Raw genomic sequence first — 57,671 nt, 5'->3', positions numbered from 1 at the left:
CTGATGCTCGATGGCATCATCGTTCGTCTGGCATCTGGTCGCACTGTCGACGAATTGGATTCCGTGCTTGATTTAGTTGAAGACAGCTTACGGCGCAAGGACTAGCCACTCAGGCTAGGCCTGATAGCGTTACGTACCACCCGCTCCCCTAATACGGGAGCGGGTTTCGGCTTTCTGCCGTGCATTTACCCCGTTTGACCGGTGAAGATGCATAGATTTCACTCAATATGGACTAAGCTGTCTATTTATGAGTGTGGGTAAGTTTTTGTTGGTGGCGCTCCGCCCCGCAGATGGTGCGGGGCAAGCCGAGTACCAGGACTTTCTGGATTCCACCGGGCTTGAGCCCAGCCAGTTGGACCTGTTTACCATCGACGCTGTCGGCGCTAAGTTGCCCGACCTGACCTCCTATGACGGCGTATTTGTCGGAGGCAGCCCATTTAACATCACCGACCTTGAGCATTCAGGTTTGCAGAAGTATTCGCACGATGTGCTTTACGACGTACTTAGGAGTCCTGTCCCCGCACTGCTTATCTGCTACGGCGCTAGCTACACAGCCTTTACTTCGGGTGGTTTGGTTAACCTGCGCCACGGCGAAGTAGCGGGTTCTACCCGGGTAGAGCTCACCGAAGCCGCCACTCAAGATCCAATAGCTTCGGTGTTGCCTCCGGTTTTTTATGCGTTGACTGGCCACAAGGAATCCGTTGCGGAACTTCCCAATCACGCAGCTTTGCTTGCCACAGGTCCAACCTGTCCGGTGCAGATGTACTCGATCGGATCGAATAACTGGGTTACCCAATTTCATCCGGAGATGAATGCTAACGGACTGCTCCGCAGAATGTCTTTCTACACCGACGTCGGTTACTTTGACCCGGAGGAAGTCGACGCGATTCGACTAAAGGTATCTGATGTGGACCTCCAGGCCGTCTCGTCAATCATCCCCCGATTTATGCACGTATGTACGCATGCAGCCAATCCGAGCCTGCTAGTGGTGCAGTAGTCTCCGTCCCCCTCTAGCTCCCTTTTTCACGAAATTTGTTCCCGCAAATGTCTACCTCCGCCAAGCCCTTCCTCCTGCTTTCCACACGCGGCGAAGATGCCGCAGCTCACGCTGAACATCTCTCATTTGCCAGGAGGTGTGCATTGGCGCCGGCAAAGTTGCATCAAATTCGCCTGGAACAGTCTCGTCCGGGGAATCTGAATCTAGATAACTACTCGGGCGTAATCGTTGGCGGAGGTCCCTTTAACGCCTCTGATGACGATAAGAGCTATCTACAGAAGGAAGTCGAGACCTGGTTCGAGGATTTGTTGGCAGAAGTGCTCGAACGAGACTTCCCCTTCTTCGGAGCTTGTTATGGCGTCGGCCTGCTCGGTACTGCTGGCCATGGCCGTGTCTCCCGCAAGCACGGGGAGCAGGCAGCTGTAATCGAAGTAGCTGCAACTCCAGATGGCGAATCAGATCCAATTCTTGATGGTTTACCGGCCCACTTTCACGCCATCGTCGGCCACAAGGAGGCCATCGAAGAACTGCCTGGCGACGCTACGTTGTTGGCAACTGGTAAGGACTGCCCCGTACAGATGTTTCGGTTGGGCCGCAATGCATATGCGACGCAGTTTCACCCGGAATTAGATGCCAACACATTTGCCCAGCGTCTCCAGATTTACGCAAATGAGGGCTACTATTTACCAGGAACAGATCTTAAAGCGGTGTCGGCCGCGCGACAGTTGGATGTTGCTCGAAGTGGGCGTATTCTTCAGAATTTCGCTCGGCTCCATACCGCTTGTAGAGGCTGATTAGTTTTATCTAGTGGCAATAAGCAAAAGGAATGTGATTGTCGCATGGAGAGGTGGAATCCCGATTCGGCACTTGCCGGACAGTCACCATCAATTGAAATGTCTGTGTTGCGATCCGGTGCGATTATTATTGCCGTCACCGGATTTTTGTGGCAGATTGAATCGGCTATTCGTTCTGTCCCCTTAGAAAACTTTCTGAGCCACTGGTTCCCTTTTGCATCACTACTCATATTCATTCTCAGCGATATGTTGCTGATTTGGGCAGTGATCAACAATACGCGGCGAGGCCTTATTGCCGCACTGCGTGTACCGATGTACATCATGTTGGTTTTCCTGATGTTGGTCTCAACCTATTGGGATCTGCCTCATAACTCCATTGGAAATGCACTCTGGTATAGCCCATTTTCAGGTTTGGCCCTCGCTGCATTTGCGCTGACGGTGCCACTCCACATCAGTTTGTCCGTGATGGTATTTGTTCCCGGACTGATTGCCGTCATTAATTCATGGTTGCTGGGGCACACTTTTTGGCTCGACATGTTGTCGGATGTCGGATTCAATCTCATCAACACTTTTCCATTTGTGATTATCGCGGGCTCTGCACAACCCGTCGCAAGGCTTATTGACTACACCTACGAGAATTCTCGGAAGGTCAATGAGAGAGCGGAGCGTATGCGTGTCCGCGGAGAGGCAATGAGTAGCTTCAACGCCTATGTTCATGACTATGTATTAGCCGCACTGTCTGCAATTGGTAAGGGCTCTAAGATTGACTTCTCGCTAGACGAGCAGACTGGGCTGTTTTTCTCGCCTCGGCAAACAGTAAGCGGTCGAACTTTTGCGGAGGCTGTACGGGCGCAATTGCTGTCGGTGAGCTCTGACATTTCGGTAACGCTAGATACCAGCGAAGAAGGCGGTCCAGTTCGTCTCCCAGGAGAAGTTGCTAACACGTTCCTATTAGCTGCAACTGAGGTGGCAAATAATGCCAAGCGTCATGCAGGTACCACGGCGGAAAAGAAGTGCCACATTCGTGTTGCCTCTGGCGAGGTCTCCATTGATTTTCGTGACGATGGCAGCGGGTTCGACCCCGAGGGAATTGACCCGCATCGTGCAGGTATTCGATTAAGCGTTAAAGGTCGAATGGAGGCCCTTCGTGGCGGAGATGCCGACGTTAAATCAAAACCTGGGAAAGGTACTCAGGTTATTCTCAAATGGCACGGTAATACCTCTCCTGTGGAAGAGGAAGATGTAGTCGATTCCTCGGCTCATACGACATCGCTGTATGACCTCATGGGAATGTCGATTGTTTTTTCCTGGCAGTTCTACGGCGCGATCGTCGGCGTGTTGTTCATGGTCCTAGTCAGTAATGGGCAATTATTTACGACGGCAGGACAAATCAGCCTGGCGTTAGCGATCGGTCTTCTCGGGCTAATTATGTATGGTCGCCATTCGCAATTGCCGTTGAATCGCGCATTTGTAATTGGTGTCGCAATTGTTGTATTAGCTGGGGTTGGGCTTTACCAGCCCATTCCAAATAATTTGGAATGGTCGTATTTCTGGCACTTTAGCTTAATTTCTTTTGCGTCTGCATTGCTCGCCATCCGCGGCCGACCCTGGGTTGCACTGAATTCAGTGCTCGGTGGCGCAATCCTGGTGGAGATACTCAAGTTCTTCCCCTTTGCCCCCTCGGATTCCACCCACATCAGTATCTCTGGAGTCGACCTGCTAGTTCGCTCCGTGATGCTGGTCGCTGGAATTTTGACGTCCATCATGGTCCGCTTTTTTATGCGTACCGTTCCGCAGTCTATTCAGGATTATAATCGTGCGCTGTACGCTGCCGGTGCTGCCAAAGAGTACGAAATCAGCAGCCAGAGCAACTACGAATGGCTGCAGCGTCGGGTCGGTCCCATATTTAGCGCCGCTGCAGTTTTGGATAAACCGACCCCGCGATTGCAGTTGCGTGCGCGTCTCACAGAGCAGCTCCTCCGAGACGTTCTACGTTCGCCGCATCTAAATGTCGGGTCACTTCACCAAGCTGTTTGGGACGCGCGGGCCAGAGGCGTTCATGTCCGGCTCCTCGATGACCGCAATCACACGCAGGCCGTTTCCGGTAGCACCGATGTGCGCCGTATTCCGCTTGTCGACGATGATTCCGCGGTGGCTAAGTTGATGCCGAGCTTCCTCGAAGCGATCGATAACGCCGAAGAAGGATCGGTAACAATTCGTCTATTGCCCCCGGGCAGACGTGCATTTGCATCCATTTCTGATGACAATGGAGTGCAAAGGTTTGATGAAGCCGGTGAGAGGATAGTGATGTCACGTGACTAGGGAGAACATTGCGGGAATGAGCAATGCTTCCATCGACGTCTCGGCTGCAATTGACTCCGACAACATCGGAGATTACAGCGTGCAGTCGGATCGTTTGCTTCGCGTTGCTGCGATTGATGATCATGCCTTGACGCTGCAGGGGCTCGAAACCCTGCTGTCTGCAGAGCCAGACTTTGAGCTCGTCGGCTGTTATCAAACCGTGCCGGCACTACTGGCTGATGTGGGCACTGATGATCGCCTGGATGTGGTCGTGCTGGATCTGCGGCTGGCGGATAATTCAGATCCAGCGCAGAACGTGCTCTCGCTGGAATTGGTCACCGACCACGTGCTCATTCTCTCGTCAGCTGAAAGCCCATACCTTGTCCGAAAGGCAGTGCGTACCGGAGTGATGGGGGTTGTTCAGAAATCGGAAACCCCGGAAACAGTCGTGTCTGCAGTGCGGCTGGCGGCGCTTGGCAAGGGCGCGCTGACTACGGAATGGGCATCGGTAGTGGACTCTGATCCCCTGCTCGATTCTGTCGATTTGTCAGAACGCCAGCGTGAGGTACTGGAGCTCTACGCCTCCGGTGAGTCGACGAAGCGAGTCGCGTCGATGACAGGGCTGACACCGAATACCGTGTTGGACTACTTGGGCCGCATTCGAGCCAAGTATGCGGCAGCTGGCCGGGCCGAGAACAGCCTTAACAAGTCGGAGATGTATAGGCTCGCCCAGCAGGACGGTTACCTGCCTGGGCCAATGGATCCGTCTTAAGCCAGCTCGACGATTTCCATGTAGTCGTCACTCCAGAGGTCTTCCGTGCCGTCGGGAAGCACGATGACGCGCTCGGGCTCTAACGCCTTGACCGCACCTGGATCGTGGGTAACCAGTACGACGGCCCCGGTGTATGTACGCAGTGCGTCGAGCACCTGTTCGCGGGACTGAGGGTCGAGGTTGTTAGTGGGCTCGTCGAGAAGCAGGACGTTTGCGCGGGAGCTAACCAGCGTCGCCAGCGCTAGACGTGTCTTCTCACCACCGGAGAGGGTACCCGCTGGCTGCTGCAGCTTATCGCCGGAGAACATAAAGGCACCGAGTAGGCTCCGCAGTTCCGGCTCGTTGACGTCAGGGCAGGCGTAGACGGTGTTTTCCCAGACAGTCTTGTCCGGGTCAATCGTGTCATGTTCCTGGGCGAAGTAGCCGATGCGCAGGCCGTGGCCGGAGACGATGCCGCCTTCGCCATCGGTGCGCTCCACACCGGCGAGTAGCTTCAGTAGCGTCGTCTTACCAGCACCGTTGAAACCGAGGACAACCACGCGGGAACCCTTGTCAATCGCAAGATCCACACCGGCGAAGACTTCCAACGAGCCATACATCTTGGTCAGTCCCGTGGCGTTGAGTGGAGTCTTGCCACAGGGCGCCGGCTCTGGGAAGGAAATGTGGGCGACCTTGTCCTCGACGCGGACCTCGTCGAGACTATCCATCATACGCTCAGCACGAGCCACCATCTGCTTGGCCGCACGGGCTTTCGTCGCCTTCGCACCTAGCTTCTCGGCCTGCTTGCGCAGTGCGCTGGCCTTCTTCTCCGCGTTAGCGAACTCGCGGCGACGTCGAGCCTCATCGGTCGCGCGTGCCGACAGGTAGTTCTTCCAGCCCATGTTGTACACATCAGCTTCGGCGCGCACCGCGTCGAGGAACCAGACTTTGTTACACACGGCCTCGAGCAGCTCGACATCGTGCGAGATCATAATCAAGCCGCCCTCATGCTTGCTGAGGAATTCGCGGAGCCAGGTAATCGAATCCGCATCGAGGTGGTTCGTCGGCTCGTCGAGAAGCAGTGTCGTGGCGGACTTGCCTGAGCCTTCGGTAGCGGCGAAGAGAATCTGAGCAAGTTCGACACGGCGGCGCTGACCACCCGAGAGCGTCTTCAGAGGCTGGTCGAGTATACGCTCCGGCAACCCCAGCGCGTCGCAAATGCGGGCTGCCTCAGCGTTCGCCTCGTAGCCGCCGAGATCGTGGTAGCGCTCCTCGAGACGCGAAAACTTCCGAATCGCCGCATCGCGCTTCGTGTCAGTGGTCGCGGTCTCCATGATCTCCTGCTGGCGATCCATGCTCCGGCGGATTTGGTCAAGGCCTCGCGCCGACAGCACACGGTCGCGGGCGGAGATGTCGATGTTGCCTTCGCGTGAGTCCTGTGGCAGGTAACCAATTGAGCCAGAGCGCACCACGGAGCCACCGTAGGGCTCAGTTTCGCCGGAGAGGATACGCATAGTCGTCGTTTTGCCAGCACCATTTCGCCCGACGAGTCCAATCCGGTCTCCCGGCTGGACGCGCAGCTGCTCACCCGGCGCAGTGAGCAGGGTACGGGCGCCGACTCGGACTTCAAGGTCATGGGTCACAATCACGAACGAGTAGCCTACCAGTTATGACTTCATTTCCCGTGACCGCCTCCGTCGTCGGCCTCGGGCCCGCCGGAAGAATCGCCGCCCACCGTGCATCCGCTCGCGGCTGGGATGTCACCGCTTATGACCCCGCCGGTGGCACGCTGCCCTCGACGATTGGTCTCTGGTGCGACCAACTCCCCGACTGGTTGCCCAGCGACTTCCTCGCCGCCACTTTTCAACCCAGCGTCATTCTTGCCGACGGCACCGAACGTCAGCTCGCCCGCAACTACGGCGTTGTTAACAAGGACTGCCTGCAAGAACTTGGCGGTTTCCACATCGAACGCCGCGCACTCACCGATTCCGAAACCACGGGTACTGACATCACAATTGTCACCACCGGGCGCACGCACGCCGCAGTCGGGCGAGGTGGGCAGGTACGGCAGCTCGCCATCGGGCACATCTTTTCGCTTGACGACGTCCCCAGTGCCCACCGCCGCGCAGTCCTCATGGACTTCACTCCGGCTGAACCGGTTGACCCAGCGGCAGAGCCGGCTAGTTTCTCCTATCGCATTTTCTTGGATGACAGGACCTTCCTCATTGAAGAGACCATTCTCGCTACTCCGACTCCTATGGTTGACGGGTATCGTGGCGAAGCCGGTGCTGCAGTCCGGATCGGCGGTGAGGCCGATGACTCCGCACTTTTAGCGCTGTTGCGTAGACGCCAAAGTGCACGGTTGAAGTCCCTGGGGCTTTCGGAAGATCTGGCCATCGATGAAGAAGTGGTGTCCTTTCCCCTACTGGCAAACTTTCCCTCTCGCCGCGGTAACTTCTGGCACAGTGGACCATCCATGGGCACCCTCTTCGGCTTTGCTGGTGGTTGGATGCATCCTGCCACTGGTTACTCGGTGGGTTCGGTTATCGAAGATGTCGACCGCTTCTTGGCCGATATGGAAAAGAAGGGAAGCCGGACGCTGGGGACGTCGTTAAGCATGCGATTGCAGCGATGGCTACGCGAACGTGGGCTCGCGGCGTTGCTGGGGTTCGATGCACGACAGACGGGTGCGTTTTTCCGGGCGTTCTTTTCGTTGCCGGAGAAGGACATTTTTGCCTATTTGATAGGGACATCCCCACTGACGACGCTTCGCGCTATGGCGAAAGTGGCCGTGCCTTTGCTGAAAATGAGTCCGCGTACGTGCGGAAAGCTCATCGCTGGGTTTGTGCGGGGACCTGGGAGATGGAGAACTCGTTGACCGGGAGCATATACATCAGCCGATTTGTGGGGTGATACCAACAATTAAAGCGGTGTGGTTTTTGCATTCACCGGAGTACAAACGCTTATGATAAATGAATGACTTCGACGCAATCTGAGGAGACTTCCTCACAAAACCATAAGCTTCAGCGCAGGCTGAGAGCTCGCCACCTGAACATGATTGCCATTGGTGGTGCCATTGGTACGGGCCTGTTTGTTGCCTCCGGTGCGACCATTTCGCAGGCCGGTCCAGGCGGTGCGCTTATCGCTTACGCTCTTATCGGCATCATGGTGTGGCTGGTTATGCAGTCTCTCGGCGAGATGGCCGCTTACCTGCCGGTGCCCGGTTCCTTCCAGGAGTACGGTCGCCGATACGTCTCAGAATCCTTCGGCTTTGCCATGGGCTGGAACTACTGGTTTAACTGGGCGATTACTGTGGCCGCAGAGCTCGTCGCTGCTGCGCTGGTGATGCGCTATTGGTTCCCGGATGTGCCTTCAATCATCTGGTCCGCGCTCTTCCTCGCGATTCTATTCGGGCTGAATGCCCTGTCCGCACGTGCATTCGGCGAGGGTGAGTTTTGGTTTGCGACCATCAAGGTCATTACCGTCATCGTCTTCCTCGTTCTTGGTGTCGGCATGATTTTCGGCATCTTGGGCGGGTCCTCCCCCGGCTTCGAAAACTGGACCACGGGCGACGCCCCATTCGTCAATGGCGGAATGGGACTGTTGGCTGTCTTCGTCGTAGCCGGATACTCCTTCCAGGGCACCGAGATGGTTGGTGTAGCAGCAGGTGAGGCCGAGGATCCTGAGCGTACGATTCCCCGCGCGATTCGCACTATCTTCTGGCGTATCCTGCTGTTCTACATCGGTGCCATCGCTGTTATTGGTTTCCTTATTGCGTACACGGACCCGAATCTTCTGAACGCCGCCGAGGACAACATTTCCATTTCACCGTTCACCCTGGTCTTTGAACGCGCAGGTATCGCGATTGCCGCTGGCCTGATGAACGCTGTCATTCTGACTTCGGTCTTGTCCGCGGGTAACTCCGGTATGTATGTGTCCACTCGTATGCTGTTTTCCCTGGCCCGCCAGGGACACGCTCCGCGTTACTTCGGCAAGCTTTCCGGGCACGGCGTTCCGCTGCGCGCTCTGATTGCCACCGCTGTGATCGGTATGGCTGGCTTCATTACTTCATTGGTAGGCGATGGCGTGGCGTACACCTTCTTGTTGACACTTTCTGCGCTCGCGGGCTTTATCACCTGGTTTGGCATCTCTTACAGTCACTACCGCTTCCGCAAGTGTCTGAAGGCCCAGAACATCCCGTTGGGTTCGCTTCCCTACAAGGCGAACTTTTTCCCTGCCGGTGCTGTGCTGGCACTGATTATGTGCTTCTTTGTGGTGGCCGGACAGGCACTTGATCCGATCCGCACTGGCGAAAATATCTTCGCTATCCTCACTCCGTACCTGGGTATTCCGGTATTCGTCCTGCTGTGGTTCATCCATAAGAAGGTCACGGGCTCCAAGCTCGTTGACCCGGCCACCGCAGACATGAGTCGCGAATAGCTGCGAAGAGCTGTGAATAGATGCGAGTAGCTATGCATCTCGCATCTAACTCTCACAACTTGGATTAGCAGTCGAAGACAATAGCGACCCCGCTTGGCACTTTTCAGTGCCAGGTGGGGTCGTTTTTAACTCCGAGTCGGACAGCTTGAAAAAATTGCGGGGATGCTCGTGTGAATACGGGCTGCAGATGTGAAACTGTGCAAGTTTATGACGCTTTCAGGCCATTTTTTGAGCCATTTTTGACATAAATGCAGTCAGTAACTCGCATCGCCCTACCGATCCCGGCCATAAACGCAGTCAGCAACTCAAGGCAAACGAAAAAGAGCCTAGCTGAACGAGCCAGGAGCTCGTCGCCAAGCACTTTTAACGTAGCGGTTCCCTAATCACCGCTGTCACTGATCGTCTAGACCGAGAAGCCGAGAGCGCGCATTTGCTCGCGGCCTTCCTCTGTAATCATGTGTGGGCCCCATGCCGGGGACCAGACCCAGTTGAGGCGGAAGTCGCGGATACCCTCGACCTTCATGACCTCAGAGGCAGTCTGGTCGGTGAGCATATCGGTCAGCGGGCAGGCCGGGGACGTGAGTGTCATGAAGATAGCGGCAATGTCGCCTTCTTCAATCCAGATGTCATAAACCAGGCCCAGGTCCACGACGTTGACTCCGAGCTCCGGGTCAACAACCTCGTACATAGCCTCTTCAACCTGGATGGCGAGCTTGTTATCGGCTTCGGTCTGCTCCGGCGCCGGCGGGACGGTGATGGACTCGTACGCATCCCCCTCATCGATTGGAGCGCCAGTGGTCATGGTGTCCTCGTCGACAGCGTCAGGCTGTGCGGGCGAGGTGGCGTCAATAGCGTTTGGTTCAGTCATGGTGGTGGCCTTCCTCGTCAGCGGTAACAGTTACAGTCGCGGTACCAACGCCGTTGCCTTCAGCGGCGTTGGCCAGAGCCTCAGCGGTTGCGGCCTGGAAAGCTTTCCAACCGAGAAGTGCGCACTTCACGCGGGCAGGGTACTTAGAGACACCAGCGAAGGCAATCCCATCGCCGATAATGTCCTCATCGCCCTCAATCTTGCCTCGGGAGGTGACCATCTTCTCGAACTCGGCAAGCTTGGCCATGGCCTCGTCGACAGTCTTGCCGACAATCTCCTCAGCCATAACTGAGGTGGAGGCCTGTGAGATAGAACAGCCCACGGCGTCATAGGAGACGTCATTGACGACGGTGAGGTCGTCGTTCAGGGTGACGCGAAGCGTGAGTTCATCGCCACACGACGGGTTGACATGGTGCACTTCCGCGTTGAAAGGCTCCCGCAAACCCGCGTGCTGCGGATGCTTGTAGTGATCCAGGATGACTTCCTGGTACATCTGCTCGAGCTTCATGTCCCTCTCCTTTCTTAAAGTTACGGGGTGACACCGAAGAACTTCTGGGCGTGGCGCACTGCGTCGGCAAGCGCCTGAACGTCCTCTTCCGTGTTGTAGATGTAGAAGGATGCCCGGGCGGTCGACTGAGCGTTGAGAATCTGGTGAATCGGCCACGCGCAGTGGTGTCCGACGCGGATGCACACGCCCTGGTCGTCGAGAACCTGGCCAAGATCGTGCGGGTGAATGCCCTCGACCTTAAAGGACACAGCAGAGCCACGCTGCTCTGGGGTAGTCGGACCGATGATGGTCACGCCGTCAATTTCCTGCAGCTTTTCCAGCGCGAGCGCGGTCAGGCGGTGCTCATGAGCCGCCACCTTATCCATACCGATGGCATCCAAGTACTTCACCGCAGCACCAAGGCCGACGACCTGAGAAGTCATCATGGTTCCCGCCTCAAAGCGCTGCGGAGGCGCCGCGAAGGTGGTCTTCTCCATGGTGACGACCTCAATCATCGAGCCACCAGTGAGGAACGGCGGCAGTGCCTCGAGCAGTTCCCGGCGACCGTAGAGCGCGCCGACCCCGTTGGGGCCGAGCATCTTGTGGCCGGAGAACGCCAGGAAGTCCACATCGAGCTCCTTGACGTCGACAGGCATATGCGGCACCGACTGGCAGGCATCGAGGACTACCAGCGCTCCGACCTCGCGAGCACGGCGCACCATTTCCTTCACATCGGTTACTGCACCGGTGACGTTTGACTGATGGGTAAAGGCCACAACTTTGGTCTTCTCGCTGAGCTCCAGCGAGTCCATATCAATGCGGCCGTCTTCAGTCACGCCATACCAACGCAGTGTCGCACCAGTGCGGCGAGCCAGCTCCTGCCACGGCACCAAGTTCGCGTGATGCTCCAGCTCAGTGACGACAATCTCGTCACCCTCGCCGACCTGGTACTGACCTGCGCGGTCGTCGCCAAGCACGAATGCCACTGTGTTCAACGCTTCGGTGGCGTTCTTGGTGAAGACCAGCTCGTCATAGTCGGCGCCGATGAAGCCTGCAATGGCTTCGCGGGCATCTTCGTAGGCGTCCGTGGCCTCCTCAGCAATCTCGTAGGCACCGCGGTGCACCGGTGCATTGTGGTGGGTTAGGAACTCCACCTCAGCATCGATGACTTGCTTGGGGCGCTGCGAGGTCGCTCCGGAATCCAGGTAGACCAGCCGCTTTCCGTCACGGACAGTGCGCGACAGAATCGGAAAGTCCTCGCGGAGTGATGGGCTGAGTAGTTCGGCGTTAGGCATTGATGTACTTCTCGTAGCCGTGCTCTTCCAGCTCGTCTGCAAGCTCCGGGCCACCGGAGGTGATGAAGCGACCATCGTGGAAGACGTGGACGAAGTCCGGCTTCACGTAGTTCAGGATGCGCTGGTAGTGAGTAATGATCAGAATGCCGCCGTCGTTTTCGTCCTGGTAGCGGTTAATGCCGTCAGAGACAACGCGCAGAGCGTCGACGTCCAGGCCGGAGTCGGTCTCGTCCAGGATGGCGAACTTCGGCTTCAGCAGGTCGAGCTGCAGAATCTCGTGACGCTTCTTCTCGCCACCGGAGAAGCCCTCGTTGACGGAGCGCTCGGAGAACGACGAATCGATCTCCAGGTCAGCCATTGCCTCACGGACCTCCTTGACCCAGTGGCGCAGCTTCGGAGCCTCGCCGCGGACAGCGGTTGCTGCAGAGCGCAGGAAGTTGGACATGGACACGCCGGTGACCTCGACCGGGTACTGCATTGCCAGGAAGAGCCCAGCGCGAGCGCGCTCGTCGACGCTCATCTCCAGCACGTTTTCGCCGTCGAGGAGAATCTCGCCCTCGGTGACTTCGTAACGCGGGTGACCTGCGATGGTGTAGCTCAGGGTGGATTTACCAGAGCCGTTCGGCCCCATCACAGCGTGGGTTTCGCCGGAGTTGATCGTCAGGTTGACGCCCTTCAAAATCTCCTTGGGCTCGGCGGACTCGTCGGTCGGCAGCACCTGCGCGTGGAGGTTACGGATTTCCAAAGTGCTCATAGTGAAATCTTTTCCTTTAATCGGTGTAAGTGGCCTGTCCCCCGGTGCTACCGGGGTGACAGGGCGGAAATAGGGTGAGAAAGAAGATAAGCGGTTAGAAGCCAGCGGTGTTGAGCTCTTCGTCAACGAGCTTTTCAAGCTTCTCGCGAACGGACTCGACCGGAATCAGGTTGATGACCTCGCTGAAGAAGCCGCGAACCACCAGACGGCGAGCGGCCAGCTCCGGAATACCACGCGAGAGCAGGTAGAAGAGCTGTTCCTCGTCGAAGCGGCCAACGGTGGCAGCGTGACCAGCACCGGCAATCTCACCGGTTTCAATTTCCAGGTTCGGAACTGCGTCGGCACGCGCGCCCTCGGTGAGCAGCAGGTTGCGGTTGAGCTCGTAGGTGTCGGTGCCCGTAGCTTCTGCACGAATGAGCACGTCTCCCACCCACGCGGTGCGGGCCTCACGATGAGCGACATTCGGCTCGCCCTGCAGCGCGCCCTTGTACATTACGTTGGAGCGGCAGTTCGGCACAGCGTGGTCGACCAGCATGCGGTTTTCAAAGTACTGACCGGCATCGGCGAAGTACACGCCCAGCAGATCGACGTCGCCGCCGGGTGCCGTGAAAGCAACGCGCGGAACGATACGGACAACCTCGCCGCCAAACGTTGCGACAGTGTGGCGCAGCGTAGCATCCCGGCCGACACGAACGTGGTGCGCAGAGCCATGAACGGCATCTTCGTTCCAGTTCACCATGGTCACGACACCCAGCTTGGCGCCGTCGCCGATTACGAACTCGATGTTGTCCGCGAACGTGCCACTGCCTCGGTAGTTAATGACGCAGACGGCCTCGGCGTGAGACTGCACGTCAATGACGATGTGGCCGTAGGACACGTTGTCCTCGCCCGGACCATCGATGTCGATGACGACAGGCTCCTTGGACACCGAGTTCTTCGCGAAGGTAACGATGTGCGCATCGTCGAAGTTGGAGTACGCCTGTGCTGCCACGCGGTCCGTTGGGGCGCCGGCGCGACCAAGGCGCTCGTCGTCACGCTTAACGACGTCCACAGCGACGCCATCCTGACCAGCAGTCTCGACCGAAATGGAGGCTGCAACCGGCTCTGCTGCGGTGCCGTTGTGGAGACCGCGGAGCTTACGCAGCGGCGTGAACTTCCACTCTTCATCCTTGCCATGTGGCACGGCGAAGTCCTCCACGTTGAAGGATGAGAAAACGTCGCCCTTGTTCGCCAGCACGCGGCGGCTATGAGCAGCCTGGTTTTCGTTGTTAATCGTCGTAGTCATTGGTATTAACCGACCGAACCTTCCATCTGCAGTTCAATGAGGCGGTTGAGCTCGAGGGCGTATTCCATCGGGAGCTCCTTGGCGATGGGCTCGACAAAGCCGCGCACGACCATGGCCATTGCATCTTCTTCCTCGATGCCGCGGCTCATCAGGTAGAAAAGCTGATCGTCAGAGACCTTGGAAACCGTTGCCTCGTGGCCGAGGGTGACGTCGTCCTCGCGGACATCCACGTATGGGTACGTGTCCGAACGTGAAATCGTGTCCACCAGGAGTGCGTCACACTCGACGTTGGAGTGCGAGTGCTTGGCACCCTTGTTGACCTGCACCAGCCCGCGGTAGGCAGCGCGGCCACCGTTGCGGGCCACGGACTTGGACACGATGTTGGAGCTCGTGTGCGGAGCCATGTGCACCATCTTGGCGCCGGTGTCCTGGAACTGGCCCTCGCCAGCCATAGCCACGGACAGCACCTCGCCCTTGGCATGCGGACCGGTCATCCACACTGCCGGGTACTTCATGGTGACCTTGGAACCGATGTTGCCGTCAATCCACTCCATGGTTGCGCCCTCTTCGCACTTGGTGCGCTTGGTAACCAGGTTGTAGACGTTGTTCGACCAGTTCTGGATCGTGGTGTAGCGGCAGCGGCCACCCTTCTTCACGATGATCTCCACAACAGCCGAGTGCAGCGAGTCGGACTTGTAAATCGGAGCGGTACAGCCCTCGACGTAGTGCACGTAGGCATCTTCGTCGACAATAATGAGCGTGCGCTCGAACTGTCCCATGTTTTCCGTGTTGATACGGAAGTATGCCTGCAGTGGGATGTCCACGTGGACGCCCTTCGGCACGTAAATGAAGGAGCCGCCGGACCAGACTGCGGTGTTAAGAGCGGAGAACTTGTTGTCACCGGACGGAATGACGGTGCCGAAGTACTCCTTAAACAGCTCCGGGTGCTCCTTGAGAGCGGTGTCGGTGTCCAGGAAGATAACGCCCTGGGCCTCCAGATCCTCGCGAATCTGGTGGTAGACAACCTCAGACTCGTACTGAGCGGCGACACCTGCGACCAGGCGCTGCTTCTCAGCCTCCGGAATGCCGAGCTTGTCGTAGGTGTTCTTAATATCCTCCGGCAGGTCTTCCCAGGTCTGGGCCTGCTTCTCGGTGGAGCGAACGAAGTACTTAATGTTGTCGAAGTCGATGCCCGACAAATCCGCGCCCCAGGTGGGCAGCGGCTTGCGGTCGAAGATTTCCAAAGCCTTCAAGCGACGTTCAAGCATCCACTCCGGCTCGTTCTTCTTAGCCGAAATATCGCGAACGACCGCTTCAGACAGGCCACGCTTCGCGGAAGCGCCAGCGGTATCCGGGTCGTGCCAACCGAACTGGTAGGCACCAATGGACTCGATAATCTCTTCGTCAGTCTGCGGAGTGGCAGCCTTCGTGGATTCAGCCACGTCGGTGGAGTTCTCATGGGCGAGGGTCATTCTCCGCTCCTTTCTTGTGGCGATTCAGTAAGTGTCTTTGTTACGGGAGTGAGTGGGATATTCGTAGTGCAGATACCGTTTCCATCAGCGATAGTCGCCAACGGTTGGGTGTGCTGACCTAATAATTTACTAACGGCTTCATGCTCCGCCGCGCAGAGCTCCGGAAACTCGGAGGCTACGTGGCTAATTGGGCAATGGTGCTGGCAAATTTGCACGCCGCCAGTGTTCTGGTTGATAGTTGCCGCGTACCCGGCCCGTCGGAAAGCATCGACGACGGCCTCTACGACCTCTTCCTTCTCTGCGTCCTGCCCCACTGGCGTGACGCCGAGCAGAATGTCATCAATGCGCTGACGGGCAAACTGGGCAACTGCCTGCTCACCACCGGCCTTGCGCAGTGCGGTCAGAGCTGCACTGGCAAGATCGTCGTAAGCGTGCCCGAATCTAGCGCGGCCCCGATCTGTCAGGCGATAGGACTTTGCTGGCCTGCCTCGGCCCCGGGGGCCGGTGCTGGGTGCCGGAGCGGTTTCGGCAAGACCTTCGTCCACCAGAATGTCAATATGACGGCGGACGCCTGCAGCGGATAGTCCCAGGGTGTCTGCGATAAAAGTCGCGGACGCCGGGTTGTGTTCCAGAAGCAATTGGAGAATGCGCTTGCGCGTATCACCATCATTGACTGTCGGCTTCCGATCTGCCATGACTGGTGAGTCACCTCCTGCGATTGGACTGCTGGATAATAATGGGTGTCTAGGTGGCTCAGCGAGGCAAGTATCCCACTTGCGCCGCTGGTGTATTAGACAACATAATTGTGTCGTAATTGGGTCACAATGTCCAACGCATTTAAATATCAATGCAACGTCGCTGATTAGAACGCCCTTTCGGCGTGTCGAATCGTCTACTATGTGACCTTGTGAAAACTAACCGACCTACCCCGCGCCGCTCGTCCACCTTCGACGACGCTCTCGGGGTGCGTGACGCCATTCCGAAGATTGGTCTGGCCGGTTCTAGGTCGGCAACCCTCCACCAGGGCTCAGAACAGCCGCTCCAACACCGCATCAATTACCGCGAACTCCGACGCTTCACCTGGCTGCGTTGGCTGGGTGCTCTCGGGGCGGTCTTTATTATGGTCGCCGGGATCGGCGCAGGCGCGACACCGGTGGTTGGAAATGAGTTTTGGGGTACACCACTTGGGCTAATCCTCGGTCGAATGTTGGTGGCAACGACAATCGTCACCTTCGTGGGCATTGGCATGTTAGTCACAGCCTGGTTGGGTGTCGGCGCTTTCGTTCTGGCCGGTGCGCGGACTCGCGTCACCGCAGTGACTACTCCGATGCTCATACGCACCTACGCGGCATGGGTATTGCCCTTGATGTTTACCGCTCCCCTGTTTACGCAGGATATCTATTCCTATTTGGCGCAGGCTGCAATTGTGGAGCGGGGTATGGATCCCTACCTCGCAGGGCCTGTTGACCTATTGGGAGCCAACGACCCACTTGCCCGATCGGTGCCATTGATTTGGTCGCACTCTCCGAGCCCATACGGCCCCACAGCCCTCGCAGTGGCATGGGGTATCGCCAAAATAACCAGCGACGGGGTGATCGCTTCCGTCTTTCTGCATCGACTCGTCGCCATTGTTTCGCTTCTCGTGGTGTCCTGGGCGCTGGTGCAGCTTGGTCGCCGCTGCGGCGTTAGCTCTCAGTTCACGCTCTGGCTGGGCACGCTCAATCCGCTGGTATTGCTGCACCTGGTGGGCGGTATCCACAATGAGGCCCTGCTGCTGGCTCTCCTGCTCGTTGGTCTCGAACTGTGTCTGCGAGCTATCCACGGCCCTGCGCAATCGATGGTGCCCGATGAGCTGCCAGAACCCGGACCGATCGGACACGAGAACCAAAGCCGAGGTAGATCGTGGGCGCTGTATGCAGGCGGTATCGTGCTCATCAGCCTCGCCGGAATGGTCAAAGTCACCGGTTTCGTGGCGCTCGGCTTTGCCGGCATGTGGCTGGCCCGAAAGTTTGGCAGCACCTGGAAGGCCGTTGCTCTTTCCGCGGTAGTGACGGGCGCAATAACCGTCGTCACGGCAGTCGTTGTTTCCTTAGCAACTGGTCTGGGCTTTGGTTGGATCACCGCGCAGGGTGGCGCCGCAACGGTGCGCAGTTGGATGTCGTTGACTACCCTGCTCGGGATTATCGCTGGTTTCTTCGGCAGGCTTCTGGGGCTCGGCGATATCAGCGACAGTGCTTTGCTGTTTACCCGCGGCATTGGCGTAGTGCTGGTGGCTGCCTGGCTCCTGCGCATGCTGTTAGCGACGTTCCGTGGGCGCATTCACCCGCTCGGCGGCTACGGCCTCGCGATGTTCGCTCTAGTAATCCTCTTCCCCGTCGTGCACCCCTGGTACCTGCTATGGGCCATCGTGCCCCTGTCCGCTTGGGCCAACCGGGTACAATTTCGCATTGCCGTGGTTCTGTACTCGGCAATTTTCAGTTTTGTAGTACTACCACGCGGCCTGGGGTTGCCTCCGGGCACCGTCGCTCAGATTTACCTACTGGCGTTGGTATTCTTCGTCGCAGTCATGTTCGTCATCTTGGCGTACTCGACGCGATCTAAGGTATTTCGCCTTCATTAAAACTGTGAGATTAGACTGACTAACCGTGAATAACGCTGCCAATTCTCCTGCTCTGCGCCTTGAGAACGTAACGAAGAAATTCGATGACGTTGAGGCTGTATCAGACCTTTCGCTTTCCCTGGATCGAGGTAGGGTTCTTGCGCTCCTCGGCCCCAACGGTGCTGGTAAGACCACAACCGTTGAAATGTGTGAGGGCTTCATCAAGCCGGATGAAGGGCGAATTCGCATTCTTGATCTCGACCCGGTCACTCAAACCACAGCACTGCGCAGTCGCATTGGCATCATGCTCCAGGGCGGAGGTGCCTACCCCGGTGTTCGCGTTGGCGAAATGCTGAACCTCGTTGCCAGTTACTCCGCAAACCCGCTGGACACTGATTGGCTCCTTGAAGTCGTTGGCCTAGAACGCCATCGTAAGACGAACTACCGCAGGCTCTCTGGCGGTCAGCAGCAGCGACTGTCGCTCGCATGTGCCCTGGTCGGACGCCCGGAGCTTGTGTTCCTCGACGAGCCGACAGCAGGCCTCGATGCTCAGTCCCGTCTAGCCGTCTGGGATCTCATCTCGTCGCTGCGCCGTGATGGGGTCACCGTGGTCCTGACAACGCACCTCATGGACGAGGCCGAATCGCTTGCCGACGACGTTGCGATTATCGACCGGGGCCATTTAGTTGTGGCCGGTACCACCGAGGAGATCACTAGCGCAGGCGCATCGGCTCTCCAGGGAACGTCGTCAAGCACTGCTATGAAGATCAGCGTTCGAGGCAGCCTTGACTTCGAAGAGGTCAACCGCAACTTCAGCGAGTCCGGTCTTCCACAGCGTCTGCAGCGTTCTGGCGGTGGAGAGTTTTCCCTGATTGGTGAGGCTTCACCGCGCGCCTTGACTGTCTTGGCGCAGAGTTGCGAGCAGCAAGAGGTGCTGATCACCTCGATGAATAGGGCGACGCAATCGCTTGAAGATGTCTTCTTGCAGATCACTGGAACGGAGATGAGGAGCTAATGACTACCGCACCGAGGTCTGATGCCTCCCGCTTTGCGAAGGGCACTTTCGCCCCAGCGCCACAGCGTTCGGACATGGCGAAGTTGGTCATGTCGCAGGCGTGGTTGGAGACGAAGCTCTTCTGGCGACACGGTGAGCAAATGCTCCTCACCATCATTATCCCGTTGGCGATGCTCATCGGCCTGGTGATGGTGCCGGTGTTGGAGCTCGATGATCCGCTCGAGCGTATCTTCCCCATGGTGCTGGCGATTTCCGTCATGTCTGCAGGGTTTACCGGGCAGGCAATTGCCGTGGGCTTTGACCGCCGTTACGGAGCCCTGAAGCGCATCGGTGCCTCAGGTGTGCCACCCTGGGGCATTATCGCTGGCAAGATTGTGTCGGTCTGCACCACCGTCACGTTGCAGTACGTACTGTTTAGTCTCGTGGGGCTCTCCCTTGGCGCAGAGCTGTCGATTGGCGGCTGGCTGCTGGCTTATGTGGGGATGCTTCTGGGAACGTTCGTCTTTACCTCATTGGGCTTGCTCATGGGCGGTACGTTGGGAGCCGAGCTAATCCTAGGTCTGGCCAACCTGATCTGGTTCATCCTCATTGGTGCTACTACGTATGTGGCCGTCGCGCCATCGTTAGATGACATCAGCTCTGTACTGCTACACCTCTTGCCGTCCGTCGCGCTTACCGACGTGATCTCCGCGGCATTGGCCATGTCCGTCCATTGGTCAGCTATCGGGGTGCTAATCGCATGGGGTGTCCTTGGCGCTGCACTGGCGGCTCGCTGGTTCCGTTTTGATATGCCGAATGACTAGGAATCTGTCGGGAAATCTGCATAGAAAAGCGCAGCCCAACGCAGGGGTTTCGCTTATTACCATTTTCCGCCAGCATGGGTAGAATTTCTTAATGTGAATACTGCAGATCGAAGTTTGCCCCTATCGTTTTTGCCGCTGACACCAATCGGGCGCCAGAAGCTCTATGCCCTGCTGGTTTTGATTGCACAGGCGGCAATTGCGGTAACCGGTTCTATCGTCCGTGTTACTGGTTCAGGTCTCGGTTGTGCTTCGTGGCCTGAATGTCACCCAGGCAGCTTCGTTCCTGTCGCGGGGGAAGCAGAAATGCTCCATCAGATTATTGAGTTTGGCAACCGGCTGCTCACCTTTGTGCTGGTTGCTCTGACACTTCTGCTCTTCCTTTCGGTTATGCGTGTCGGTCGCCGTCAGGAAATAAAGTTGCTGGCCTTCCTCAACGGTCTCGGCGTTATCGTCCAGGCTGTTATCGGCGGTATCTCCGTTTGGGTTGACCTGAAGTGGTACGCCGTAGCGCTGCACTTCCTGCCTTCGATGATTCTGGTCTGGCTCGCTGGCATGCTTTTCGTCAAGATTTCGGAGCCTGACGACGGCACTGCTACCCGCATGTACCCGCGCTATCTGCGCTATCTGGCTGCCGCCTCCGGCTTGGCCCTGACGATGACGCTGATTACCGGAACTATGGTCACCGGTGCGGGACCACACGCTGGAGATGCTTCGGTGCTCCCGGAGGATCGCCTCCAGCTACCGATTGTTGACCTGGCACATATCCACGCTGGTTTTATGTACCTCTACCTTGGCCTGGTTATCGGCCTCATTTTCGGTCTGCTGGCCTCGGAAGCCTTTGCACCTGTGCGTAAGGTTGCCATCGCACTCGTTGTGTTCATTTTGGCTCAGGGCGTAGTTGGAATGATTCAGTATTGGTCCGGTGTACCGGAGGCATTGGTGCCGGTTCACGTTGCCGGATCTGGTATCTGCACCGCTTTGACTGCAGTACTTTTCCAGCACGGTTACCGCACTGTCGGTGGGAGCGCAGAAGTCACTGGCTCGCTTGAAGGCGATGCGGCTGCCGCCACTGTTGCTTCGGAGAAGAACGTCGAGGTTACCGCGTAGCTAGCTGCCGGTCAGCGGCTGTGTTAACGACTGTGGTTACCGGCCGTTGATTCCTTCTCGAACCGCCTAAACACGCGCTTTGGTTGTGCGTGTTTAGGCGGTTCTGCTGTCTGCTCGGCTCCGTGTGCTCGGATGTGCGTTTCCCAGTGGCTAGCGGGCTGCGCGGGCGGTGCGGGCTGCGCGGGCGGTGCAAGGGGGCGGTCTGCCCACTTATCGATCCGAGTTACTGACTATGTTTATGACAGAAATCGCGCGAAAAATGGCCTGAAAGTGTCATAAACTCGCACAGTTTCACATTTGCAGCCCGTGCCCATCTCCACACACAAAAAGAGGCCCTTCCCGCAACCGGAAAGGGCCTCTTCAAAGGAGCTCAGCAGCTGCCCTAGAACATGCTCGAAATTGTCTGCAATCCGAGTACGGCATCGAGAGAAAGCGCCACACAGACGATAGACAAGTAGTTGTTCGACATGAAGAACAGCTTCATCGGCTTGATCTTGCCACCGGTCTTAACGTGGCGGTGCAGGTCAATGGCGCCCCACAGGAACCAGGCACCAGCGCCAACGGCGCCAATCAGATAGATCCAACCCGCGTACGGAACCAACAGCAGAGTGGTAATCACGGTCGCGGCGGTGTAGTAAATAATGCGCTTGGAAACGACGATTGCCGGCTTGACCACTGGCATCATCGGCACGCCAGCGGCCTTGTAGTCCTCCTTGTAGCGCAGGCCCAATGCCCAGGTGTGCGGCGGAGTCCAGAAGAAGATAAGCAGGAACAGGATGAATGCCTGCCACCAGTGAGCCAGCCCCGTAATCTCCGGGTTGTTGTCAGTGATCACGGCCCAGCCGACCATCACCGGCATACACCCCGCAGCGCCACCCCAAATTACGTTCTGATCAGTACGGCGCTTCAGCCACAACGTGTAGACGAAGATGTAGAAGGCAATCGTAATCAGAATGAAAACGGCGGCCAGCAGCGAGTTACACAGCAACCACAGCCATAGGAACGACGCAATCATCAAGACAGTGCCGAAAATCGCTGCCGCTCGACGGCTAACCTGGTTGCGCGCGAGCGGGCGACGGCGAGTACGGCGCATCTTCTGGTCAATGTCGTAATCCATGACCATGTTGAAGGTGTGCGCAGCCGCTGCACCCAGCCAACCACCGAACAAGGTGAGAAGAATCAGTCCAACGTGAACATGACCGCGATCAGCCTGAAGCATTGCGGGAATGGCCGCGACGAGCAGGAGCTCGATAATTCTTGGCTTAGTCAGTGCAATATACGCCTTGACTGTTTCCAACAAAGCAATGTCCCTTTCACGCGCCATAAACAAACCCCCCGTTTACAGATAGTCGGATGTAACGGTCGGAAAGTTCCCGACGAGTTTTTCCGCAAAATTAAATGAGGGGCAGGCAATCAGTTTACCGGTAATCATAACGGTTCCAATAATGACCGTCGTAAAGCATGTGCGGCGCGCCCTCTGAGACTTATCTCTCAGCTATTCGGCCTGGTTTGAACCCGGAGCGCGCAATCCTAGTTAGTATGGAGGAGAATTTTACTAATCCATTTGGATACTAGGAGTCATTCACGTGACACTGTCGACTGAGCATGAAGCACGGGTTGTGCGCAACTACCCCTCGGACTGGTCTGACTTGGATACGAAGGCCGTTGATACGGCCCGTGTGCTGGCCGCAGACGCCGTTGAAAAGGCAGGTTCGGGGCACCCCGGCACTGCGATGAGCCTCGCGCCGCTGGCTTACTCTCTTTACCAGCGCGTTATGCGCCATGACCCGAAGGATACGAAGTGGATCGGCCGTGACCGTTTCATTCTCTCCTGTGGTCACACCTCCCTGACGCAGTACGTCCAGCTCTACCTCGGCGGTTTCGGCCTGGAGCTCGATGACCTGAAGGCGCTGCGTACGTGGGACGCTCTCACCCCGGGTCACCCGGAGTACGGCCACACTGACGGCGTGGAAATCACCACTGGCCCGCTGGGTCAGGGGCTGGCGTCGGCCGTCGGTTTTGCCATGGCTTCGCGACGGGAACGTGGGCTGTTCGACCCGGAAGCTGCTCCGGGTGAGTCTCCGTTCGATCACTACGTGTACGTCATCGCTTCTGATGGTGACGTTCAGGAGGGTGTCACTGCCGAGGCCGGCTCGCTGGCCGGCACTCAGCAGCTGGGCAACCTGATTGTCTTCTGGGATGACAACGGCATCTCCATCGAGGACGACACCACCATTGCTTTCACCGAGAATGTCGCGGACCGCTACCGTGCTTATGGCTGGCAGGTCATTGAGGTTGACGGCGGCGAGGACGTCGCGGCACTCGAGGCTGCTGTCGAGGAGGCCAAGAAGGATACGGAGCGTCCGACCTTCATTCGCGTTCGCACTGTGATCGCTTACCCGGCTCCGACGAAGATGAACACCGGCGCGTCGCACGGTGCTGCTCTTGGTGGCGAGGAGATTGTCGGCATCAAGGAAGCTCTCGGCTTCGATACCGACAAGAGCTTTGACGTCGCTGACGAGGTCATTGAGCACACTCGCAAGCTAGTTGAGCGCGGCGCTGAGGCTCACGCACAGTGGCAGGTCAAGTTCGACGAGTGGGCTGCGGCTAACCCGGAGCGCAAGTCTCTGCTGGACCGTCTGACCGCTGGCGAGCTGCCGGAGGGCTTCGACGCTGAGCTGCCGACCTGGGAGCCGGACGAGAAGGGTGTTGCTACCCGCAAGGCTTCTGAGGCCGCGCTGCAGGCACTGGGCAAGACCCTGCCGGAGCTGTGGGGTGGCTCGGCTGACCTGGCTGGCTCCAACAACACCGTCCTGAAGGGCGAGCCGTCTTTCGGTCCGAAGTCCATCACCACCGGCACCTGGACCACTGACCCGTACGGCCGCAACCTGCACTTCGGTATTCGTGAGCACGCCATGGGCTCGATCCTCAACGGCATTCTGCTCCACGGTGGTACCCGTCCGTACGGCGGCACCTTCCTTATCTTCTCGGACTACATGCGTCCGGCTGTCCGCCTGGCATCGCTGATGGGCATCTCCCCTATTTATGTCTGGACCCACGACTCCATTGGTCTGGGCGAAGACGGTCCGACGCACCAGCCTGTTGAGCAGCTGGCTTCGCTGCGCGCTATCCCGGGTGTGTCCACTGTCCGCCCGGCTGACGCTAACGAGACCGCTCAGGCTTGGGCCGCTGTTCTTCAAGGAGAGGCAGGCCCGAAGGCTCTGGCTCTGACCCGCCAGAACGTTCCGGTCCTGGAAGGCACCAAGGAGAAGGCCGCTGAGGGCGTCCGTCGTGGTGCGTACGTGCTTGTCGACGGCGCCAAGGAGACCCCGGACGTCATCCTGATGGCTACCGGTTCGGAAGTTCACCTAGCTGTCGAAGCTGCTGACAAGCTGGCTGAGGAAGGCGTCAGCGCCCGCGTTGTCTCCGTTCCGTGTCTTGACTGGTTCGAGCAGCAGGACGATGCCTACCGCGAGCAGGTTCTGCCGAAGTCCGTCCGCGCTCGTGTCTCGGTTGAGGCCGGTATTGCAATGCCGTGGTACCGCCACCTGGGTGATGCTGGTCGCGCTGTCTCCCTGGAGCACTTCGGTGCATCGGCTCCGTACAAGGAGCTGTTCGAGAAGTTCGGCATCACAGCAGAGGCTGTTGTCGATGCCGCCAAGGAGTCCATCGAGGCTGCTAAGTAAGTTTGTTAAAACCTGGCGCTCTCGGCCGTTGTCGGGACGGGATTTGTGAAAACCGAACCGAGCTCCGGTAGCGCCAGTATTGTTTGTGGCGCACAGTAGTTTAAAGACACACAGTATTTAGAGAAGTCTTTAGACAACGAAGCGGTATAGACAGAAAGGCGTTAAACACTATGGGAAACACCACGATGGAAGCACTCGCCAAAGTAGGAACCTCGGCGTGGCTCGACGATCTTTCGCGCCAGCGCCTCACCTCGGGCGATTTGAAAAATCTTATTGAAGAGCTTCGGGTTGTCGGTGTCACTACTAACCCGGCAATCTTCTCTTCGGCGATGACCGCCGGTGAGGATTACGACTCTCAGCTGGCGCAGCTCACTGCGGAGGGTGCGAACCCGGCAGATGCTGTGTTCGCGATGGCAATCGACGACGTCCGCGATGCCTGTGACCTTTTCGCTGGTGTATCCAAAGAAACCGACGGTGTCGATGGCCGTGTTTCCATCGAGGTCGATCCTCGCTACGCCGACAACTACGAGGCCACGATTGCGCAGGCCCGTAAGCTCTGGGAGCGCGTCGGCAAGCAGAACGCGATGATTAAGATTCCGGCGACCGATGCTTCCCTGCCGGCTGTCACCCAGGCTCTGTCCGAGGGAATCTCGGTAAACGTCACCCTGATTTTCTCGGTGGAGCGTTACCTGCAGGTCATTGATGCGTTCATCGAGGGCATTGAGCGTGCGAAGGACAACGGCGTGGACCTGGCTTCGGTTCACTCTGTTGCGTCGCTGTTTGTTTCTCGCGTTGACACCGAAATCGATGCTCGCCTGGACAAGATCGGCTCCGAGGAGGCCCTGGCTCTGCGCGGCAAGGCTGGTCTGGCCAATGCCCGTGCAGCTTACGCCAAGTTCGAGGAAACTTTCTCGGCGCAGAATATTCGCTGGGCACAGCTGGAAAACGCCGGTGCTAAGCCGCAGCGCCTGCTGTGGGCTTCGACCGGTGTGAAGAACCCGGCTTACCCGGACATCCTCTACGTCACTGAGCTGGCTGCACCGCAGACTGTGAACACCATGCCGGAGAAGACGCTGCGTGCTGCCGGGGGCTTCGAGGGCGAGGTTCGCGACGCCGTCAGCGGCCAGGGGGAAACAGCCAATGCCGTTATGACTCAGCTCAGCGAGATTGGCATCGACCTCGATGACGTCTTCGCTGTCCTGGAGCGCGAGGGCGTGGAGAAGTTCGTGGACTCCTGGCAATCCCTGCTTGAGTCGATTGCACAGCGCATGGAGCAGCTGAAGTAAGCCTGCTGATTATCTATGTGCCTGTTGGTAGTGGCTGCGTTTCTGGCTGGCGCCAGCAGGTCGCCTGGCGATCCGAGTTACTGACTGCGTTCATGTCAAAAACGGCCCGAAAAATAGCCTGAAGGTGTCATAAACTTGCACAGTTTCACATTTGCAGCCCGTAACTTTTGGGGTTGTCAGTTTCGGTTCGCCTGTTGTGTTACTTAACCCGCATTTTCAACGTTGGACATGAAAAAGCTCCCCGCGCAGGGGAGCTTTTTTGATGGAGCTAGGACGCGGCGAAGGTGGGACGCACAGAGGGCAGTGGGCGTTTGTCTTCCTTTAAAGCCCAGGCCATCACGAACGCAGAGATTACGGCGATGATTGAGGCAAAGATCGGCACAGCCGGCCAGGGGGCACCCGGTACGGAGTCGGTCACGTCCAGCAGATAGCTGAAGAGGAAGAGCGTGGCCAGGGCCAGGCCAATGGTAATTGATCCTGCACGAGTGCCCTTCGCGCCGGCGACGGTGCCGACTGCGGTGCTCGCCACGGTAGCCATGAGGAAGCTCAAGAAGACGCACAGCGCGGTGAGCAGAACTGTGGTGTAGTTTTGCCCGGAATCCTCAATCATGTACAGCTCCCCGTTAGTGTCCGGAAACAGGGCCGGTCCGGAGGTGACAATGAAGCTATCGAATCCGCGGTAGTAACCGGACTTGTTCTGTTCGATGACCATCGCCGTGACGATGAAGGCGGCAGCCACCAACGATGTGCCCAAGATTGCGATGATTGCGGAGCGTACCCAGCGGGCGGTGCTCACGCCGTAGTCACGCAGGGTGACCGAACGCCGGGCTGTGATGAGGAAGAGGATGCCCAGCGCGATAATGCCAAGCAAGGTGTTGCCGGTTCCGCTGCCTACGAGCATGCGCCCGAAGGCCGAGTACAGGATGGCCACGGCGGCAACACCGAGGAAGGTTTTCTTGTTGGTCGCGATGAAAGCTCCGGTGCTCATTTCTTGCTCCGTTCGATGTAGGAGGAGGTGCTTGCGAGGTCGATGAGGGCCGCGGGGTCGAGGTAGCTCACCTCAACGCCGAGGGCGCGGGCATGCGCAGCGGCAGACGAACTGAGCTCTGTAGCCAGGATTGCCTCGCAGCGCTCGCCGAGGGTTTTCTTAGCGAGCACTGGGCCGGCCACCTGCGCCACGAGATCCGTAGGGCCTCGCAGCACCGGATGGCTAGCGCGCAGCTTATCGACGTCATAGGGCCCGTACGCATCCTGCTTGTGGATGACAATCAAGGTGTCGACTAGGCCGGCTAGATCCTGGGAGTGCTGCGAGGTGACCACAATGTTGGCCGATTCGGCCGAGTCGATAAGCATGCCGCGCAATGTGGCGCGGTGCTCGACATCGAGGCCGTTGAAGGGCTCGTCGAAAAGCAATGCTTCCTTGCCCGATGCCAGGGTGGCAGCGGCGATGAGCAGCTGGCGCTGGCCCAGGCTGAGCTTTTTGATAGGGGTGTCAGCGGGGAAATCGAGGAGGGACTCCGCGTGGGGCACATCGAGCTGATCCCAGCCGGTGCGCAGGATCTGGAAATATTCGCGCGGGGTGGCACCGAAGACCTGGGTGTCGGGTGCAGCCTTCGCCAGGGCCGCCGTAGGCATCTGCGCGAGGGTACGCAGGTAGTAAGTCTTGCCGGCGCCGTTGGGGCCAATCACGCCGTAGATGCTCATTTCTCCTCCTCCAGCATGGCGATGATGTCGTGGAGCGTGAGGCCGAGAATGCCGGCCTCCGCTTTTAACGGCTCGATGTAGGTGCGCTGGAACGCTTCACGACGCTCAGCGCGAATGCGCTCACGGGCATCTGGAGTGACAAACATTCCGAGTCCTCTTTTCTTCTCCACAAGCCCCACCATCGACAGTTCCGTCATGGCCTTGGCGGCCGTGGTTGGGTTGACCTGATAAAACTCCGAGAGCTCCTTGGTTGAAGGGGCACGATCCTCAGCCGAGAGCTCCCCGGACAAAATCATTGATTTCAGATCCTCGGCGATCTGGACGTAGATGGGCCGAGGGTCCGCCTCCTTCGCCTGCATATACACCTCCGTGGTTTATGGGTATACCACCTAGGTCATAAACCTAAGGCAGAAGAAAGGGACCCGTCAAGGCCCCATCGGAGGAATCGGAAACGATTCCACCGGACTTTTCTCGATATGACATTATGTAAACCGTGAGTGATTCTCTGCAACGCAACGATTCGAACTCCCCTACTGCCAGCTCTCCGCACAACGGAGACGACAGCACCAACCACGACGGATACATCAACCCGCTGCGCGACCCACAGGATAAACGCTTGCCGCGTATTGCGGGCCCGGGCGGCATGGTGATTTTCGGAGTGACGGGCGATCTGGCCCGAAAGAAGCTTCTGCCTGCCATTTACGATCTGGCCAACCGCGGTCTGCTGCCTGCCTCCTTCGCGTTAGTTGGCTACGGTCGTCGCGAATGGTCGAAACAGGACTTTGAGGATTATGTGCGCACCGCAGTGGAACAGGGCGCCCGCACAGACTTCCGTGAGAGTGTCTGGCAGCGCCTGGCTGAGGGCATTCACTTTGTCACCGGTACCTTCACCGATGACGAGGCCTTCGATCGCCTGGCCGCACAACTTGAGGAGCTCGATCGCTCCCGCGGCACCGCTGGCAACTGGGCCTACTACCTGTCCATTCCGCCAGCTAACTTCCCCGATGTCTGTCATCAGCTCGATCGTTCGGGGCTGGCGCAGTCGGGCGAGGATTATTGGCGTCGCGTGATTATTGAGAAGCCATTCGGACACGACCTAGCCTCCGCTCAGGAACTCAACCGGATTGTGAACTCGGTCTTCCCAGAAGACGCTGTGTTCCGCATCGACCACTACCTGGGCAAGGAAACCGTCCAGAACATTCTGGCCATGCGTTTTGCCAACCAGTTGTTCGATCCGATGTGGAATTCTCACTACATTGACCACGTCCAGATCACCATGGCCGAGGACATTGGTTTGGGCGGTCGCGCTGGCTACTACGACGGTATTGGTGCAGCTCGTGACGTGATTCAGAACCACCTACTCCAGCTCCTGGCGCTGGTGGCAATGGAAGAGCCCATCGCCTTTACCCCGGAAGAGCTGCAGGCGGAAAAGATTAAGGTTCTGCGTGCCGTCGAGCCAGTGCGTCCGTTTTCGAAATACACCGCTCGTGGCCAGTACACGGCGGATTGGCAGGGCAGCAACTTCGTGCCGGGATTGCGCGATGAGGAAGGCTTCGACCCCGAATCCACGACCGAGACCTACGCCGCCTGTACGCTGCAGATCAACTCCCGTCGCTGGGCCGGTGTCCCCTTCTACCTGCGCACCGGCAAGCGCCTCGGCCGCCGCGTCACTGAAATTGCGCTGGTCTTTAAGTCCGCACCTCACCTGCCCTTCGCAGAGACAATGACTGCCGCTCTCGGCCAGAACGCAATGGTCATCCGTGTTCAGCCAGACGAAGGCGTGCTCATGCGCTTCGGCTCGAAGGTCCCGGGCTCGGCCATGGAGGTGCGCGATGTCAACATGGACTTCTCCTACTCCGAGGTGTTTACCGAGCAGTCGCCAGAGGCCTACGAGCGCCTGATTCTGGATGCGCTTCTCGACGAGGCCAGCCTCTTCCCCACCAACGAGGAAGTCGAGCTGTCCTGGAAGATTCTTGACCCCATCATCGAGTACTGGGCCAAGCGCGGTCGTCCCGAGGGCTACCCCGCAGGTTCGTGGGGGCCTTCCTCCGCTGACCACATGCTCGAGCGCGACGGTCGCGCTTGGCGACGGCCATAGGTTGCCGACCTCTCAGTTCTTAAGAATTTTCTGACAGAAAGAACACTTTCATGATTGTCAATTTGCCAGACACTGACACCGCGAGCATTGCTCGTCAGTTGGTGCAGCTTCGAGAGCAGGGCGGCATCGTTACCACGGGCCGTGTCCTCACCCTGATTGTTTTGGCCAAAAGCGAAGACGACCTGGAAAACATTATTTCCACGGTCAACTCCGTTTCCCGCGAGCACCCATCCCGTGTGCTGGTATTGGTCTCCGATGATCCACGCCTGGACAATCGCCTTGACGCGGAGCTCCGCGTCGGTGGTGATGCCGGTGCCGCTGAGATCGTCGTTATGCACATGTCCGGAGAGATTGGTCAGCACCACAGCTCTGTGGTGACTCCCCTGCTGCTGCCGGATACGCCGGTCGTGGCGTGGTGGCCTTCTGAGGCGCCGCAAGTCCCAGCGGCGACACCAATCGGCCGAATTGCCCAGCGCCGTATCACCGATTCACTCTGTGACCCGAATAGCAACGCTATCTACACGCGCCGTACGGGCTACACGCCCGGCGATTCCGACCTGAGCTGGTCGCGGCTGACGAACTGGCGCGGTGTGTTGGCATCCGCTTTCGACTTGCCGCCGCACTCGCCGGTGACCTCCGTGTCCATCTACGGCCCACAGGACTCGCCATCGGTCGAGGTCGCCGCCGGATGGTTGGCAGATCGCCTGGGGCTGCCGGTCAACCGTTACTCCACCGGTGAGAAGAAGATTCCGGTGGACGAAAAGGGCCGCGCCAAGCCACCGGTGACCTCCGTCGCCTTTGAGCGTGAAAATGGCCAGACTTTGCGCATCGATATTGAAAGCGCCACCACTGCATCGGTCACCAACGGAGAAAAGCCCCCGTTCAAGGTTGCAGTATCGCGTCCAACACGCTCCGAATGTTTGGCAGAGGAGCTGCGTCACCTCGACCACGATACTGCCTACGGACGTGCCCTGCGTGGCCTCAGCCAGATTCACACGGTGGGAATGCAACCTCCGACGTCCACAACAACTAGCTTCGCTAACGAACCAGGAGTCTCTGACAAGTGACCACCGATAACGCGTCGAATACCGTCCCTGCCCCTCAGTTCCACCGCGCCGCTGACCAGGCGGGTATCGTCGAGGCTGCACGTCAGCGCTTCATCGATGCGGTTGTCGCCGTCCTACATGGCAACGCCTCTCCGGTCACCGATGACGGTTTCGTACGCGTCGTTCTCACCGGTGGCGGCGCGGGTACCGCTTTGCTCAGTGCGCTTGCCGACGATTCCGGAGACATCGACTGGAACCGAGTCCTGGTGTTCTTCGGAGATGAACGTTTTGTCGCTGCCGACTCGGCAGATCGCAATGCGTTGGCTGCTCGTAAGCGTCTCTTGTCCCCTGTCGGCGTGCCGGAGGAAAACATCTTCGAGTTTGCCGCTGCCGACAGCGGCGTGACCACCACGGAGGCCGCCGAAAGCTACGAAGCGATCGTTCGGGAGAAGGCTCCAAATGGCTTTGACCTTCACCTTCTCGGTATGGGCGGAGAGGGACACATCAACTCGATTTTCCCACATACCGCAGCGCTGGCTGAGCAGGAACGCTTGGTCGTGGACGTGCATAACTGCCCGAAGCCACCGCCGACCCGCATCACGCTGACGATGCCGGCCATCGCCAGCTCTCAGCGTGTGTGGCTACTTGTAGCGGGCGGCGAAAAGGCTGAGGCAATTGCAGCTATCGCTCAGCAGGACGACCCAGCGCAGTGGCCGGCGGCCGGGGTTCGCGGTGTTCAGGAAACCGTTGTCTTTGTTGACGATGCTGCGGCTGCGCAGCTCTAGGCTTCCGCTTCACCGCTAACAGCCCAGAACCAGCAAATTCCCGTCGATAAGCGAAATGCTATCGACGGGAATTTTTATTGCTTAAAGGGGCTCATCGTAAAAATGAGTGTATTTTGGTTCGGAATCCGCCGGTGTCCAGCAGTGCTCTGGTGATGTAGTGGGTGAGGTTGCGGAAGCCTAGGGCGGTACCGCGCAGGTGTTCGATTCTGCCGTTGATGGCTTCGGTGGGACCGTTGCTGGTGCCGATATGATCGAAGTAGGCCAAGATGTCATCAGCCCGGCGTTTCATCGTCCGGCCCAACGTCTGCAGCTCTTTGAGCGTGTTGGGGACCCCGTGGCTGATGGAAGCAATGAGTTTGCGGAACCGTTTTTTGGCTTGCTTCTTGTTGGGGTTGCGGTAGGCGGCGACAATCTTTTGGTAGATGTCATAGGTGGTCTTGACCGGGGCATGGTCCGGGTTGGCAAACACGGCATCCCGGCGGGCTTGTTGTTGTTCGGTCAGATACTCTTTGCCGGTTTTTAGCACTTTGCGGATCCCATACAATGGGTCCCCGTTGCGACCACGCCGGCTCAGGGTGGCTTGTTGGATGCGTTGTCGAACCTTATCCACGGCCTGACCGGCCAGGGCCACCACATGGAAGGGATCCATGACCGTGGTGGCCTCAGGCAGGGTTTCAGCTGCTGCGGTTTTATACCCGGTGAACCCATCCATGGCCACGATCTCAATGCCGGCCCGAAACGCGCTGGTTTGCGCTTCTAACCAGGTGATGAAGGTTTGTTTGGACCGGCCCGGGACCATATCCAATAACCGTGCCGGGCCTGTGCGGTCTGCCACGGGGGTCAAATCGATGACCACGGTGACATACCGGTTACCCCAGCGGGTGTGGCGCCACACGTGCTCATCGACCCCCAACACTCTGACCCCATTGAGCCGGTTGGGATCGTCAATGAGCAACCGCCGACCCGTGGTCAGCACCGCGTCGTTGGCGGTATGCCAGGACACGCCCAGATTGGCCGCCACCCGGGCAATGGATAACCGGTCGATGACTACCGATTTCAACGCCCACAACGCGGCAGCATGCGAGAGTTTGGCCTCCGGAGCCACCACGGATGTGGTGTCTTGTTGCCAGACACGGGCACAGGTATCGCACCGGTAGCGGCGTAACCGCACATGCAAGTGGGTGGGCCGCCAACCCACCGGCACATGCGTGACTTTGCGCACCACACTGCCTCGCACTGTGGCTTCAGCACCGCAATGCCGACAGAACTGATCGGCCTCCACGACTCGACATTCCAGCACGGCTTGCTCGGCGGTGACGTGTTGACCGGTCACGGTGACGCCGGAATTGCTCAGCAGGCAAAAGGCATCAAGATCTGGGCGCGAGAAGGTAAGCTGGTGCATGTCGAGGTCTTTCTTCAGATGTGTGGTTTCGTCACTTCCATCTTCGGAAGACCTCGACTCTTTTTACGCCTTCAACACACCCCGATCACCAAACCCATCTACACCCAAAATTCCGAAGAGCCGGATATCTCGTGGGGGTTTCCTACACCCACTGGGCGGTTTTTGATATCAAACCCGAAACCGATATCTACTGGACGGCCGCCGATATCGGCTGGGTCACCGGGCACTCCTATATCGTCTACGGGCCGCTGGCCAATGCGACCACCTCGGTGCTGTATGAGGGCACCCCGGATACTCCGCATCGGGGGCGCTGGTGGGGAGATCGTGCAGAAATACGGCGTGACGATTCTGTACTGTGCGCCCACCAGTATCCGTACGTTCATGCGCTGGGGTCGCGATATCCCGGCCGAATATGACCTGTCGTCGCTGCGGTTGTTGGGCAGCGTGGGTGAACCGATCAACCCCGAAGCGTGGATGTGGTACCGCGAGCACATCGGGGGCAATAACGCACCGATCGTGGACACCTGGTGGCAGACCGAAAACGGCCATATTCTGATCAGCCCGCTACCCGGGGTGACCGCCACGAAACCCGGGGCCGCGATGCGCGCCCTGCCCGGCATTACGGCCGATATCTATGACGAAGCCGGCGTTCCGGTAGAACCCGGCAACGGTGGCTATCTGGTGATCACCGAACCGTGGCCCGGCATGCTGCGCACCCTGTGGGGCGATGAGGAACGGTATCAGAAAACCTACTGGTCACAGTACCCTGGCGTATATTTTGCCGGTGACGGCGCGAAATTCGATAAGGACGGCGATATTTGGGTCCTGGGCCGGGTCGATGATGTGCTCAATGTTTCCGGGCACCGGATGTCGACGGCAGAAATTGAATCGGCGTTGGTCGCCCATGCGATGGTTGCTGAGGCCGCTGTGGTCGGGGCCCAAGATGAAACCACCGGGCAGGCGATCGAGGCGTTTGTGATTCTGCGCGAAAGCGCTCAGCAACTCGACGACGCCGTCGGGGTCCTGCGTGATCATGTTCGTGCCGCGATCGGACCGATTGCGACACCGCGATCAATCACCGTGGTCACTGACCTCCCCAAGACCCGCTCGGGTAAGATTATGCGCCGTCTGCTCAAAGATCTCGCCGAAGACCGCGAGATTGGTGATACCACAACCTTGGCCGATGCTTCGGTCATGGAGACTATCCAGCAGCAGGTTCGCGCCGCTCGGGCCCAATAGCGCTTACCCCAGTTCGACGAGCACCACCCCCGCCATGATCAGCACCAGTCCCAAGATCATGCGCGGGGTTAACGGCTCTTTCCAGATGATCCGCGCCAGCACTGCGATGAGCGCGACACCGATAGCTGACCAGATGCCGTAGGCAATGGCCACCGGCATGCCGTAGGAGATAGTAACCGCTAAGAAAAAGAAAGCGAGCCCGTAGAACACCACGAGTGGCAGGATCCAGATTTTCTTCCGAAAGCCATCCGAAGCACGCAGACTCAGGGTAGCGATAATTTCAGAAACGATCGAAAAGGACAGAAACAGCCAGCTCATGATTCCAACACCTCAGCTTTGCCTGGATCGCGCTGGCCGGTTTGGACAATGAAGACGCCGGCCATGATGGTGACAATGCCGATGATCGCCGTTAAGCTGAGCGTTTCATGGAATAACACGGCACCCAGAACCGCGACCAGGGCAACTCCGGCTGCTGCCCAAATTCCATAGGCAATGCCGATTGGAATACCTCTTCCCAGGGCGAGTCCCAAGAGGGTGAAAGCAATGATGTATCCGATGACCACCCCGATGGCATAGAGCGGTTGATCAACGGCTGCACGCAGGCACATGGTGCCAAGCGCCTCGGCAACAACCGCCCCGATCAGTAACAGCCAGCTTTTGAGCATGTGGGATTTCCAACTTCCGTAATGAGTCCGGGCTTACTCTATCAATCGCGTCCGACCACTTCAACACACCCCGATCACCAAACCCATCTACACCCAAAATTCCGAAGAGCCCTTAAAGGCCTGCGGTGGGGCGTGCTGCGTGCGGAACCTACCAGCCGAAAGTATTGAACAGCAGCAACAGGACAATGCAGAGCAACCAGATAATCACGGTCACAATAGTGACGCGGTCAAGGTTCTTCTCCACCACAGTCGAACCGGACAGATTCGACTGCATGCCGCCACCAAAGAGGCTGGACAGTCCGCCACCCTTACCCTTGTGGAGCAGGATGAACAGCGTCATCAGGATGGATGTGATGACCAGGACAATCTGAATGGCGAGGTACACGCGCACTTCCTTTTGAAACGTCGCTTCTTTAAGAACTCCAACTATACTAGCGCAATTGCTCGGCTGGCTAGGTATCCCTAGCCGTATCCCTAGGCGGATTCCTAGCCGGAGTTGCGCAGTGCAGTTGCCAGACCATTCATGGTCAGCTGAATGCCCCGACGCACCTTGTCGCGATTATCGCCGGCGCGGTAGCGACGCAGCATCTCCAGCTGGATGATGTTCAGCGGCATAAGGTACGGGAAGCGCATGTCCACCGAACGCCTGAGCAGCGGGTTGTCCTCCAGCAGGTGCTTGTACCCGGTTACCTTCAGGAACATCTCCAAAGTCAGGTCGAACTCAGCCTTGATGATGCCGTAGATGCGCTCACCGTCGGCCTTATCTTGGCAAAGGCTAGCGTAGGCGCGCGCCAGGTTCAGATCAGCCTTGGACATGACCTGCGCCATGTTCGACAGCACCGAATTGAAGAACGGCCAAATCTCGTTGAGCTGACGGAGCTCAGCCAGGCGGGAACCGTCTTCGTCCTCGCCGATCCACTCCTGCAGTGCAGAGCCGACACCAAACCAGCCCGGCACCATAGAACGCTGCTGCGACCAGGACAGTACCCACGGAATTGCGCGCAGGTCAGAAATGGTCTGGGTCTGCTTGCGTGAGGTCGGACGCGAACCGATGTTCAGGCTGCCGATCTCATCGACCGGGGTCGACGACGTGAAGAAGTCAATAAAGCCCGGGTCCTCGTGCATGAGCTTCGAGTAGGCCTCGCGAGACAGGTCGGAAATCTCCGACATAATCTCGTGGGCGCGAGCTGGGTTCTTCAGGTCATCGACGTCGAGCAGAGTCGACTCAATCGTTGCCGAAACCAGCGCGGCGAGGTTCCTGCGTGCCGCTGCAGGGTGACCGTACTTTGCAGAGATAATCTCGCCCTGCTCAGTGATACGCACGGACCCCTGGACTGCACCCGACGGCTGCGCCAGGATTGCCTCGTAGGACGGACCGCCACCACGGCCGACAGTACCTCCGCGGCCATGGAAGAGACGCAGGCGAATGTCGTTGTCCTTCGCGGCTGCCACGATTGCGACCTCCGCGTCGTAAAGCGCCCAGTTTGCAGCGAAGTACCCGCCGTCCTTGTTGGAGTCGGAGTAGCCGAGCATGACTTCCTGCAGATCTCCGCGTGCGGACACGTATGCGCGGTAGACCGGAATGTCCCACGCAGCACGCAGCACGTCGGCACCAGCCTGCAGGTCTTCGATGGTTTCGAACAGCGGAATGACGTCAACAGAACCGGTCGGCTGGGAGCCATTCGGGCGAATCAGACCGACTTCCTTGAGCAGAATCATCGGCTCCAGCAGGTCGGAGACCGATGTACACATCGAAATGATGCAGTGCGGTACCGCGTCGTGACCGTACTTGCGCACCGCACGAGATGCCGCACGCATAATGCCTAGCTCGCGAGCCGTAGCTTCGGAAAGATCTGCGGAAGTCGAAACCAGCGGACGGGAGGACTGCAGTTCCTTGGTCAGCAGCTCGACCTTGTCGGCTTCCTTCAATCCCGCGTAGTTGTCCACCACACCGGCAGCGGAGAACAGCTCGGTGAGAATTTCCTCTTGAGAGTCCGAATTCTGGCGGAGATCAATCGAGTACAGGTGGAAACCAAATACCTCCACTGAATCCATCAGGTCGCGCAGGCGGTGATCGGCGATGAGGTCATCGTGGCTGGACCGCAGGGAGTCGTCGATAATCGAGAGCTCTTCAAGTAGCTCCTCGGCGCTGTCATACGGAGTGAATTCCGACCAGTCGCCCTCAATGATGGACTCGTCGAAGAAGTTCACCGCTGTTGCCGCCACGCGACCGCGGATACCGTGAACCGCACGACGGTACGGTTCATCTTCGCGGTTTGGTACGTCATTGTGGCCTCGGCTGGCCAAGGCGACTAGATCCACGGTGACCTTGGTCAGGCGATCACTGAGACTGAGCTCGCGCTCCAGCAGATGCAACTGCGAGAAGTAGTGACGCAGGATGGTACCCGCTGCCCTATCGGAGGCGTAGCGCAGCGTCTCCTCTGTCACGTACGGGTTACCGTCGTGGTCGCCGCCGATCCACGATCCCATGCGAATCGTTGGGTTAGCCGGCAGCTTGTTGCCGCCGAGCTGACGCAAGTGCTTGACGACGTCTCGGTTAATCTGTGGCACAGCTTCCAGCAGAGAAAGCTGGTAGTAGCGAAGACCAACCTCGACCTCATCGCGAATGTCCGGGCGGTTCATGCGAATGAGAGCCGTTTGCCACAGCGTCAGGATACGGCGGCGGATATCGGCATCAATCTCAGCGAGTCGGTCCGCGGTGCGCGCATTCATCGGGGCCGCCTGAATCTCGTGGCGGCGCCGCATTGCGGCCGTGATGTGCTTCTGCACATCGAACACTGTGCGACGACGAGTTTCCGTTGGGTGTGCGGTCAGAACCGGGACGACCTCAATGTGGTCCATCATGTCCGCAATCGCGCCGCCGGAAACCTTGGCGTCGCGAAGCTTCTGCCATGTTGCCTCCAGCGTGGAGTCCTGCGGTGGATCGCCAGCATCGAGAGATGCCTCGATGCCCAGCTCCTCGTGCAAATCCTCAGCGAGGTTGGCCAAAAGTGCGAAGTGCGTGAAAGCACGGATGACAGGGCTTGCCTCGGCTGGGTCAATATCGCGGAAGAGGCCGGTGAGCTTCTCGATGTCGCCATCGCCACGATGGAGTTCGAAGGCTGCACGGCGAGCATTTTCGACCAGGTTAAAGACCTCGTCACCCTCTTGCTCGCGGATTACCTGCCCAAGAATTCGACCCAGGTGGCGAATATCCTCCCAGAGCAAGTCCTGCTGCTTCGCGGTAGCGGTCGATGAGGATTGCTCATTGCTTGCAGTGTGTCGGTCAGTGTCACCATGTACTTGTTCGTTCATTGAGCACGTCCTTTGAAAATTGCCGGGCATTCCAAGTGGAAAGCCTCGGGAAATGTATCGCGCTAAAACATTGCCAGTCGGTGTGCCTGGATTGAGTCCGCCTAAAGGCAATAACCCCGAATCGGTTTTATGAGAATCAATAAAACCAATCCGGGGTCGCGCATGGCGCCTATCTTATCAGTTGTTCTGAATTTATATGCACTTAGGCGTTCTGAGCGGCATCTGCAGCAAGTGCGCAGAGCTTCGCGAATGCTTCACCGTCGAGCGAAGCGCCACCGACGAGGCCGCCGTCGACGTCGGGCTTGCCGACGATCTCAGCGACGTTCTCGGCCTTGACGGAACCACCGTAGAGGATGCGCATCTCCTTTGCGATGTTCTCGTCCGCAATTTCTGCGACGGTCTCGCGGATAGCTGCACAGACTTCCTGCGCGTCTGCAGCCGATGCGACCTTACCGGTGCCGATAGCCCAGACAGGCTCGTAAGCGATGACGGTCTTGGCCAGCTCAGCGTTGGTCAGGTTAGCCAGGGAGCCCTTGACCTGAGAGACAACGTACTCGACGTGCTCTTCGGCCTCTCGGACCTCCAGCGGCTCGCCGACACAGACGATTGGGTTCATGCCCTCGCGCAGTGCTGCCTTGGCCTTCTTTGCGACCAGCTCATCGTCCTCTGCGTGCATATCGCGACGCTCGGAGTGACCGACGACGACCCAGGTGCAGCCGAGCTTTGCCAGCATCGATGCGGAAATCTCGCCGGTGTAAGCGCCGGACTCGTGGACTGAGACATCCTGCGCGCCGTAAGTGACGCCGAGCTTATCGCCCTCAACCAGAGTCTGGACCGAACGCAGGTCGGTAAACGGCGGGATGACAGCGACGTCAACCTTGTCGTAGTACTCCTTTGGCAGAGCGAACGCGAGTTTCTGCACCACACCGATAGCTTCGAGATGGTTCAGGTTCATCTTCCAGTTACCAGCAATAAATGGTGTACGTGCCATAGTGGTGGAATTCACTTCCCTATCAATTAGCGGATTTTTAAGCGATGAAAATCCGGTGGTGGAAAAATCTTAGTCTTCCAGGACGGAGACGCCCGGCAGAGTCTTACCCTCGAGGAACTCCAGCGAAGCGCCACCACCAGTGGAGATGTGGCTGAAGCCGTCCTCGTTCAACCCCAGAGTACGTACTGCTGCTGCGGAGTCGCCGCCACCGACGACGGAGAAGCAACCGTTGTTAGTGGTGGCATCGATGATGGCCTGTGCAACCTCGCGGGTACCAGCTGCGAAAGCCTCCATCTCGAACACGCCCATCGGACCGTTCCAGAACACAGTCTTGGACTCAGCCAGCACCTTGCCGAATGCCTCAGCGGAAGCCGATCCGATGTCCAGGCCCATCCAGCCTTCCGGAATCTCGGTGGCATCGACGACCTTGTTTTCAGCGTCAGCAGCGAACTTGTCGGCCACGACTACGTCGGTTGGCAGAACAATCTTTTCGCCGTAGAGGTCCAGCAGATCCTTACAGGTGTCAATCATCTCTTCCTGCAGCAGGGACGCACCAACGTCGTAGCCCTTGGCAGCCAGGAAGGTGAAGCACATGCCGCCGCCGATGACCAGGGAGTCAACCTTCGGCGCGAGAGCCTCAATAACGCCCAGCTTGTCGGAAACCTTGGAACCGCCGAGCACGACGGTGTACGGCTTCTCCGGGGTCTCTGCGACCTTGCGCAGAACTTCAAGCTCAGCCTGAACCAGGTTGCCGGCGTAGTGCGGCAGCTTCTTAGCGACGTCGAAGACGGAAGCCTGGGCGCGGTGAACAACACCGAAACCGTCGGAAACAAATGCTCCGTCCGGAACAAGTGCGGCCAGCTCGGCTGCGAATTCGGCGCGTTCTGCCTCGTCCTTGGAGGTCTCGCGCGGATCGAAGCGGACGTTCTCCAACAGGAGTACATCGCCCTCGGTCAGACCATTTGCGCGCTCGTGCGCGTCCTCACCGGAGACATCACCGGCGAGCGCGACGTACTGCTCCAGGCGCTCAGACAGAGCCTCAGCGACCGGGGCCAGGGAGAACTCGGACTTAACCTCGCCCTTCGGGCGACCCAGGTGAGCCATAACAACGACCTTGGCACCGGCTTCGACAAGCGCGGACAGAGTGGGCAGCGAAGCATCGATTCGACCCGGATCGGTGATAACGCCGTCCTTCAACGGAACGTTAAAGTCGGAGCGGACGAGGACGTAACGGCCTTCAATACCTTCGTTGATCAGGTCTTTGACAGTCTTAACAGTCATCTCAATGAAATCCTTGTGAAAGTGTGTAAAAACGGGCCGTGGGTGGCGTGCCCTACTCAGGCACAACCACCCCGGCCCGTTCGGGGTCTGGGATTAACCAGGTGTGTTATTAGAGGCGCTCACCGACGTAGACAGCCAGGTCGACGAGGCGGTTGGAGTATCCCCACTCGTTGTCGTACCAGGAGACAACCTTGACCTGATCGCCGATGACCTTGGTCAGCGGTGCGTCGAAGATCGAGGAACGCGGGTCGCCCTCGATGTCCTTGGAAACGATTGGGTCCTCGTTGTAGCCCAGAACACCCTTGAGCTCGCCCTCAGCAGCTTCCTTGATGGCAGCATTGACGGACTCGACGGTGACCTCGCTCTTCGCAGTGAAGGTCAGGTCGGTGACAGAGCCGGTCGGGGTCGGAACACGCAGTGCGTAGCCGTCCAGCAGACCCTTGAGCTGCGGCAGAACCAGAGCGACTGCCTTTGCAGCACCGGTGGAGGTCGGAACAATGTTCAGTGCAGCAGCGCGGGCGCGACGCAGGTCCTTGTGCGGAGCGTCGTGCAGACGCTGGTCACCGGTGTATGCGTGGATGGTGGTCATGAGACCGCGCTCGATGCCGAACTTGTCGTCCAGGACCTTAGCCATCGGAGCCAGGCAGTTGGTGGTGCAAGAAGCGTTCGAAATGATGTTGTGCTTCTCCGGGTCGTAGTCAGTGTGGTTAACACCGACAACGAAGGTTGCGTCTTCGTTCTTAGCCGGAGCGGAGATGATGACCTTCTTGGCGCCAGCCTCGATGTGAGCCTTGGCAGCGTTGGCATCGGTGAAGAAACCGGTGGACTCAATGACGATGTCGACCTCGTGCTTGCCCCACGGCAGGTCCTTCGGGTCGCGCTCAGCGTATGCCGCGATGCGCTTGCCGTTGACGGTGAGGGACTCATCGTCGTAGGTGACCTCTGCGTCAAGCTTGCCCATGATGGAGTCGTACTTGAGCAGGTGAGCCAGGGTCTTGTTATCAGTGAGGTCGTTTACAGCAACGACTTCCAGGTCAGCGCCCGCAGCGAGCAGGGAGCGGAAGAAGTTGCGGCCGATGCGACCAAAACCGTTAATACCTACACGAACCGTCACAATAATCTCCTTAATGGATTGGCGAATCGATGCCACTTGTCAGGGCGCTGATTGCGCTCCAACAGGTTCACTACAGAAGTGTACGTTGGGTTTTTCATTCGCGCAGCGGTGGTTTGGTGCGAAAATCCCAAATAAACGGAGATTTATCAAAAATTACGCACCTGACTAGGCATAACAGGTGCTTTACTCGTCAACTTCTTTGTCAAAAAGTTCGTCTGTAACGACTGCAGTTGTGGGGGGAATTCCGAGTTCGTTTGCTCTTTTGTCCGCCATGGAGAGCAAACGGCGGATGCGTCCTGCGACGGCGTCCTTGGTCATTGGCGGATTTGCCAGCTGCCCAAGTTCTTCCAATGAAGCCTGCTTGTGCTCGATGCGCAGCTGTCCTGCAGACACCAAATGGTCTGGTACATCGTCTCCGAGAATCTCTAATGCACGCTCTACTCGTGCTGCTGCAATAACGGCCGCACGAGCCGAGCGCCGCAGGTTGGCATCGTCGAAGTTTGCCAAGCGGGTGGCCGTCGCTCGCACTTCACGACGCATACGCTGTTCTTCCCACTGCAGGCGAGTAGTCTGGGCTCCCATTCGCGTCAGCAGCGCACCGATTGCATCGCCCTCCCGGATGATTACGCGATCGCCACCGCGGGATTTATTCTCCTTGCTCTTAGCCGTAATTCCGAGCCTACGAGCACATCCCACCAATGCGAGTGCCGCTTCAGCAGAAGGAGCAGTGACTTCCAAAGCTGAGGAACGCCCCGGCTCAGTCAGTGAACCATGTGCCAAAAAAGCACCCCGCCATGCAGCTTCTTGATCAATTTTCTGCCCCATGATCAGCTTGCGTGGTAGCCCACGTACGGGACGTCCCGCAGAGTCAATCAGGCCAGTTTGCCTAACGACGAGTTCCGCGCCATCAGTTACCCGCACGATGTACTTCGAGGTCTTTCGCAAGCCACCGGGAGATAAGACATTGAGGCTGGCTTTGACATCGTAGAGTTCGGCCAGCATGGAGCGCAGGCGGCGTGCGACAGCGCCGGAATCCAACTCAGCCTCCAGCACAATCGAACCTGCCACCAGGTGGAGTCCTCCTGCGAAGCGGAACAGGGTCGCAATCTCCGCTGCCTGAGCGCTTTCCTGCGAAACTGACACGCGGGCTAGTTCGTCTTTGACCTTCGCCGTCAATGCCACGATGCTGTCCATCCTCATTTCATGTGTACGAGCTGGGTTTGGGCCTGGTTAATTTAGGTAAAATTAACCCCATTTGAGCTTTAGCAATAAACCTCAAGGATAGTATCCGGAACCAATCGAGTGGCAATTAGTTGATTGTCTATTGCATCCTCGCAGGAGAATGCATAAAAACCCTCGACTGACCGGACGCTTTAGAGGAACTGACGAAGTGCGACAGCTAGTTTCTCCGGCGAATGCCGACCCGTCAGAGCTCCGTGGTCATCAACTTCTTGCACATCGGCGAAGACAACCTGCGCGTCTAGGCTATCCGCCGCTCGCTGCAGGTATTCTCGTTCGGTATCCGCGAGCGGCGTGTTGTCGTCGACAAGCACGTAATTGAGCTTCAAGTTAGGTGCATGCTGCGTGAGCATATGGATGTGCCGTTCGGAAGAAAAACCGGCGGTCTCCCCCGGCTCGGCGACAAGATTCAGCACCACGACGGTTGTGGCATTGGTTTCTTGCAGAGCATCCCGCAGCCCGGGCACCTGAAGATGTGGCAGAACCGAAGTAAACCACGAACCCGGACCCAGCGTCACCAAATCGGCATTGAGGATAGCTTCAATGGCCTCCTCGGATGCCGGCGGAGTCTCAGGAATCAGCCGGATTCGGCGCACCTGGCCAGGTGTCGTGGCCACTGCGACCTGGCCACGGACCTGGCGCACAACGCGAGCATCCTGCTCCAAGCCAACGACTTCGGCCTCAATCTCTAGCGGGATCGGCGACATGGGCACGACTCGACCCCGGATTTGCAGCAACCGGCCAATTTCGTCAAGCGCGTCGACTTCATTTCCCATCACACTAGTGAGGCCAGCGATAATCAGATTGCCAATCGCATGCCCTGCCAGTGCGCCAGTTCCGCCAAAGCGGTGCTGCAGTGTCTTTTCCCACAGATCGCCTTTTTCCGTATCTGCGGAAAGCGCGGCGAGTGCCATGCGAAGGTCTCCAGGGGGAATCTGCCCCAGCTCACGACGAAGGCGACCCGAGGATCCGCCGTCGTCGGCAACTGTGACCACCGCTGTGACATGGTCCGCAACCTGACGGTCAGCTCTCAGCGTGGCAAATAGACCATGACCGCCACCCAGACTGGTAATTGATGTCAATTTCTACACCTCCACGAAAACCGCTAATTGCGGTCAATATCGCGGTGGACGACGTTGACGTTGATCCCGGAAACTCCCTCGAGCTTCTTAGCCAGCGCCTCCGACATGGCCACACTTCGGTGATGGCCTCCGGTGCATCCCACAGCGATAGTCATAAAACCCTTGCCCTCACGGCGGTACCCGGGCAAAACCAATTCAATCAAGTTTGTGACGTTGTCCAAAAACCCCTGAGACTCAGGTTGGGACAGCACGTAGTCGGCCACGGCTTTGTTGGTACCGCGGCCCGCACGCAGCTCAGGTACCCAATAGGGATTGGGGAGAAAACGGACGTCGAAAAGCATGTCGGCATCGCGCGGCGCACCGTGCTTAAACCCAAATGATTCGATGGTGATCTGCTGAATCTTGCTAGCGGTATCCGACAACTGATGCTCTAACTCACGGCGCAAATCGTGCACGCTCATGTCAGAGGTATCCACTACTAAATCCGACATGCCCTTTATTGGCAGCAACATCTGACGTTCAGCGGCAATACCCTGTGAAAGCGTGCCATTTTCCTGCAGCGGATGGGTGCGGCGGACAGAGTCGTAGCGGGCGATGAGGGTGTCGTCGTTGGCATCAAAGAAGATGACATAGGGCTGGCGCCCCTCATTGCGGAGTCCGTCGAGCACCTCCCCCAAACTGCCGGCGAACGCGCGCGAGCGCACGTCGGTGACGATAGCGAGGCGCTCTACTGGAGAGTCCGCTTCAAACGACAACTCGACCATGCGCATAATCAACTCCGGGGGCAGGTTGTCTGCGACATACCAGCCCATCTCCTCCAAGACGCTGGCGGCCGTATTGCGTCCGGAACCGGACATGCCGGTAATCAACACAAGTGACTTTTCAGCCTGAGGGGAATAACCCGAAGTAATCATGCCATCACTCTAATACAATTCCGCCCAACCGCTCTCGGTTTTACTAGCGGAAGTAAACCCCCTAGCACTGTTTCAAGTGCGGTTTTAGCCACTTGTTTACCTACTTCTACGCCTACTCTCCCGGACCGACATCCGAGTTTGGCTCTGACGACTTCTCGTCTGGATGGAGGTAATCGTAAACAGTTTTCGCGAGCATCGGCCCGAAACCAGCCACTTCTTCGATCTGCTCGACGCTGGCCTTCTTCAGCGCCGCAACGGAACCAAAGTGCTTGACCAACTCACTGCGGCGTGCTGGCCCCAGCCCCTTAATGCCATCAAGCACCGACGAGCGCATGCGTTTAGATCGCTGCTGACGGTGATAATTAATGGCAAAGCGGTGCGCCTCATCACGAATTCGCTGGATTAGGTACATCGCTTCCGAATTACGCGGCAGAATGAGCGGCTCATCATCGTCGGGAATCCACAGCTCTTCTAAGCGCTTGGCAATTCCCACCAACGTCACATCGGTGACCTCGAGTTCATCGAGGACCGCCTGTGCGGCTGCGACCTGCGGTGCACCACCGTCGACGATGAACAACTGTGGCGGGTAGGCAAACTTGCGGTTACTCCGCGACTGCTCATCGACGGCATCAGTCGTCTCTTCGACGAACATCTCGCTTGCATCATCGGGCATGGCGAGCTTGTCCTCGTTATGGCGCAGAAAACGACGGCGCACCACCTCAGCGATAGAACCGACGTCGTCCGAGCGACCGTCACCCGCTGCATCTTTGATTCGGTAGCGGCGGTAGTCGGACTTCTTGGGCAATCCATCCTCGAAGACCACCAACGAGGCCACCACATCGGTGCCCTGAATATGCGAGATGTCAGTGCACTCGATGCGCAGCGGCGCTTCATCCATAAATAGCGCGTCCTGGAGTTCGGAGAGAGCCTGCGATCGAGTAGTTAGATCTCCACTTCGCTTTAGCTTGTGCTGGCGTAGCGCTTCAGCTGCATTTTTCTGCACGGTCTCCATGAGCGTCCGCTTGTCACCGCGTTGTGGGACGCGAATATCTACATTGGTGCCACGAATATCGGCCAAAAATGCAGTAACCTCGTCAAGATCGTCGGGCGTGGCCTGAACGAGAATTTCGCGTGGCACAACCTGGGCGGCAGTGGTTGATTCATCGCCGTCGACATCCGCGTGCTTGGCGGCGTCGCCATAGAACTGTGTCAGGAACTGCGTTAGCAGCCCACCCAAGCTGGGGTCGGTCTCTCCCTCTCGAAACTCCGTAGTCGCGTATTCGCCGGACTTCTCCACTACCCAGCCGCGCTGACCGTAAATACGTCCCGCCCGAACATGGAAAATCTGCACGGCCGCTTCCAGTTCGTCGGTTGCTAGCGCAATAAAGTCGGCATCAGCGGCGTCGGAAAGCACGACTGACTGCCGCTCCATGACCTTGTCGATGGCAGCGAGGTTGTCGCGCAGACTAGCGGCGCGCTCGAAGTCTAACTCGCCGGCAGCTTCCTCCATTTCCTTCTTCAAGCGCCTGGTGACCGGGCCCGTATTTCCCGACATGAAGCTGGTAAAACCACGGACAATTTCGCGGTGTTCCTCGGCACTGACACGGCCGACACAAGGCGCCGAGCATTTGTCGATATAGCCGAGCAAACAGGGCCGCCCCAGGGCTTGCTGCCGGTTGAAGACTCCCTTTGAACAGGTGCGGGCTGGGAAAACTCGTGTAAGCAAGTCGAGCGTTTCTCGGATAGCCCACGCGTGTGAATAAGGCCCGAAATAACGCACGCCCTTCCGGCGCGGTCCTCGGTAGAGAAAGAGCCGCGGGTACAGCTCTCCAACGCTGACGGCCAACATCGGATACGACTTGTCATCGCGGTACATCACGTTGAACCGCGGATTAAAGCGCTTGATCCAGGTGTACTCCAACTGCAGCGCTTCGACTTCATTGTGGACGACAGTCCACGTCACCTTCGAAGCGGACTGCACCATCTGGCGGGTGCGGGGATGAAGCCGAGTTAAGTCCTGGAAATAGTTAGACAAACGCGCACGGAGATTCTTCGCCTTGCCGACGTAGAGAACGCGCCCGGTTGAATCGAGAAAACGGTACACCCCCGGCTCCGTGGGAATGGTGCCGGGGGCGGGACGGTACTGAGAAGGGTCAGTCACTTACGGTGTCCTTAAAACGTGTCCTTGGGTTAGTCCTCCGGCATGAACTTGTCTTCAAGTTCACGGAACCGGCGGATGTCTTCCACGACGCGGCTGCCGTCGGCCGACTGGATCGCGAGCATCGGCACAAACTCAAAGTCAGGCAGCTCCAAGCGAGCCCAGCGGGACTTCTTTGGAAAACTCAGGCCGTAAATATCGACCCACGGGTAAAACTTCGCATTGAGTAGATTGCGGACTTCCACACCCCTGGCATTTACGCGAACGCGAGCCCGAGTCAGCAGCAGGATTACCCCGGCGATGATCAAACCAATCATTGGGAAAGCCAGCTGGTCGATAGCGGTCACCGAAGCTCCGGTGTTACCAAAGTCCACCACGATACCCATGAAGATATGGATAGCGAAAACCACAACTGCAGCGATAATCGCCCACAGACGCAGCTTTTGCGAGGTGATTTCCAACAGCCATTTGTCTTCGCTACCGGTGTCGACGGCAGTCGAATTGCTGTGGCGTTCGGAGTTACCCATTCTTACTCAGCTCCACCTTCACGAAGGGACTTCAACACTGCGACGGTGTGCAGCGCTGCGGCCATGGCCTCGCGACCTTTATTCTCCGCGGCGCCCTTACCGCCGGCACGATCAATTGCCTGCTGTTCAGTGTTGCAGGTCAGCACACCATTGCCAACTGGCGTTTCACAGTCCAGTGCGATCCGCGTCAGGCCCTCAGTCACCGAGTCGCAGACATAGTCGAAGTGCGGCGTACCACCGCGGATAACGCACCCCAGCGCCACCACGGCGTCGTGAGTTCGGGCGAGCTGTTGCACCACAACCGGAATCTCCAGAGCACCGACGACAGTCACATCCGTAACTACAGCGCCGACCTCCTCGGCCTGGGCCAGCGCTTCACGACGAAGCTGTCCAGTAATCTCCTCGTTCCAGTGAGAGGTGACCAGACCGACGGTCACACCAGTGGAATCGGGAACGGAAATTTCAGGAAGACCTGCGCCACTCATCTACTGTGCTCCTTCTGTCGAAATGCCGTGGGTCTCCATGTACTCATCCAACCAAGGGAGCTCATGGCCCATGCGTTCGCGCTTTGTCAACAAGTATTTCAAGTTATCCTCGTTGACCTCAACTGGCACCGGTACCCGGCGGCTCATCTCCAGTCCATAACCACCTAGGCCGGCACGCTTGGTCGGATTGTTCGTCAGCAGCGCCATAGTGGTGACTCCAAGATCCTGCAGGATCTGTGCACCAGTGCCGTACTCACGGGCATCCGACGGCAAACCGAGCGCGAGATTGGCATCAACGGTGTCAGCGCCTTCATCTTGCAGATGGTAGGCCTGCAGCTTCGGCATCAAACCAATGCCTCGGCCTTCGTGACCGCGCATGTAGAGGATGACGCCACGCCCCGCTTCGTGAACCATGCGCATGGAGTTGTGCAGCTGCTGACCGCAGTCGCAGCGGCGAGATCCCAGTGCGTCGCCGGTGAGGCATTCGGAGTGCACACGCACGAGGACGTCCTGACCATCGTTGGAAGACACATCCCCCACAACGAGAGCGACATGCTCGACACCGTCGATAAGGCTCCGGTACCCAATGGCACGGAACTCGCCGTAGTCGGTCGGCAGCTTGGTTTCGACAACGCGTTCAATCAAGTGCTCGTTGTGGCGACGGTATTCGATCAGCTGCTCAATGGAGATCAGCGCTAAATCGTGCTTGTCGCAGAAGCGACGCAGTTCCTCCGCGCGCGCCATACCGGTCGGGTCTTCCTCGGAGACAACCTCACACAGCACGCCGGCAGGACGAAGCCCTGCCAGGCGGGCGAGATCGACCGCAGCCTCGGTGTGGCCGGCACGGACTAGGACGCCACCATCGCGAGCTCGCAACGGGACCACGTGTCCTGGTCGGGTGAAATCGTGCGGGCTCGACGTGGGGTCAGCGAGAGTACGAATGGTGTTCGCACGATCTGTGGCGGAAATACCGGTCGTACCGGTGTTGGCATCCACGGTCACTGTGTATGCGGTACCGCGGGCATCCTCATTCTCTGACACCATCGGTGGCAGATTCAGACGCTCGCAGTCCTCGGCGGTCAGCGGCGCGCAGATGTAACCAGAGGAATAGCGAACCATAAAGGCAACAAGTTCAGGCGTTGCCTTCTCGGCGGCGAAGATGATGTCGCCCTCGTTCTCACGATCTTCATCGTCGACGACGACCACGGCCTTACCGGCTGCGATGTCCGCAATGGCCCGCTCTACAGAATCGAACTTAATCACAGTCTTGTAGCTTATCTTTCCAACATTTTCTCGACGTACTTGGCTAGCACATCGACTTCCAAATTGACCTTGGCGCCTACCGCGGTCGAACCAATAACGGAGTCCGTCAGCGTCGTCGGTATCAGGCTGACCTCAAAGAACCCCTCGCCTACTGCAGAGACGGTCAACGAAGTACCATCCACGGCAATTGAGCCCTTTTCCACGACATACTTGGAGAGATGCTCCGGCAGCGAAATCCGCACTACTTCCCAGCGCTCCCCTGGCGTGCGCGAAATAACCTCGCCGGTGCCATCGACATGTCCCTGCACGATATGGCCGCCGAGGCGTTGACCGACTGCGGTTGCACGTTCGAGGTTGACCTTGGAGCCGACCTCAACCTGGCCGAGGCTCGACCTAACCAGAGTCTCTTGCATGAGATCAGCGGTAAAGAAATCATCGCCAAACTCCACGACGGTCAAACAAACGCCATTGACAGCAATGGAATCACCGTGGTGCACGTCGTCAAGCACGGTGGTCGCGCGAATGGTCAGAGTAATGGAATCGGCTTCGCGGTGGATTTCGCGAATTTCGCCGAGTTCCTCAACAATTCCCGTAAACATAGTGGTCAGGAAAATCCTTTACCGTTTGTTATAAATTGAAAGATTTTTACAAAATTAACTCTAGCCGGTCTACCCGCGATCTTTGCCACTGCGGAGAGCCGTAATCAAAATGTCATCTCCCAGAGTCTCGACCGCGACGGTACGAAAGCGCGAGATGTCAGTGATGGTGGTCTCATGGTTGGCCGATGTCACCGGCAGACCAGCTCCGAGAAACGCCGGGGCAATGTAAGACTCAATCGCGTCGACAGCATCGGCTTCTAAGAAAGCGCTGGCGAGCCGTGGGCCGCCTTCTACCAGCACGTCAATAAGTCCCATATCCGCCATTGTCTCCAGCGCCACTTCCACATCGTGAGTGCGAATGTGGCGGAAGTTATCGCCGCGGATATTCGCATCGGCGGCGACCTCCGAGGTGCCGATCGCGATGCGCAGGGGTTGCGTTGACAGCTCCTCGCCGTCTGGTGTGCGCGCGGTCAATCGCGGATTGTCAGCGAGCACTGTTCCCGTTCCGACGACAATCGCTTGCCGACGTGCACGATCGATATGTACCCGTGCCCGCGCCTGCTCCCCCGTAATCCACTGCGAGGTGCGGTCGGTAGCGGCGGCGAAACCATCCAGCGTGCCCGCCGTCTTCAGCGTGATGTGTGGGCGCCGAGTGCGCTGCCAGTGTAACCATGGACGCAGATAGCCATCCGCCACACGATTGCGTTGGAACTCCTCGACCACGTCGATTCCCTTGTATCGCAACCACTCGCTGCCGCCAGCGGCCACGGGATTAGGATCGGCGACCGCAAATATGACGCGGGAAACTCCGGCTGCCGCAAGTGCCTCGGTGCACGGTGGTGTACGGCCGATATGATTGCACGGCTCTAGTGTGACCACTGCAGTACCGCCCTGAGCTCGTGCCCCCGCCATTTCTAATGCTTGTGGCTCTGCGTGTCGGCCACCTACCGGCTCAGTTCCGGCCACTCCTACCGCAATCCCTGCGGTATCGAGGATGACGCAACCAATCGGTGGATTGGGATAGGTGGTGCCCCGAACTCGCTGGCCGGCTTCTATGGCCAATGCCATAGCTTGAGCGTCAGTCAGCGGCTGTGCGGAGACGAGATCCGGAAACTGTGCCACCGTGCTTCACCGCCGTCTACTTAGTTGCAGCAGTAGTGGCCAATGCGCGCAGCTCATCGACAGCCGCCGCACGATCATCAGCGCCGAAAACGGCCGACCCTGCAACGAAGGCGTCGCAACCGGCGGCGGCAGCGGATTCGATGGTCTTGGCGGAGATACCACCGTCAATCTCGATCAGAGTATCCAGACCTTCGGCATCAATGCGCTGACGCAGCTTCTCGACCTTGGTTAGCTGATCCGGCATAAAGGACTGGCCCCCGAAACCGGGTTCGACACTCATGACCAGCACCTCGTCGAATTCGGCGAGGTGATCCAGCCACGGCTCAATTGGGGTACCCGGGCGCAGCGAGAACCCGGCCTTCACGCCCTGGGAACGAATGTGGCGTGCCAGTGCGATGGCATCGTCGACGGCTTCCACATGGAAAATAACGGAGCTCGCCCCCGCCTTAATGTAGGTGTCGACCCACTTCTCCGGGTTCTCAATCATGAGATGGACATCCAAGTACTTGTCCGTCACCGCAGCTACGGCCTCCAGCACCGGAGCGCCGAAGGACAGGTTGGGAACGAAGTGGCCATCCATGACGTCGATATGCAGCCAATCTGCATTGGCTACAGCCTCAACCTCGCGGTCGAGGCGAGCGAAGTCAGCAGCGAGAATGGACGGGGCAATAATTGGTGCGCTCATAACCTCTGAGCCTAGTCGTTCTTGCGCAAAACTGAGAAGAACATCGCATCGGTACCGTGGCGGTGTGGCCACATCTGCACAGATGGATACGGTCCGACATCAGTCATCGGCGCTACCAACTCGTGTGCATTCAGCTCCGTCACCGGCAATTCCGTCACTGCCCTATCGACAATGCCCCTGGTTTCCCGCAGATGCGGAGAACACGTGGAATAGACGATGATGCCACCCGGCCGTGCCAGACGCACAGCTTCACTGAGCAGTTCAAACTGCAGCGCAGTCAAGGAGTTCAGATCGGACGGCGACTTCCGCCAGCGCGCTTCCGGGCGACGGCGAAGCGAGCCCAAACCAGAGCACGGCGCGTCTACCAAAATGCGGTCAAAGCCTGCCTCCAGCCCGGTATCGCGACCATCCGCAACGGTTACAGTCACTGGCAGCCCGGCCGTGGCCTTCTTCACCAGTTCTGCGCGAGTCGCAGATACCTCAACAGCGTCGAGCTTCGCGCCCTCAATAGCTGCGATGCCGCCGATGAAAGCTGACTTACCACCGGGGCCGGAACACAAATCTAACCAGCGGCCGCTGTCTTCACCGGCAACGGGTGCCATGGTGACGGCACGCGCAATGAGCTGAGAACCCTCGTCCTGCACCGCAGCCAAGCCCTGTCGGACCGGCTCCAATTCTCCTGGGGCACCGGAATCCAAGCGCACGCAGTACGGCGACCACGGTCCCTCTTCACCGCCGGTGATCAGTGCCAATTCCTCAGCAGTAATCTCGCCCGGACGAGCGACCAAGTGCACCAACGGGCGCGCATCGTCGGCAGCGAGTGCCTGCTGCAGCTCACCGGCTTGTGCACCGAGTGCGCGGGCAAACTCCATCGCAATCCAGCGCGGGTGGGCATGCTTCATCGCTACGTAGCTAATCGGATCGGTCGCAGGATCCGGCGCGACCTCAGCCACCCATTCGCCTTCGGTCTTCGAGGAAACTTTCCTCAAAATGGCATTGACAAAGCCGCGCGCACCAGGTCCCGCTACCTTCGCCACCGCCCGCACCGAGGTATCGACCGCCGCGTAGGCATCGACGCGCGTACGCAGCAGCTGGTACGTGCCCAGGCGCAACACATCCATCACCGGTCCAGCAATATCGTTTAACGGGCGTGACGACGATGCCTCAATCACGGCATCCAACAGGCCTTCCGCCCGCAGTGTGCCGTACGTCAGCTCAGTTGCAAAAGCAGCATCCCGACCCTTGAGCTTGTGTGCCTTCAGCAACCTGGGCAGCAGCAGGTTCGCGTAAGCATCATTCTCGCGAACGTCGGCTAGTACCTTCAGTGCGACCTTGCGCGGTTGGTCAATGCCACCGCGATTGTCCCCACCTCTGTTGTCACGGTTACGGTTGCGGTCATTGCGGTTCTGTCCGCTGCGGTTGCCGCGCTGCCGTCCGCCACCGGTGTGGCGGGGTTTGTCGTTGCCCATTTACTCGCAGACCTTTCCGCCGGGTTGGCTACCTCGCGCCCAGTCGGACGCATCCATCATCTTCTTACCCTGTGGCTGCACCTTCACCAGCTGCACATAGCCATCGGCACAACGCACAGATACTCGGTGCTTCTCCACTACCAACTCACCCGGTGTGGCGGCTGCCGCCTCCGGAGCAGCTGCCTTTCGCACCTCGTCGACCGCGGCGCTGTCCTCGTCGGAAAGCGGGGTGAGCTCTCCGACCTTCAAACGTGCGCCGTCGAGAGTTGTCCACGCACCTGGGGCAGGCGTGAATGCACGAGCGCGGCGGTCAAGAAGATGTCGCGGCTGAGTCCAAACGATTCGGGCATCCTCCGGCCCGAACTTAGCGGCGTAACTGACATCCTGTTCTGGCTGAGCGGTCGGACGCAACGCACCGGCTTCGATGCCGTCCATGGTGGCGGCTAGAAGATCCGCGCCGGAGTATGCCAGGCGGGTCAAAAGGTCGTCGGCATTATCGGTCGGGCGAATCGCTTCGGTGACGGTACCGAAAACTGGTCCGGTATCCAGACCCTTTTCAATCCGGAAAGTACTGGCACCCGTGACTTCATCGCCGGCAGCGATAGCTGCCTGCACCGGCGCGGCACCTCGCCAAGCAGGAAGCAGTGAGAAATGCAGATTGACCCAGCCGTGCGTCGGTACATCGAGCAATTCCTCCGGCACGAGATTGCCGTAGGCGACCACCGGGATGCAGTCGGCGTTTAATTCGCGGATCTGCTGCTGGATCTCTTCATCGCGCAGGGTCGTCGGGGTGAGCACGGGAATGTCGTGTTCCAAGGCCAGAGCCTTCACCGGCGAGGGCGAAAGCGACTTACCGCGGCCACGGCGGGCATCGGGGCGAGTGAGAACAGCGACGATTTCATGACGGGAGTCTTCGAGCAACTTCTTCAGTGCAACGACAGCAGGTTCCGGGGTTCCGGCAAAAATCAGGCGCACAGTAAGTGGATTCCTTCCTGGTGGACCTAGTTGTTCTAGTTAATCTAGTGATGAAACTCGGGGCGCCACACCCAGGGGTCTAGGCGCAGGTGAGTTAACCGCGGTTGAGGAACCAGTCCTGCTCACGCAGAGAACGCATCGCGGTCTTGCGCTCGTCGCCCTCGAGACGCTTCAAAAACAGCACACCATCCAGGTGGTCGCTTTCATGCTGCACACAGCGAGCCAGCAAATCATCAGCTTCGAAGCTCACCGGTGTGCCGTGGCGATCCTGGCCAGTAACGCGCACACGTGCGTGTCGAGTCACGGGTCCATTAATACCCGGGATAGATAGGCATCCTTCGATTTCGTGGACAGTCTCGTCGCCGATGGCTTCCCATTCCGGATTGACGATGTGCCCGCGGGTGCCGTTGCAGTCGTAGACGAAAACGCGCTGCAGCACGCCGACCTGGTTTGCCGCGAGCCCGACGCCCTGTTGCTCGTCCATCGTGTCGAACATGTCATCAATCAGGTGCGACAGCGTCGCGTCGAAATCAGTGACGGTATCCGCCTTGGACAGCAACACCGGATCGCCGAAAAGACGTACCTCACGAACTGCCATGAACTTAGAGCCTCCAAGAAAACTGGTGTGAATCAAGCGATAACGCGCTCATTTTAGCAGCTAGCCGAAATTAATCGGATCGACGACAACGCGCACCGGCGTCGGGTCCTTCCTGGTCGCTCGAACGACCTGTGCTGCCTTCAACGCCGCTCCCACCGCCCGTGCTTGCCGACGGTCACAGCGCACCAACATCCGCTGAATAGGTGTACCCGGTTCCACGCCTGCTGGTGGTCTGGCGTTGCGGGGAAGGTCTACCGGCCCCAGGATTTCCGCGCCCGATGGAACCTCCAGGGACTCCATGAAGTTACGCAGGCCCTCTTCAGTCCCGTCCACCGCTGCCACGTGAAAGGCCGGAGGCAGAGCGGCGGCTGTACGGTCGGCCAATTCCCTGTTCGCAGCGCCTACCGCGTCCCATGCCAGAAGATCGGCCACAGTCGGGACTGCAGCATCCGCATCGATAACCACTGCCCCTCCTCGCTCCCGCGGGCGCGCAAGCGTGACAGCTCGAGACCAATGCGCATAGGCCTCTTCATGAGCGCGCAAGTCCTGCCGGCCGAGCATCGCCCAAGTGTCCAGCAGCATCACTGCTCCGTAGCCCTCCGGCGCATAAGGCTCGGCTCCCGGCGTGGCCACCACGACCCTCGGGCCTTCGGGAATGTCGTCAACAATCCGTTCGCCAGAGGAAGCGACGACTGGGAATGGACTGAAAATACGACCAAACTCTTCCGCCGTACGTTCACTGCCGACCACGACTGGCCGAATCTTGGTGGAACCGCAGCTATGGCAACGGTGGTGGATGTCGATGCGGCCACACCACCGACAGGTCGGCGGCGCCGGATCGTCCGGGTTATCGGACGGTGGAATTCCCAGTGGACCGTTACACCAGCGACAGCGCGCAGGCGCGCCACAGGAGCGACACGACAATGTCGGTACATATCCCTTGCGGGGTACCTGGACCAGAATCGGAAGCTCTTCGCGCAGCGCGGCTTTTGCCCGTCGAAAAGCGATGGCAGGAAGGCGTCCCCTACTCACGTCATCCGGGTCTTCGGAAGTGTCCGTGGAGGCAATCATCTCCGGCATGGATTCAGCGAGGGCGTCGGCGCCTGCAACCAGATTGTGCGCCCAACCTGAGGAGACCAGCAGCTGCACCTCTGCTGTACGGCTATACGATGCAAAAATAAGAGCGCATCCCTCCTGCGCACTTCGCGTGACCAGCACCTCGCGAGAGTGGACGTAGGGTGCGCGGGGGTCTACGAGGTTGTCATCGCCATCATCGACAATCACTGCTAAACGCAGATTCTGCACTGGGGCGTACGCTGCCGAGCGCGTTCCGACGACTATGCGCCCCTGGCCGTGCAGGATATCCAGGTAGCGGCGATAGCGGGACTCGGGACCGAGACCAGCCCCGAGAAGAGTGAGCTGACGGGCAGAAATGAGCTCGCGAAAAGCGCTCTCGAAGCGTGCCTGCGTGCGTGCGTCCGGCACAATGATGAGAACACCGCCACCATCGCGGGCGACCAAAACGCTGAGCGCGGCGAGCATGGCTGCCACCTGTTCCCCTGGAACTGGCTGCCACGCTGCGCGTGCCGGGGCGCCCTTGCGGACGGAATCGACAAAGGATTCGCCGAAGACATAGTTGCCCCACGCGGAAAGGTCCGGATCCTCGGTGGCAAGCTTTCCCAATTCCTCCCACGTTGGGGGCATCTTCTCCTTGCGGGCACGTTCGGCCCGTGCATGACGGGTTGGGATGGCGGATCGAATGATGTTTGAGCGTGTTGCGCCGTAATACTCCGCCAGAGAATCCACCAACCGTCGAAGCTGTGGCGGATAGACAACCTCAGTGCTGATGACATCCTTGAGATAGGACAGTTTGCCGTCGTGAGTGGGCGTGGCACAGCGCTCCAGCACCAGCGCATTGACCAATTGGCCGTGGAATCGAATCCGCACCCGGCAACCGACAACCGCTTCCTCCGCTAGCGCGCGCGGAACCAGGTAATCGAAGGGGCGATCCAACTGCGGCAGCCCCAAAAGTGGAAGCACCCGCGCGACAGGCAGCTTCTCAGCTGCGGCGGCGGGTGCGAAAGGGGCGTCGGTCATAGAGTCTTACTCTACTTCCCCACCCCAGGGTCATGCTGGCGGGTGGTGTTTATCCCAGGCCAGCGGCTGCGCGGAGCTCTTCAACACGGTTGAGTTGCTCCCACGGCAGGTCCAAGTCAGTTCGGCCGAAGTGACCGTAGGTGGAGGTCTGCGCATAAATCGGGCGCAGCAAGTCCAGGTCACGAATAATAGCGGCCGGACGAAGGTCGAAGACCTTGTTGATAGCCTCGCGGATGGCGTCGTCCGAAACGTGACCGGTGCCGAAAGAGTCGACGTAAAGGCCTACCGGGCGAGCGCGGCCGATAGCGTAGGCGACCTGAATCTCCAGGCGGTCAGCCAGACCCGCAGCCACGGCATTCTTCGCAACCCAACGGGTGGCATAAGCGCCGGAGCGGTCCACCTTTGACGGGTCCTTACCCGAGAATGCGCCGCCACCGTGACGAGCCATACCGCCATAAGTGTCGACGATAATCTTGCGGCCGGTCAGGCCGGCATCGCCCATCGGGCCACCGATAATAAACTGGCCAGACGGGTTGACCAGCAGATTCAATTCTTCGGTAACAAAGCGCTCGCGCAAGTTAGCGTCGTCGAGCACCCAATCGACTACGTGAGTCTTAATCTGCTCGGTAATCCACTCCTGGGTCACATCCGGGTCGTGCTGCGTGGACACCACAACAGTGTCCAAGTACACCGGGTTATTGTCTTCGTCGTAAGCGAAGGTGACCTGAGTCTTACCATCCGGTCGAAGCGATGGGACGATGCCTTCCTTGCGTACCTGCGTCAAGCGGCGAGCCAGGCGGTGTGCCAGCGCAATCGGTAGCGGCATGTACTCCGGAGTTTCGTTGGTAGCGTAGCCGAACATCAGCCCCTGGTCGCCA

The 57,671-nt window shown here is 58.5% G+C and carries 51 protein-coding genes and 1 pseudogene (2 of these 52 cut by a window edge); 17 read left to right on the top strand and 35 right to left on the bottom strand.

The genetic code is table 11. The features are described from left to right. The 5 genes from QP982_RS04180 to QP982_RS04160 all read left to right on the top strand — a co-directional run. Positions 1 to 105: the final stretch of a TetR/AcrR family transcriptional regulator gene (locus tag QP982_RS04180; protein WP_016422763.1), read on the top strand. Its footprint begins 462 nt before the window's first position; 105 of the gene's 567 nt are visible here — the last part of the coding sequence; its start codon lies beyond the left edge, outside the window; it ends in the stop codon at positions 103 to 105. A gap of 142 nt (positions 106 to 247) precedes the next feature. Further along, on the top strand, positions 248 to 997 hold the full coding sequence (locus QP982_RS04175) for a glutamine amidotransferase-related protein (RefSeq protein WP_284870239.1): 750 nt from the start codon (positions 248 to 250) through the stop codon (positions 995 to 997). 47 nt (positions 998 to 1,044) lie between these two features. Next, positions 1,045 to 1,791: a glutamine amidotransferase gene (locus tag QP982_RS04170; protein WP_284870238.1), complete on the top strand. Its 747-nt coding sequence runs from the start codon at positions 1,045 to 1,047 to the stop codon at positions 1,789 to 1,791. Positions 1,792 to 1,836: 45 nt separating this feature from the next. Next, positions 1,837 to 4,113 (top strand): sensor histidine kinase, encoded by a 2,277-nt coding sequence (locus QP982_RS04165; protein WP_187402671.1) that lies wholly within the window; start codon positions 1,837 to 1,839, stop codon positions 4,111 to 4,113. Then, positions 4,106 to 4,864, top strand: a complete 759-nt coding sequence (locus tag QP982_RS04160; RefSeq protein WP_224786551.1) for a response regulator transcription factor — start codon at positions 4,106 to 4,108, stop codon at positions 4,862 to 4,864. The genes QP982_RS04165 and QP982_RS04160 overlap by 8 nt, the downstream gene beginning before the upstream one ends. On the opposite strand, the gene QP982_RS04155 is transcribed toward QP982_RS04160, so the two are convergent. Beyond that, positions 4,861 to 6,492, bottom strand: coding sequence for an ABC-F family ATP-binding cassette domain-containing protein (locus tag QP982_RS04155; RefSeq protein WP_070601446.1), 1,632 nt, complete (start codon positions 6,490 to 6,492; stop codon positions 4,861 to 4,863). The two genes, QP982_RS04160 and QP982_RS04155, sit on opposite strands and share 4 nt — an antisense overlap. Positions 6,493 to 6,512: 20 nt before the next feature. On the opposite strand from QP982_RS04155, the gene QP982_RS04150 reads away from it, so the two are divergent. Continuing rightward, positions 6,513 to 7,721, top strand: coding sequence for a lycopene cyclase family protein (locus QP982_RS04150; protein WP_284870237.1), 1,209 nt, complete (start codon positions 6,513 to 6,515; stop codon positions 7,719 to 7,721). A gap of 98 nt (positions 7,722 to 7,819) precedes the next feature. Next, the gene (locus QP982_RS04145; protein WP_042388689.1) at positions 7,820 to 9,283 is read left to right on the top strand and encodes an amino acid permease; all 1,464 of its coding nucleotides are present in this window, start codon (positions 7,820 to 7,822) and stop codon (positions 9,281 to 9,283) included. 403 nt (positions 9,284 to 9,686) lie between these two features. Here the strand turns inward: QP982_RS04145 and QP982_RS04140 are convergent, their stop codons facing one another. The 7 genes from QP982_RS04140 to QP982_RS04110 form a co-directional block, all read right to left on the bottom strand. Continuing rightward, positions 9,687 to 10,151, bottom strand: coding sequence for a metal-sulfur cluster assembly factor (locus tag QP982_RS04140; RefSeq protein ID WP_038625394.1), 465 nt, complete (start codon positions 10,149 to 10,151; stop codon positions 9,687 to 9,689). Then, positions 10,144 to 10,659, bottom strand: a complete 516-nt coding sequence (gene sufU, locus QP982_RS04135; protein ID WP_284870236.1) for a Fe-S cluster assembly sulfur transfer protein SufU — start codon at positions 10,657 to 10,659, stop codon at positions 10,144 to 10,146. Before sufU ends, QP982_RS04140 begins: the two co-directional genes overlap by 8 nt. Before the next feature lie 20 nt (positions 10,660 to 10,679). Beyond that, on the bottom strand, positions 10,680 to 11,933 hold the full coding sequence (locus tag QP982_RS04130; protein ID WP_284870235.1) for a cysteine desulfurase: 1,254 nt from the start codon (positions 11,931 to 11,933) through the stop codon (positions 10,680 to 10,682). After that, positions 11,926 to 12,687, bottom strand: coding sequence for a Fe-S cluster assembly ATPase SufC (gene sufC, locus QP982_RS04125; protein ID WP_016422752.1), 762 nt, complete (start codon positions 12,685 to 12,687; stop codon positions 11,926 to 11,928). The genes QP982_RS04130 and sufC overlap by 8 nt, the downstream gene beginning before the upstream one ends. A gap of 94 nt (positions 12,688 to 12,781) precedes the next feature. Continuing rightward, a complete protein-coding gene (gene sufD / locus QP982_RS04120) occupies positions 12,782 to 13,972 on the bottom strand; it encodes a Fe-S cluster assembly protein SufD (protein ID WP_070438417.1) in 1,191 nt (396 codons plus the stop codon). 5 nt (positions 13,973 to 13,977) lie between these two features. Then, positions 13,978 to 15,444, bottom strand: coding sequence for a Fe-S cluster assembly protein SufB (gene sufB, locus QP982_RS04115; RefSeq protein ID WP_016422750.1), 1,467 nt, complete (start codon positions 15,442 to 15,444; stop codon positions 13,978 to 13,980). Beyond that, on the bottom strand, positions 15,441 to 16,139 hold the full coding sequence (locus tag QP982_RS04110) for a helix-turn-helix transcriptional regulator (protein ID WP_048734176.1): 699 nt from the start codon (positions 16,137 to 16,139) through the stop codon (positions 15,441 to 15,443). The genes sufB and QP982_RS04110 overlap by 4 nt, the downstream gene beginning before the upstream one ends. A 185-nt stretch (positions 16,140 to 16,324) precedes the next feature. On the opposite strand from QP982_RS04110, the gene mptB reads away from it, so the two are divergent. From mptB to QP982_RS04090, 4 genes are all read left to right on the top strand, one after another. After that, positions 16,325 to 18,064, top strand: a complete 1,740-nt coding sequence (mptB, locus tag QP982_RS04105; protein WP_049193480.1) for a polyprenol phosphomannose-dependent alpha 1,6 mannosyltransferase MptB — start codon at positions 16,325 to 16,327, stop codon at positions 18,062 to 18,064. A gap of 25 nt (positions 18,065 to 18,089) precedes the next feature. Further along, the gene (locus QP982_RS04100) at positions 18,090 to 19,058 is read left to right on the top strand and encodes an ABC transporter ATP-binding protein (protein ID WP_070547106.1); all 969 of its coding nucleotides are present in this window, start codon (positions 18,090 to 18,092) and stop codon (positions 19,056 to 19,058) included. Beyond that, positions 19,058 to 19,861, top strand: coding sequence for an ABC transporter permease (locus QP982_RS04095; protein ID WP_070549503.1), 804 nt, complete (start codon positions 19,058 to 19,060; stop codon positions 19,859 to 19,861). The genes QP982_RS04100 and QP982_RS04095 overlap by 1 nt, the downstream gene beginning before the upstream one ends. Positions 19,862 to 19,954: 93 nt before the next feature. Next, on the top strand, positions 19,955 to 20,968 hold the full coding sequence (locus tag QP982_RS04090; protein ID WP_016422745.1) for a COX15/CtaA family protein: 1,014 nt from the start codon (positions 19,955 to 19,957) through the stop codon (positions 20,966 to 20,968). Positions 20,969 to 21,350: 382 nt separating this feature from the next. Here QP982_RS04090 and QP982_RS04085 read toward each other — a convergent pair whose 3' ends face one another. Further along, positions 21,351 to 22,265: a heme o synthase gene (locus tag QP982_RS04085; RefSeq protein WP_172954651.1), complete on the bottom strand. Its 915-nt coding sequence runs from the start codon at positions 22,263 to 22,265 to the stop codon at positions 21,351 to 21,353. Between the two features lie 289 nt (positions 22,266 to 22,554). On the opposite strand from QP982_RS04085, the gene tkt reads away from it, so the two are divergent. Both tkt and tal read left to right on the top strand, forming a co-directional pair. Beyond that, positions 22,555 to 24,654, top strand: coding sequence for a transketolase (tkt, locus tag QP982_RS04080; RefSeq protein ID WP_070854076.1), 2,100 nt, complete (start codon positions 22,555 to 22,557; stop codon positions 24,652 to 24,654). Positions 24,655 to 24,824: 170 nt separating this feature from the next. Next, positions 24,825 to 25,940 (top strand): transaldolase, encoded by a 1,116-nt coding sequence (gene tal / locus QP982_RS04075; protein ID WP_284870234.1) that lies wholly within the window; start codon positions 24,825 to 24,827, stop codon positions 25,938 to 25,940. A 268-nt stretch (positions 25,941 to 26,208) separates the two neighbouring features. On the opposite strand, the gene QP982_RS04070 is transcribed toward tal, so the two are convergent. The 3 genes from QP982_RS04070 to QP982_RS04060 are packed head-to-tail and all read right to left on the bottom strand — an operon-like array spanning position 26,209 to position 28,003. Next, positions 26,209 to 26,928: a hypothetical protein gene (locus QP982_RS04070; protein ID WP_284870233.1), complete on the bottom strand. Its 720-nt coding sequence runs from the start codon at positions 26,926 to 26,928 to the stop codon at positions 26,209 to 26,211. Continuing rightward, a complete protein-coding gene (locus QP982_RS04065; protein WP_069358692.1) occupies positions 26,925 to 27,644 on the bottom strand; it encodes an AAA family ATPase in 720 nt (239 codons plus the stop codon). Before QP982_RS04065 ends, QP982_RS04070 begins: the two co-directional genes overlap by 4 nt. Then, positions 27,641 to 28,003: a GntR family transcriptional regulator gene (locus tag QP982_RS04060; RefSeq protein WP_016422738.1), complete on the bottom strand. Its 363-nt coding sequence runs from the start codon at positions 28,001 to 28,003 to the stop codon at positions 27,641 to 27,643. Before QP982_RS04060 ends, QP982_RS04065 begins: the two co-directional genes overlap by 4 nt. Positions 28,004 to 28,137: 134 nt before the next feature. Here QP982_RS04060 and zwf point away from each other — a divergent pair, with 134 nt between their 5' ends. The 3 genes from zwf to pgl are packed head-to-tail and all read left to right on the top strand — an operon-like array spanning position 28,138 to position 31,573. Further along, positions 28,138 to 29,742, top strand: coding sequence for a glucose-6-phosphate dehydrogenase (gene zwf / locus QP982_RS04055; RefSeq protein ID WP_016422737.1), 1,605 nt, complete (start codon positions 28,138 to 28,140; stop codon positions 29,740 to 29,742). 50 nt (positions 29,743 to 29,792) lie between these two features. Further along, the gene (locus QP982_RS04050; RefSeq protein ID WP_016422736.1) at positions 29,793 to 30,809 is read left to right on the top strand and encodes a glucose-6-phosphate dehydrogenase assembly protein OpcA; all 1,017 of its coding nucleotides are present in this window, start codon (positions 29,793 to 29,795) and stop codon (positions 30,807 to 30,809) included. After that, positions 30,806 to 31,573, top strand: a complete 768-nt coding sequence (pgl, locus tag QP982_RS04045) for a 6-phosphogluconolactonase (RefSeq protein ID WP_016422735.1) — start codon at positions 30,806 to 30,808, stop codon at positions 31,571 to 31,573. The genes QP982_RS04050 and pgl overlap by 4 nt, the downstream gene beginning before the upstream one ends. Positions 31,574 to 31,664: 91 nt before the next feature. On the opposite strand, the gene QP982_RS04040 is transcribed toward pgl, so the two are convergent. Beyond that, positions 31,665 to 32,975, bottom strand: a complete 1,311-nt coding sequence (locus tag QP982_RS04040; protein ID WP_070439683.1) for an ISL3 family transposase — start codon at positions 32,973 to 32,975, stop codon at positions 31,665 to 31,667. A gap of 122 nt (positions 32,976 to 33,097) precedes the next feature. Between QP982_RS04040 and QP982_RS04035 the strand changes: the two are divergent. Next, a pseudogene (locus QP982_RS04035) lies at positions 33,098 to 34,214 on the top strand (AMP-binding protein); the annotation flags it as partial. A 3-nt stretch (positions 34,215 to 34,217) separates the two neighbouring features. On the opposite strand, the gene QP982_RS04030 reads toward QP982_RS04035, so the two are convergent. The 22 genes from QP982_RS04030 to metK form a co-directional block, all read right to left on the bottom strand. Continuing rightward, positions 34,218 to 34,532: a DMT family transporter gene (locus QP982_RS04030; RefSeq protein WP_035757985.1), complete on the bottom strand. Its 315-nt coding sequence runs from the start codon at positions 34,530 to 34,532 to the stop codon at positions 34,218 to 34,220. Continuing rightward, positions 34,529 to 34,879, bottom strand: a complete 351-nt coding sequence (locus QP982_RS04025) for a DMT family transporter (RefSeq protein WP_035757987.1) — start codon at positions 34,877 to 34,879, stop codon at positions 34,529 to 34,531. Before QP982_RS04025 ends, QP982_RS04030 begins: the two co-directional genes overlap by 4 nt. A 148-nt stretch (positions 34,880 to 35,027) precedes the next feature. Continuing rightward, entirely contained in the window at positions 35,028 to 35,264 is a 237-nt protein-coding gene (secG, locus tag QP982_RS04020) for a preprotein translocase subunit SecG (RefSeq protein WP_005510775.1), read from the bottom strand. 101 nt (positions 35,265 to 35,365) lie between these two features. Further along, positions 35,366 to 38,194, bottom strand: a complete 2,829-nt coding sequence (gene ppc / locus QP982_RS04015; RefSeq protein WP_070862627.1) for a phosphoenolpyruvate carboxylase — start codon at positions 38,192 to 38,194, stop codon at positions 35,366 to 35,368. Positions 38,195 to 38,396: 202 nt separating this feature from the next. After that, positions 38,397 to 39,185, bottom strand: a complete 789-nt coding sequence (tpiA, locus tag QP982_RS04010) for a triose-phosphate isomerase (RefSeq protein WP_049190741.1) — start codon at positions 39,183 to 39,185, stop codon at positions 38,397 to 38,399. Positions 39,186 to 39,254: 69 nt separating this feature from the next. Beyond that, positions 39,255 to 40,466: a phosphoglycerate kinase gene (locus QP982_RS04005; RefSeq protein WP_070547090.1), complete on the bottom strand. Its 1,212-nt coding sequence runs from the start codon at positions 40,464 to 40,466 to the stop codon at positions 39,255 to 39,257. Between the two features lie 109 nt (positions 40,467 to 40,575). Next, entirely contained in the window at positions 40,576 to 41,580 is a 1,005-nt protein-coding gene (gene gap / locus QP982_RS04000) for a type I glyceraldehyde-3-phosphate dehydrogenase (protein ID WP_048731894.1), read from the bottom strand. 183 nt (positions 41,581 to 41,763) lie between these two features. Then, positions 41,764 to 42,762 (bottom strand): DNA-binding protein WhiA, encoded by a 999-nt coding sequence (whiA, locus tag QP982_RS03995; protein WP_049190810.1) that lies wholly within the window; start codon positions 42,760 to 42,762, stop codon positions 41,764 to 41,766. Between the two features lie 191 nt (positions 42,763 to 42,953). After that, positions 42,954 to 43,901: a gluconeogenesis factor YvcK family protein gene (locus tag QP982_RS03990; RefSeq protein WP_048731879.1), complete on the bottom strand. Its 948-nt coding sequence runs from the start codon at positions 43,899 to 43,901 to the stop codon at positions 42,954 to 42,956. A gap of 23 nt (positions 43,902 to 43,924) precedes the next feature. After that, positions 43,925 to 44,815 carry an RNase adapter RapZ gene (gene rapZ / locus QP982_RS03985; protein WP_005510809.1) on the bottom strand — a complete coding sequence of 297 codons (891 nt, stop codon included), beginning with the start codon at positions 44,813 to 44,815 and terminating at the stop codon, positions 43,925 to 43,927. Positions 44,816 to 44,927: 112 nt separating this feature from the next. Continuing rightward, positions 44,928 to 46,976 (bottom strand): excinuclease ABC subunit UvrC, encoded by a 2,049-nt coding sequence (gene uvrC / locus QP982_RS03980; RefSeq protein ID WP_049193720.1) that lies wholly within the window; start codon positions 46,974 to 46,976, stop codon positions 44,928 to 44,930. A gap of 29 nt (positions 46,977 to 47,005) precedes the next feature. After that, the gene (locus QP982_RS03975) at positions 47,006 to 47,500 is read right to left on the bottom strand and encodes a PH domain-containing protein (protein WP_048731875.1); all 495 of its coding nucleotides are present in this window, start codon (positions 47,498 to 47,500) and stop codon (positions 47,006 to 47,008) included. Positions 47,501 to 47,502: 2 nt separating this feature from the next. Beyond that, positions 47,503 to 47,985, bottom strand: a complete 483-nt coding sequence (gene ribH / locus QP982_RS03970) for a 6,7-dimethyl-8-ribityllumazine synthase (protein WP_049193721.1) — start codon at positions 47,983 to 47,985, stop codon at positions 47,503 to 47,505. Then, positions 47,986 to 49,248 (bottom strand): bifunctional 3,4-dihydroxy-2-butanone-4-phosphate synthase/GTP cyclohydrolase II, encoded by a 1,263-nt coding sequence (locus QP982_RS03965; RefSeq protein ID WP_016422725.1) that lies wholly within the window; start codon positions 49,246 to 49,248, stop codon positions 47,986 to 47,988. 11 nt (positions 49,249 to 49,259) lie between these two features. Then, on the bottom strand, positions 49,260 to 49,847 hold the full coding sequence (locus QP982_RS03960) for a riboflavin synthase (protein ID WP_049193722.1): 588 nt from the start codon (positions 49,845 to 49,847) through the stop codon (positions 49,260 to 49,262). Positions 49,848 to 49,916: 69 nt separating this feature from the next. Then, positions 49,917 to 50,969 carry a bifunctional diaminohydroxyphosphoribosylaminopyrimidine deaminase/5-amino-6-(5-phosphoribosylamino)uracil reductase RibD gene (gene ribD, locus QP982_RS03955; protein WP_016422723.1) on the bottom strand — a complete coding sequence of 351 codons (1,053 nt, stop codon included), beginning with the start codon at positions 50,967 to 50,969 and terminating at the stop codon, positions 49,917 to 49,919. Positions 50,970 to 50,985: 16 nt separating this feature from the next. Continuing rightward, positions 50,986 to 51,654 (bottom strand): ribulose-phosphate 3-epimerase, encoded by a 669-nt coding sequence (gene rpe / locus QP982_RS03950; RefSeq protein ID WP_016422722.1) that lies wholly within the window; start codon positions 51,652 to 51,654, stop codon positions 50,986 to 50,988. 11 nt (positions 51,655 to 51,665) lie between these two features. Next, entirely contained in the window at positions 51,666 to 53,123 is a 1,458-nt protein-coding gene (locus QP982_RS03945) for an RsmB/NOP family class I SAM-dependent RNA methyltransferase (RefSeq protein ID WP_016422721.1), read from the bottom strand. Beyond that, on the bottom strand, positions 53,124 to 54,098 hold the full coding sequence (gene fmt, locus QP982_RS03940) for a methionyl-tRNA formyltransferase (protein WP_016422720.1): 975 nt from the start codon (positions 54,096 to 54,098) through the stop codon (positions 53,124 to 53,126). Between the two features lie 94 nt (positions 54,099 to 54,192). Next, a complete protein-coding gene (def, locus tag QP982_RS03935) occupies positions 54,193 to 54,696 on the bottom strand; it encodes a peptide deformylase (RefSeq protein ID WP_016422719.1) in 504 nt (167 codons plus the stop codon). A 60-nt stretch (positions 54,697 to 54,756) separates the two neighbouring features. After that, on the bottom strand, positions 54,757 to 56,793 hold the full coding sequence (locus QP982_RS03930; protein WP_070604551.1) for a primosomal protein N': 2,037 nt from the start codon (positions 56,791 to 56,793) through the stop codon (positions 54,757 to 54,759). A gap of 49 nt (positions 56,794 to 56,842) precedes the next feature. Continuing rightward, on the bottom strand, positions 56,843 to 57,671 hold the 3' portion of the coding sequence (gene metK, locus QP982_RS03925; protein WP_070438390.1) for a methionine adenosyltransferase. The gene runs 389 nt beyond the window's last position; 829 of the gene's 1,218 nt are visible here — the last part of the coding sequence; its start codon lies beyond the right edge, outside the window; the stop codon is at positions 56,843 to 56,845.

The sequence above is a fragment of the Corynebacterium sp. MSK019 genome, from assembly GCF_030232425.1.
Taxonomy (GTDB): domain Bacteria; phylum Actinomycetota; class Actinomycetes; order Mycobacteriales; family Mycobacteriaceae; genus Corynebacterium; species Corynebacterium jeikeium_D.
Note: the sequence above shows the minus strand (reverse complement) of the source record. Positions and strands in the feature narration are given on the sequence as shown.

Coding starts and splice junctions, on each gene's coding strand:
- sufU (WP_284870236.1), bottom strand. CDS start 10,659: ATGAAGCTCGAGCAGATGTACCAGGAAGTCATCCTGGATCACTACAAG.
- tal (WP_284870234.1), top strand. CDS start 24,825: ATGGGAAACACCACGATGGAAGCACTCGCCAAAGTAGGAACCTCGGCG.
- QP982_RS03960 (WP_049193722.1), bottom strand. CDS start 49,847: ATGTTTACGGGAATTGTTGAGGAACTCGGCGAAATTCGCGAAATCCAC.
- QP982_RS04030 (WP_035757985.1), bottom strand. CDS start 34,532: ATGAGCTGGCTGTTTCTGTCCTTTTCGATCGTTTCTGAAATTATCGCT.
- QP982_RS04110 (WP_048734176.1), bottom strand. CDS start 16,139: ATGGCAGATCGGAAGCCGACAGTCAATGATGGTGATACGCGCAAGCGC.
- QP982_RS04040 (WP_070439683.1), bottom strand. CDS start 32,975: ATGCACCAGCTTACCTTCTCGCGCCCAGATCTTGATGCCTTTTGCCTG.
- sufD (WP_070438417.1), bottom strand. CDS start 13,972: ATGACTACGACGATTAACAACGAAAACCAGGCTGCTCATAGCCGCCGC.
- tpiA (WP_049190741.1), bottom strand. CDS start 39,185: ATGGCACGTACACCATTTATTGCTGGTAACTGGAAGATGAACCTGAAC.
- rpe (WP_016422722.1), bottom strand. CDS start 51,654: ATGAGCGCACCAATTATTGCCCCGTCCATTCTCGCTGCTGACTTCGCT.
- QP982_RS04005 (WP_070547090.1), bottom strand. CDS start 40,466: ATGACTGTTAAGACTGTCAAAGACCTGATCAACGAAGGTATTGAAGGC.
- QP982_RS04130 (WP_284870235.1), bottom strand. CDS start 11,933: ATGCCTAACGCCGAACTACTCAGCCCATCACTCCGCGAGGACTTTCCG.
- QP982_RS04050 (WP_016422736.1), top strand. CDS start 29,793: ATGATTGTCAATTTGCCAGACACTGACACCGCGAGCATTGCTCGTCAG.
- sufB (WP_016422750.1), bottom strand. CDS start 15,444: ATGACCCTCGCCCATGAGAACTCCACCGACGTGGCTGAATCCACGAAG.
- QP982_RS04065 (WP_069358692.1), bottom strand. CDS start 27,644: ATGAGCATCTACGGCGTGATTGGCCCCAACGGCGCCGGCAAGACTTAC.
- ribH (WP_049193721.1), bottom strand. CDS start 47,985: ATGAGTGGCGCAGGTCTTCCTGAAATTTCCGTTCCCGATTCCACTGGT.
- QP982_RS04095 (WP_070549503.1), top strand. CDS start 19,058: ATGACTACCGCACCGAGGTCTGATGCCTCCCGCTTTGCGAAGGGCACT.
- QP982_RS04150 (WP_284870237.1), top strand. CDS start 6,513: ATGACTTCATTTCCCGTGACCGCCTCCGTCGTCGGCCTCGGGCCCGCC.
- def (WP_016422719.1), bottom strand. CDS start 54,696: ATGGCAGTTCGTGAGGTACGTCTTTTCGGCGATCCGGTGTTGCTGTCC.
- QP982_RS04070 (WP_284870233.1), bottom strand. CDS start 26,928: ATGAGCACCGGAGCTTTCATCGCGACCAACAAGAAAACCTTCCTCGGT.
- sufC (WP_016422752.1), bottom strand. CDS start 12,687: ATGAGCACTTTGGAAATCCGTAACCTCCACGCGCAGGTGCTGCCGACC.
- QP982_RS04140 (WP_038625394.1), bottom strand. CDS start 10,151: ATGACTGAACCAAACGCTATTGACGCCACCTCGCCCGCACAGCCTGAC.
- QP982_RS04145 (WP_042388689.1), top strand. CDS start 7,820: ATGACTTCGACGCAATCTGAGGAGACTTCCTCACAAAACCATAAGCTT.
- QP982_RS04175 (WP_284870239.1), top strand. CDS start 248: ATGAGTGTGGGTAAGTTTTTGTTGGTGGCGCTCCGCCCCGCAGATGGT.
- QP982_RS03975 (WP_048731875.1), bottom strand. CDS start 47,500: ATGGGTAACTCCGAACGCCACAGCAATTCGACTGCCGTCGACACCGGT.
- ppc (WP_070862627.1), bottom strand. CDS start 38,194: ATGAACGAACAAGTACATGGTGACACTGACCGACACACTGCAAGCAAT.
- QP982_RS04060 (WP_016422738.1), bottom strand. CDS start 28,003: ATGCAGGCGAAGGAGGCGGACCCTCGGCCCATCTACGTCCAGATCGCC.
- QP982_RS03945 (WP_016422721.1), bottom strand. CDS start 53,123: ATGGGCAACGACAAACCCCGCCACACCGGTGGCGGACGGCAGCGCGGC.
- rapZ (WP_005510809.1), bottom strand. CDS start 44,815: ATGATTACTTCGGGTTATTCCCCTCAGGCTGAAAAGTCACTTGTGTTG.
- QP982_RS04170 (WP_284870238.1), top strand. CDS start 1,045: ATGTCTACCTCCGCCAAGCCCTTCCTCCTGCTTTCCACACGCGGCGAA.
- QP982_RS04165 (WP_187402671.1), top strand. CDS start 1,837: ATGGAGAGGTGGAATCCCGATTCGGCACTTGCCGGACAGTCACCATCA.
- QP982_RS03930 (WP_070604551.1), bottom strand. CDS start 56,793: ATGACCGACGCCCCTTTCGCACCCGCCGCCGCAGCTGAGAAGCTGCCT.
- QP982_RS04025 (WP_035757987.1), bottom strand. CDS start 34,879: ATGCTCAAAAGCTGGCTGTTACTGATCGGGGCGGTTGTTGCCGAGGCG.